The organism is Cellulomonas persica (assembly GCF_007989825.1).
GTDB lineage: Bacteria > Actinomycetota > Actinomycetes > Actinomycetales > Cellulomonadaceae > Cellulomonas > Cellulomonas persica.
In genome coordinates, this window is record NZ_BJUA01000008.1 from 1 (window position 1) to 57,015 (window position 57,015).

The 57,015-nt window shown below is 71.0% G+C and carries 54 protein-coding genes (1 of these 54 only partly in view); 47 read left to right on the top strand and 7 right to left on the bottom strand.

All coding sequences use genetic code 11. From position 1 onward, the window contains the following. Window positions 1-1,377 (bottom strand): chymotrypsin family serine protease (locus tag CPE01_RS09175; protein ID WP_186811483.1); only part of this gene is annotated, 1,377 nt, incomplete at its 3' end. 335 nt (window positions 1,378-1,712) lie between these two features. Between CPE01_RS09175 and CPE01_RS09180 the strand changes: the two genes are divergently transcribed. The 12 genes from CPE01_RS09180 (at window position 1,713) to CPE01_RS09235 (ending at window position 20,811) form a co-directional block, all read left to right on the top strand. Further along, window positions 1,713-2,342: an RNA polymerase sigma factor gene (locus CPE01_RS09180; protein ID WP_246783844.1), complete on the top strand. Its 630-nt coding sequence runs from the start codon at window positions 1,713-1,715 to the stop codon at window positions 2,340-2,342. Further along, window positions 2,339-2,839, top strand: coding sequence for a carboxypeptidase regulatory-like domain-containing protein (locus CPE01_RS09185; protein ID WP_146806363.1), 501 nt, complete (start codon window positions 2,339-2,341; stop codon window positions 2,837-2,839). The genes CPE01_RS09180 and CPE01_RS09185 overlap by 4 nt, the downstream gene beginning before the upstream one ends. Window positions 2,840-2,846: 7 nt before the next feature. Further along, window positions 2,847-5,501 carry a CHAT domain-containing protein gene (locus tag CPE01_RS09190; RefSeq protein WP_146806364.1) on the top strand — a complete coding sequence of 885 codons (2,655 nt, stop codon included), beginning with the start codon at window positions 2,847-2,849 and terminating at the stop codon, window positions 5,499-5,501. A 299-nt stretch (window positions 5,502-5,800) separates the two neighbouring features. After that, window positions 5,801-6,331 carry a 50S ribosomal protein L10 gene (gene rplJ / locus CPE01_RS09195; RefSeq protein ID WP_146806365.1) on the top strand — a complete coding sequence of 177 codons (531 nt, stop codon included), beginning with the start codon at window positions 5,801-5,803 and terminating at the stop codon, window positions 6,329-6,331. Window positions 6,332-6,426: 95 nt separating this feature from the next. Continuing rightward, window positions 6,427-6,819, top strand: a complete 393-nt coding sequence (gene rplL / locus CPE01_RS09200; RefSeq protein ID WP_146806366.1) for a 50S ribosomal protein L7/L12 — start codon at window positions 6,427-6,429, stop codon at window positions 6,817-6,819. A gap of 471 nt (window positions 6,820-7,290) precedes the next feature. Next, window positions 7,291-10,800, top strand: coding sequence for a DNA-directed RNA polymerase subunit beta (gene rpoB / locus CPE01_RS09205; RefSeq protein ID WP_146806367.1), 3,510 nt, complete (start codon window positions 7,291-7,293; stop codon window positions 10,798-10,800). 127 nt (window positions 10,801-10,927) lie between these two features. Further along, the gene (locus CPE01_RS09210) at window positions 10,928-14,797 is read left to right on the top strand and encodes a DNA-directed RNA polymerase subunit beta' (protein ID WP_146806368.1); all 3,870 of its coding nucleotides are present in this window, start codon (window positions 10,928-10,930) and stop codon (window positions 14,795-14,797) included. 593 nt (window positions 14,798-15,390) lie between these two features. After that, on the top strand, window positions 15,391-15,759 hold the full coding sequence (gene rpsL, locus CPE01_RS09215; RefSeq protein WP_013882841.1) for a 30S ribosomal protein S12: 369 nt from the start codon (window positions 15,391-15,393) through the stop codon (window positions 15,757-15,759). Between the two features lie 4 nt (window positions 15,760-15,763). Continuing rightward, on the top strand, window positions 15,764-16,234 hold the full coding sequence (rpsG, locus tag CPE01_RS09220) for a 30S ribosomal protein S7 (RefSeq protein WP_048342519.1): 471 nt from the start codon (window positions 15,764-15,766) through the stop codon (window positions 16,232-16,234). Window positions 16,235-16,312: 78 nt separating this feature from the next. After that, the gene (gene fusA / locus CPE01_RS09225) at window positions 16,313-18,415 is read left to right on the top strand and encodes an elongation factor G (RefSeq protein WP_146806369.1); all 2,103 of its coding nucleotides are present in this window, start codon (window positions 16,313-16,315) and stop codon (window positions 18,413-18,415) included. Window positions 18,416-18,536: 121 nt separating this feature from the next. Further along, window positions 18,537-19,730 (top strand): elongation factor Tu, encoded by a 1,194-nt coding sequence (tuf, locus tag CPE01_RS09230; RefSeq protein ID WP_146806370.1) that lies wholly within the window; start codon window positions 18,537-18,539, stop codon window positions 19,728-19,730. 202 nt (window positions 19,731-19,932) lie between these two features. Beyond that, a complete protein-coding gene (locus CPE01_RS09235) occupies window positions 19,933-20,811 on the top strand; it encodes a LiaF domain-containing protein (RefSeq protein WP_146806371.1) in 879 nt (292 codons plus the stop codon). Window positions 20,812-20,948: 137 nt separating this feature from the next. Here the strand turns inward: CPE01_RS09235 and CPE01_RS09240 are convergent, their stop codons facing one another. Then, window positions 20,949-21,992, bottom strand: a complete 1,044-nt coding sequence (locus tag CPE01_RS09240) for a LacI family DNA-binding transcriptional regulator (RefSeq protein WP_146806372.1) — start codon at window positions 21,990-21,992, stop codon at window positions 20,949-20,951. Window positions 21,993-22,169: 177 nt separating this feature from the next. Here CPE01_RS09240 and CPE01_RS09245 point away from each other — a divergent pair, with 177 nt between their 5' ends. From CPE01_RS09245 to CPE01_RS09260, 4 genes are all read left to right on the top strand, one after another. After that, a complete protein-coding gene (locus CPE01_RS09245) occupies window positions 22,170-23,084 on the top strand; it encodes a carbohydrate ABC transporter permease (protein ID WP_186811484.1) in 915 nt (304 codons plus the stop codon). A gap of 1 nt (window position 23,085) precedes the next feature. After that, the gene (locus tag CPE01_RS09250; protein ID WP_146806374.1) at window positions 23,086-24,021 is read left to right on the top strand and encodes a carbohydrate ABC transporter permease; all 936 of its coding nucleotides are present in this window, start codon (window positions 23,086-23,088) and stop codon (window positions 24,019-24,021) included. A 97-nt stretch (window positions 24,022-24,118) separates the two neighbouring features. Then, window positions 24,119-25,453, top strand: coding sequence for an ABC transporter substrate-binding protein (locus CPE01_RS09255; protein ID WP_146806375.1), 1,335 nt, complete (start codon window positions 24,119-24,121; stop codon window positions 25,451-25,453). Window positions 25,454-25,639: 186 nt separating this feature from the next. Then, window positions 25,640-27,400, top strand: a complete 1,761-nt coding sequence (locus CPE01_RS09260; protein WP_146806376.1) for a glycoside hydrolase family 35 protein — start codon at window positions 25,640-25,642, stop codon at window positions 27,398-27,400. A 172-nt stretch (window positions 27,401-27,572) separates the two neighbouring features. Here the strand turns inward: CPE01_RS09260 and CPE01_RS09265 are convergent, their stop codons facing one another. Further along, entirely contained in the window at window positions 27,573-32,189 is a 4,617-nt protein-coding gene (locus tag CPE01_RS09265) for an Ig-like domain repeat protein (protein WP_146806377.1), read from the bottom strand. Between the two features lie 529 nt (window positions 32,190-32,718). Between CPE01_RS09265 and rpsJ the strand changes: the two genes are divergently transcribed. The 30 genes from rpsJ to rplQ all read left to right on the top strand — a co-directional run bounded on the left by rpsJ (window position 32,719) and on the right by rplQ (window position 49,431). Then, complete coding sequence (gene rpsJ / locus CPE01_RS09270; protein WP_013117879.1) at window positions 32,719-33,027, top strand: 30S ribosomal protein S10; 309 nt, start codon at window positions 32,719-32,721, stop codon at window positions 33,025-33,027. A gap of 22 nt (window positions 33,028-33,049) precedes the next feature. After that, window positions 33,050-33,709, top strand: coding sequence for a 50S ribosomal protein L3 (gene rplC, locus CPE01_RS09275; RefSeq protein ID WP_146806378.1), 660 nt, complete (start codon window positions 33,050-33,052; stop codon window positions 33,707-33,709). A 5-nt stretch (window positions 33,710-33,714) separates the two neighbouring features. Continuing rightward, on the top strand, window positions 33,715-34,401 hold the full coding sequence (rplD, locus tag CPE01_RS09280) for a 50S ribosomal protein L4 (protein WP_146806379.1): 687 nt from the start codon (window positions 33,715-33,717) through the stop codon (window positions 34,399-34,401). Next, window positions 34,398-34,700: a 50S ribosomal protein L23 gene (gene rplW / locus CPE01_RS09285; protein WP_048342528.1), complete on the top strand. Its 303-nt coding sequence runs from the start codon at window positions 34,398-34,400 to the stop codon at window positions 34,698-34,700. The genes rplD and rplW overlap by 4 nt, the downstream gene beginning before the upstream one ends. Window positions 34,701-34,718: 18 nt before the next feature. Then, window positions 34,719-35,555 (top strand): 50S ribosomal protein L2, encoded by an 837-nt coding sequence (gene rplB / locus CPE01_RS09290; RefSeq protein ID WP_146806380.1) that lies wholly within the window; start codon window positions 34,719-34,721, stop codon window positions 35,553-35,555. Between the two features lie 15 nt (window positions 35,556-35,570). Continuing rightward, the gene (gene rpsS, locus CPE01_RS09295) at window positions 35,571-35,852 is read left to right on the top strand and encodes a 30S ribosomal protein S19 (protein WP_146806381.1); all 282 of its coding nucleotides are present in this window, start codon (window positions 35,571-35,573) and stop codon (window positions 35,850-35,852) included. 50 nt (window positions 35,853-35,902) lie between these two features. Next, window positions 35,903-36,268 (top strand): 50S ribosomal protein L22, encoded by a 366-nt coding sequence (rplV, locus tag CPE01_RS09300; RefSeq protein ID WP_094180753.1) that lies wholly within the window; start codon window positions 35,903-35,905, stop codon window positions 36,266-36,268. Between the two features lie 2 nt (window positions 36,269-36,270). After that, a complete protein-coding gene (rpsC, locus tag CPE01_RS09305; RefSeq protein ID WP_146806382.1) occupies window positions 36,271-37,101 on the top strand; it encodes a 30S ribosomal protein S3 in 831 nt (276 codons plus the stop codon). Window positions 37,102-37,104: 3 nt separating this feature from the next. Further along, on the top strand, window positions 37,105-37,521 hold the full coding sequence (rplP, locus tag CPE01_RS09310) for a 50S ribosomal protein L16 (RefSeq protein WP_146806383.1): 417 nt from the start codon (window positions 37,105-37,107) through the stop codon (window positions 37,519-37,521). Continuing rightward, window positions 37,521-37,760 carry a 50S ribosomal protein L29 gene (rpmC, locus tag CPE01_RS09315; RefSeq protein WP_146806384.1) on the top strand — a complete coding sequence of 80 codons (240 nt, stop codon included), beginning with the start codon at window positions 37,521-37,523 and terminating at the stop codon, window positions 37,758-37,760. The genes rplP and rpmC overlap by 1 nt, the downstream gene beginning before the upstream one ends. A 7-nt stretch (window positions 37,761-37,767) precedes the next feature. Further along, a complete protein-coding gene (rpsQ, locus tag CPE01_RS09320) occupies window positions 37,768-38,052 on the top strand; it encodes a 30S ribosomal protein S17 (protein WP_048342534.1) in 285 nt (94 codons plus the stop codon). 180 nt (window positions 38,053-38,232) lie between these two features. Further along, entirely contained in the window at window positions 38,233-38,601 is a 369-nt protein-coding gene (gene rplN / locus CPE01_RS09325; protein ID WP_013882866.1) for a 50S ribosomal protein L14, read from the top strand. A gap of 2 nt (window positions 38,602-38,603) precedes the next feature. After that, complete coding sequence (rplX, locus tag CPE01_RS09330) at window positions 38,604-38,945, top strand: 50S ribosomal protein L24 (RefSeq protein ID WP_146806385.1); 342 nt, start codon at window positions 38,604-38,606, stop codon at window positions 38,943-38,945. Between the two features lies 1 nt (window position 38,946). Then, entirely contained in the window at window positions 38,947-39,519 is a 573-nt protein-coding gene (rplE, locus tag CPE01_RS09335; RefSeq protein ID WP_146806386.1) for a 50S ribosomal protein L5, read from the top strand. Window positions 39,520-39,523: 4 nt separating this feature from the next. Then, window positions 39,524-39,709 (top strand): type Z 30S ribosomal protein S14, encoded by a 186-nt coding sequence (locus CPE01_RS09340; protein ID WP_146806387.1) that lies wholly within the window; start codon window positions 39,524-39,526, stop codon window positions 39,707-39,709. Between the two features lie 83 nt (window positions 39,710-39,792). Beyond that, window positions 39,793-40,191: a 30S ribosomal protein S8 gene (gene rpsH / locus CPE01_RS09345; protein ID WP_146806388.1), complete on the top strand. Its 399-nt coding sequence runs from the start codon at window positions 39,793-39,795 to the stop codon at window positions 40,189-40,191. A gap of 26 nt (window positions 40,192-40,217) precedes the next feature. After that, window positions 40,218-40,754, top strand: a complete 537-nt coding sequence (gene rplF / locus CPE01_RS09350; protein ID WP_146806389.1) for a 50S ribosomal protein L6 — start codon at window positions 40,218-40,220, stop codon at window positions 40,752-40,754. A 3-nt stretch (window positions 40,755-40,757) separates the two neighbouring features. Next, window positions 40,758-41,129: a 50S ribosomal protein L18 gene (rplR, locus tag CPE01_RS09355; RefSeq protein WP_146806390.1), complete on the top strand. Its 372-nt coding sequence runs from the start codon at window positions 40,758-40,760 to the stop codon at window positions 41,127-41,129. 31 nt (window positions 41,130-41,160) lie between these two features. Then, a complete protein-coding gene (gene rpsE / locus CPE01_RS09360) occupies window positions 41,161-41,808 on the top strand; it encodes a 30S ribosomal protein S5 (protein WP_146806391.1) in 648 nt (215 codons plus the stop codon). Beyond that, the gene (rpmD, locus tag CPE01_RS09365; RefSeq protein ID WP_094180742.1) at window positions 41,808-41,990 is read left to right on the top strand and encodes a 50S ribosomal protein L30; all 183 of its coding nucleotides are present in this window, start codon (window positions 41,808-41,810) and stop codon (window positions 41,988-41,990) included. Before rpsE ends, rpmD begins: the two co-directional genes overlap by 1 nt. A 2-nt stretch (window positions 41,991-41,992) precedes the next feature. After that, complete coding sequence (gene rplO / locus CPE01_RS09370) at window positions 41,993-42,706, top strand: 50S ribosomal protein L15 (protein WP_146806392.1); 714 nt, start codon at window positions 41,993-41,995, stop codon at window positions 42,704-42,706. A 379-nt stretch (window positions 42,707-43,085) separates the two neighbouring features. Continuing rightward, on the top strand, window positions 43,086-44,384 hold the full coding sequence (gene secY, locus CPE01_RS09375) for a preprotein translocase subunit SecY (RefSeq protein WP_146806393.1): 1,299 nt from the start codon (window positions 43,086-43,088) through the stop codon (window positions 44,382-44,384). Next, window positions 44,381-44,959, top strand: coding sequence for an adenylate kinase (locus CPE01_RS09380; RefSeq protein ID WP_146806394.1), 579 nt, complete (start codon window positions 44,381-44,383; stop codon window positions 44,957-44,959). The genes secY and CPE01_RS09380 overlap by 4 nt, the downstream gene beginning before the upstream one ends. Before the next feature lie 26 nt (window positions 44,960-44,985). Next, complete coding sequence (gene map, locus CPE01_RS09385) at window positions 44,986-45,828, top strand: type I methionyl aminopeptidase (RefSeq protein WP_146806495.1); 843 nt, start codon at window positions 44,986-44,988, stop codon at window positions 45,826-45,828. Between the two features lie 388 nt (window positions 45,829-46,216). Then, a complete protein-coding gene (infA, locus tag CPE01_RS09390; RefSeq protein ID WP_013770189.1) occupies window positions 46,217-46,438 on the top strand; it encodes a translation initiation factor IF-1 in 222 nt (73 codons plus the stop codon). Between the two features lie 57 nt (window positions 46,439-46,495). Continuing rightward, complete coding sequence (gene rpmJ, locus CPE01_RS09395; protein WP_013117849.1) at window positions 46,496-46,609, top strand: 50S ribosomal protein L36; 114 nt, start codon at window positions 46,496-46,498, stop codon at window positions 46,607-46,609. Window positions 46,610-46,838: 229 nt separating this feature from the next. Beyond that, complete coding sequence (gene rpsM, locus CPE01_RS09400; RefSeq protein ID WP_146806395.1) at window positions 46,839-47,219, top strand: 30S ribosomal protein S13; 381 nt, start codon at window positions 46,839-46,841, stop codon at window positions 47,217-47,219. Window positions 47,220-47,264: 45 nt separating this feature from the next. Continuing rightward, complete coding sequence (gene rpsK / locus CPE01_RS09405; protein ID WP_019136350.1) at window positions 47,265-47,666, top strand: 30S ribosomal protein S11; 402 nt, start codon at window positions 47,265-47,267, stop codon at window positions 47,664-47,666. 152 nt (window positions 47,667-47,818) lie between these two features. Next, window positions 47,819-48,829 carry a DNA-directed RNA polymerase subunit alpha gene (locus tag CPE01_RS09410; RefSeq protein ID WP_146806396.1) on the top strand — a complete coding sequence of 337 codons (1,011 nt, stop codon included), beginning with the start codon at window positions 47,819-47,821 and terminating at the stop codon, window positions 48,827-48,829. A 56-nt stretch (window positions 48,830-48,885) separates the two neighbouring features. Then, window positions 48,886-49,431, top strand: coding sequence for a 50S ribosomal protein L17 (gene rplQ / locus CPE01_RS09415; protein WP_146806397.1), 546 nt, complete (start codon window positions 48,886-48,888; stop codon window positions 49,429-49,431). 159 nt (window positions 49,432-49,590) lie between these two features. Here the strand turns inward: rplQ and CPE01_RS09420 are convergent, their stop codons facing one another. Both CPE01_RS09420 and CPE01_RS09425 read right to left on the bottom strand, forming a co-directional pair. Continuing rightward, window positions 49,591-49,977 (bottom strand): VOC family protein, encoded by a 387-nt coding sequence (locus CPE01_RS09420; protein ID WP_146806398.1) that lies wholly within the window; start codon window positions 49,975-49,977, stop codon window positions 49,591-49,593. Between the two features lie 166 nt (window positions 49,978-50,143). After that, window positions 50,144-54,712, bottom strand: a complete 4,569-nt coding sequence (locus CPE01_RS09425) for a beta strand repeat-containing protein (protein WP_146806399.1) — start codon at window positions 54,710-54,712, stop codon at window positions 50,144-50,146. A 178-nt stretch (window positions 54,713-54,890) separates the two neighbouring features. On the opposite strand from CPE01_RS09425, the gene CPE01_RS09430 reads away from it, so the two are divergent. Next, on the top strand, window positions 54,891-55,679 hold the full coding sequence (locus tag CPE01_RS09430) for an alpha/beta fold hydrolase (protein WP_146806400.1): 789 nt from the start codon (window positions 54,891-54,893) through the stop codon (window positions 55,677-55,679). On the opposite strand, the gene CPE01_RS09435 is transcribed toward CPE01_RS09430, so the two are convergent. Then, window positions 55,655-56,185, bottom strand: a complete 531-nt coding sequence (locus CPE01_RS09435; protein WP_146806401.1) for a DUF488 domain-containing protein — start codon at window positions 56,183-56,185, stop codon at window positions 55,655-55,657. The two genes, CPE01_RS09430 and CPE01_RS09435, sit on opposite strands and share 25 nt — an antisense overlap. A 43-nt stretch (window positions 56,186-56,228) precedes the next feature. Further along, window positions 56,229-57,015: the 3' portion of a hypothetical protein gene (locus CPE01_RS09440; RefSeq protein WP_146806402.1), read on the bottom strand. The gene runs 128 nt beyond the window's last position; 787 of the gene's 915 nt are visible here — the last part of the coding sequence; the start codon falls outside the window, past its right edge; its stop codon occupies window positions 56,229-56,231.

Sequence of the window (57,015 nt, forward strand, 5' to 3'; positions counted from 1 at the left end):
TTCGGTGAAGGGTTCCGTGAACGGGTTGGCTCCGAGCGCCTCGGTGAACGGCTCAGTGAACGGCTCAGTGAAGGGTTCGGTGAACGGCTCCGTGAAGGGTTCGGTGAAGGGCTCCGTGAACGGGTTGGCCCCGAGTGCCTCGGTGAACGGTTCGGTGAACGGCTGAGCCGACGCACCGGTCGGTCGGGGCACCCCCTGCGCGCCCCGACCGACCGACTGCGCGGACGCGCCGAGCCCCTGGCCGCTCGCGTGGCCGTTCGTGCTCCCGTTCGCGCCTGCGCCCGCGCGCGCGCCCCCCGCGCGCAGGCCGTCACGCCACGTCCGCGTGGCCGCGACGACCGAGACCCCGAGCGTGTCGAGCACGACGTCGATCGGGTTGGCGACGGAGAAGCTCCCGTCGTCCTCGCCCGCCCAGAGCAGCCCGACGACGGCGCCGCTCTCGTCGACCAGGACGGAACCGGAGTCGCCGCCTGCGGAGAACCGCTCGACGCCCTCGGCGGGCTCGACGCGGACCTGGTCGCGCAGCGTGCGCGGCCCGACGCCGGGGCCGAAGTCCACGACGGTCGTGTAGTCGGTCGACGCCACGACGCCGACGGTCAGCCCGGTCGTGCGGCCGGACTTGCGGACGGTCGACCCGACGACGGCACGCGCGGTGCCCGTCACGGGCCCGATCCCGAGGATGCCGGGCAGCCACGGCGCGCCGGGCGCGAGCGCGACGACCGCGGCGTCGACCCGGTCGGTGAGCGTGCCGCGCACGAGAGCACCGAGCCGGTCGGCGGCGCGTCCACCGTCCGCGAGCGAGGGCTGCACCCACCGGCTGCCGACGTCCTCACGGCCGTCACCAGCGGCGACGTGCCAGTTGGTGAGGGCGAACGCGCGTCCGGTGTGGCGCTCGCGCACCAGGACGCCGAGCGTGCCGTTGACGGAGCGCAGCTGCGCCTCGCCGTCGACGGGGATGGTCACGGCGTCGACGGGGCCGATGCTCAGGCCGCCGACGAACGGGCGGACGCGGCCTGCGTGCGCGGCAGGTGCGGACGCGGTCGCGGCGAGCGGTGACACGCGCCCGGTGACGACGTCGGTGGGGACGCCGCCGAAGCTCTCGGGGATGCGGTCGTCGTCGGACAGCTCGGACAGCGGGAGCTTGCGCTCGACGTGCACGACGATCGCCTGCCGCCCGGTGGGCCGACCGTCGGACCACTTCTCGGCGATGTCGACCCCGACGACGCCCGCGCGGGCGAGGAGCATGTCCTCGACACCGCGCTTCGTCGGACGGATCTGCGCACGCTCGTCGACGCGTGCGGCTTCGGGCGTCGGTGCAGCGGCAGGGTCGGACTGCGGCTCGGGGCCGGAGTCGGAGCGGGGGTCCTGCTCGGTCATGGGTCAGACACTCCTCGGTGGGTGCGGACGGACGATCCCTCGGCTGGGCCGAGCCGCAGGTCAGGAGCGGGCGGCGGCGACCCAGATACATGCGACGACGATGCGGTCGGGCGTCCGCATGCTTCCGGCCCGCGACGCCGCGTACGGCCCGGACGCCCGTCACTCGTTCGGGTGACCCGCGGCCCGCGACGGGGCGTATGTATCTGGCGGACGGGCGCGTGCTCCTCGTCGTCGACCCGCCAGGTGCGCCCAGGTGATGTCTTGTCGGGTTTGTCCACGCCGTCCTACTGTCATGGGGCGGTCGCCCGACGACCGGTCGAGTGAGGGGTCAGATGATGAGCGACGACCTGGTGGAGCCGGTGGACACCGCGCTCCGCGGCCAGGGGGAGGGGCTCGCCGACCAGGCAGCCCGCGCCGTGGTGGCGTACCGGGACGGAGACCGAGCGCCGATGGCGGCACTCGTGCAGGTGATGACGCCGTTGCTGTGGCACACGGTGCGCGCGCAGGGCGCCGGCACCGAGCAGGCGCAGGACATCGTGCAGAACGTGTGGCTCGCGCTGGTGCGCGAGATCGACACGATCCGGGACCCGCGCGCGACGCTGCAGTGGACCCTGGTCACCGCGAAGCGTGCGGCCTGGCGGGCCGTCCGGCGCTCGCGCGAGGAGGCCGCACGAACCGACTCCGACGAGGCCGCGACGTCCTGGCTGACCGCCCCTGCCGACGAGCTGCCCGACGCGCGTGCGCTGCGCGACGAGCGCGACCGGGTCCTGTGGGACCACGTGCGCTCGCTGCCGGAACGCTGCCGGCGTCTGCTCGGGCTCGTCGCGATGGTCGACCGCCCCGACTACGCCGTCGTCTCCCAGGCGCTGGGCATGCCGGTCGGCAGCATCGGACCCACCCGTGGTCGGTGCCTCGCCAAGCTGCGCGTCTCGCTCGCCTCCGACCCTTCCTGGAGCATGTCATGACAGAGGACGCGACCCTCGCCCTGGTCGCCGCCGCGGGCGTCGACGACCTCGACGTCGAGATCCTCGGCCGGCTCGCCGCGCTGGTCGACGCCGCGGACCCCGTGCCCGAGGGGCTCGTGGAGAGCATCGGCCTGGCGCTCACGATGGAGGTGCTGCACGCCGAGCTGGCCGAGCTGCACCTCGTGGGCGAGCCCGCGCTGGCGGTGCGTGCCGACGAGACGAGCATCGAGGCGGGGACGATCACGTTCACGACCGACGTGCTCACGGTGATGATCTCGGTGCACCACGAGAACGACCGCGTCCGGGTGGACGGCTGGGCCGCGCCCGCGGGTGAGCTCGTCGTCGAGCTGCACCACGGGGGACACGTCGAGACCACGACGTCCGACGAGGACGGACGGTTCGCGTTCGTGGAGCTCGAACGCGGCCCGGCGCGGCTCGTGCTGCGACGCGCGTCGGACCCGACCATGCCGGTGGTCACACCGCAGATCGAGCTCTAGCGACACCATGACCGAGGGCACCGGCCCGGTCGACGCCGGGTCGTTGCTGGACGACGACCCTGACCGGCAGAACGACCGCGACGCGCTCGAGCACGTCGCGGTCGAGGTCGCGCTCGCCGAGGCGGACAACGCCGAGGGTCACCCGGGGATGGCCCGCCGTCGCCTGGTCAAGGCCCTCGCGCAGCTGGACCGCCTCGGCGAGCCGCCCAGCGGCGAGCTGACCGACCCGCTGCGCGTCCGGGTGCGGGCACGCGCGCTCATGGAGCTCGCGAAGTGCGAGTTCGAGACCCGCGGAGGGCCGCAGGCTGCACTGGCCCAGCTCGACGGCCTCGTCGCGGCGGGTGCCGCGCACGTCTGGTCGGGCATCGTGCCGGCGACCGCTGGGGTGCGCGGGCTGCTCGCGCTGCGCGCGGGGCGGCAGGACGAGGCGCTCGTGGCGCTCGACGCGGCGATCGAGCAGATCGACGTCGCGGACGCGGTCGACGGGTGCCGCGCGCTGCTGAACCGCGGCACGCTGCACAGCGAGCGGCGCGACGTGGCCGCCGCGCGTGCGGACTACGAGGAGTGCGCGCGCCGGGCGCGGGCCGCCGGGTTCGACCTGCTGGTGTTCAAGGCGGAGCACAACCTCGGTTACGTGCACTTCCGCGAGGGCCGTCTGCCGGAGGCGTTGGCGTCGATGGAGGCCGCGGCGCGCAGCCTGCCCGGTCCGGTGCGCCCCACGGCGCTCCGGGACCGCAGCGAGGTGCTGCTCGAAGCGGGTCTGGTCGGCGTGGCGGACGCGACGCTCGCGGAGGCGGCCCAGATGTTCGCGGACGAGAAGCTGCCGCGCGAGGTGGCCGAGTGCGAGCTCGGCCGTGCGGAGTGCGCGTTGCTGCGGGGTGACCCCGTGGCGGCACGCACGTGGGCGACGAGCGCGCGGCAGAGGTTCCAGCGCCGCGGTGACGAGGCGTGGGTGGTCCGCTCGGCGCTGCTCGCCCTGCAGGCGGACGCCGCCGTGTTCGCGCGCATGCCCGAGGGCCGTGCGTCACGCTCGGGGTGGGCGGGCGTGGCTCGTCGTGCTGCCGAGGTCGAGGAGCTGTGCCGCACGACGGGACGTCCGACGTGGCAGCGCGCGGCGACGTACCTGCGGATCGAGGCGGACCTGGCCCGCGGCGCGGGCCCGGACCCGGCGCGGGTGCTCGACGGGCTCGGCGCGGTCCGTACCGACGAGCCGCTGACGCTGCGCCTGCACGGTCGCCGGCTGCGCGCGCTGCTCGCCGCGGCCGCGGGCCAGCCCGAGCGCGCGGCCCACCACGTGCGCGCGGGCCAGCGGGATCTCGCGCTGCACCGCAGCAGGTTCGGGTCGCTGGACCTGCGCACCGCGGGTGCGGTGCACGGGACGGCGCTGGCAGTGCTCGACATGCGCCTCGCACTCGCCACCGGGCGGCCCGAGCCGGTGCTCGAGTGCGTCGAGCGGGTGCGGGCGGTCATGGGCGGGGCGCCGCGCGTCAACCCGCCGTCGGACCCGCACACGGCCGAGCTCCTCACGCAGCTGCGCCGTCTCGTCGAGGGCAGCCGTCCGGTCACGGGCCGGCCCGCGTCGGACCCCGAACGCATCCGGCTGTTCGCGGAGGCGCAGCGCCTCAAGGTCGAGATCCTGGCGCGCTCGTGGCACGAGCCCGGCAGCGCGGGCGACGAGCGCGAGGGCCGGGCGCACGAGGTGCGGGCCGTGCTCGACAGCCGCCCGCGCACGACGCTCCTCGACGTGATCGACCACCAGGGGCAGCTGCTCGCGGTGCGCATGGACACCTCCGGGGCGCGGCTGACCGACCTGGGCGAGGCCGACGCCGCCGCCGAGCTGGTGCGGCGCGTGCACGCCGACCTCGAGGTGGTCGCGAACCCGCTCGTGCCGGTCGAGCTGCGCGCGGTCGCGGACAGGTCGCTGCGGGCGGGCCTCGACCGGCTCGACGCGACGCTCGCCCCCGTGCTCCACGACGCCGACGAGCTCGTCGTCGTGGCGGGAGGCTGGTTGGGCGTGCTGCCCTGGGCGATGCTGCGCTCGCGGCGCGGGATGCCGACCGTCGTCGCGCCGTCGGTGCACCACTGGATGCGGTACGCCGGTGCGGGCCTGCCCCACGCGCCTGTGACCGCTGCGGCGGGTCCGGGCCTCGTGCACGCGGCCGACGAGGCCCGGCGCGTCGGCGACCTGTGGCCGGGTGCGCGTGTGCTGGTCGACGACGACGCGTCGGTCGCGGCTGTCGCCGGCGCGCTCGCCGCACCGGGCATCGTGCACCTCGCCGCCCACGGGCGGCACGAGCCGGACAACCCGCTCTTCTCGTCGCTGCGCCTCGCCGACGGCCCGCTGTTCGCCCACGAGCTCGACGCCGGGGCCGAGGTGCCCGACCTCGTCCTGCTGTCGTCGTGCGAGGTGGGCCGCGCGACGATCCGGCACGGCGGTGAGGCGCTCGGGCTGGCGAGCGTGCTGCTGCGCACGGGTGTGGGGTGCGTGGTCGCGGCGATCGCGCCGCTGCCCGACGAGACCGCGATGCGGGTCATGACGAGCGTGCACGAGCAGCTCTCGACGGGCGTGCCGGTCGCGGTCGCGCTCGCGGCGGCGTGCGACGAGCACGAGCGCACGCAGGGCGACCTGGTGCCGCTCGTCTGCCTGGGCGCCCCGGTCTGACGCCGGGACCCCGCGGCCCCGCGGGGGGCCGGGGGCCAGGGCCGGGCGTCGGAGGACCGGCGTGACCGGGCGATTTGGCCGCTCGGCGGGCGTGCCGTAGTCTCGTCGTGCCCAAGACCGCCGGTCGTCGGTCCGCTCGTCGGACCAACCGAAGTCCCGCAGCTCGCGGAGGCCAGCGCAGGTGAGAGTTCCACATGATGGTGCGGTTCGTCCGCGCCGGTCTGTCGAGCCCCGCGCCTGCGCGGGGCTCTTCGTCGTTCTGGGGGACGGGGACCGGCACCACCATCGGAAGGATTGCCATGGCGAGGCCGGACAAGGCAGCCGCCGTCGCGGAGATCGCGGACAAGTTCCGTGCGTCCAACGCGGCCGTGCTGACCGAGTACCGCGGGCTCACCGTGGCGCAGCTCAAGACGCTGCGTCGCGCGCTCGGCGGCAACGCAACCTACGCCGTGGTGAAGAACACGCTGACCGCGATCGCGGCCAAGGAAGCCGGCCTGGCGGGCCTCGACGACGCGCTCGCGGGCCCGTCGGCGATCGCCTTCGTCACCGGCGACCCGGTCGAGGCCGCCAAGGGTCTGCGTGACTTCGCCAAGGCGAACCCCGCGCTGGTCATCAAGGGGGGCGTCCTCGACGGCCGCGCCCTGACCGCCGCGGAGGTCACCAAGCTCGCGGACCTCGAGTCCCGTGAGGTCCTGCTGGCCAAGGCGGCCGGCGCGATGAAGGCCAAGCTCTACCAGGCTGCCTACGCCTTCACCGCCAACACCGCCCAGGCCGCTCGTGTCATCGATGCCCTGCGTCAGAAGCAGGAGTCGGAAGGTGCGGCTGCCTGACCTGGCCCCCGGCCTGGTCGCGCACCGCGCATCACCCCACATCCCGCTTCCGACGCACGTCGCGTCGCGGAGCACCGAAGAAAGGAACGCCTCTCATGGCGAAGCTCACCACTGAGGAGCTCATCGAGCAGTTCAAGGGCCTGACCCTCATCGAGCTGTCCGAGTTCGTGAAGGCCTTCGAGGAGGTCTTCGAGGTCACCGCTGCTGCCCCCGTCGCCGTCGCCGCCGCGCCGGCCGCCGGTGGTGCGGGCGCCGAGGCCGCCGTCGAGGACGAGAAGGACTCCTTCGACGTCATCCTGGCCGCCGCCGGCGACAAGAAGATCCAGGTCATCAAGGAGGTGCGCGCGCTCACGTCGCTCGGCCTCAAGGAGGCCAAGGACCTCGTCGACGAGGCGCCGAAGCCGGTGCTCGAGGGCGTCAACAAGGAGACGGCCGACAAGGCGAAGGCGCAGCTCGAGGGCGCCGGCGCGACGGTCGAGCTCAAGTGATCTGACTCCGCCCGGGTCCTCGACCCGGAGCGGAGGCGCTCACGCACGAAGGCCCGCCACCCCCGCGTGGGGCGGCGGGCCTTCGTCGTCCGACGACCCGCGTCCCACCTGCGCAGACGGCGCACGACTTCCCGTCGGGCTGTGGTCTGTGCCACCATGGCCGCGGCGACGACGAGGTCGCCCGCCTGGCCGAAGGGCCGGGCGCGGACGCGGATCCGAGGGTCCGGCCGGAGCGAGCACCGCCGGGTGCACCCGTGAGGGGGCACCCGAGGTGCGAGGCGCCCCGCCGACCGGGTGGACTTCCGTCGGGGGGCCGAGTATGCTAGCGCTTTGCGCTGGCCTGTGCCCGCGATCTCAGATATCCCGAGCCGGATCTTGACGTACGTGCGCGTCGAGATCCGCCGTCGAGGCTGGGGGTCGCGCCTTGCCAGGCGGCGCAGCGTGCCTCTCGACCGCAGGGAAGGACCCCTCTTGGCTGCCTCGCGCACCCCTTCTGCACCGTCCGCCGACGCCATCGCGAACCGCACCGCATCCCGCCGCATCTCCTTCGCCAAGATCCACGAGCCGCTCGAGGTCCCCGACCTTCTCGGCCTGCAGACCGAGAGCATGGACTGGCTGCTGGGCAACGAGCGGTGGCAGGCGCGCGTCGCCGCGGCTCTCGAGGACGGTCGTCACGACGTCCCGCAGACCGCCGGCCTCGAGGAGATCTTCGAGGAGATCTCGCCGATCGAGGACTTCGGCGGCACCATGTCGCTCTCCTTCCGCGAGCACCGCTTCGAGCCGGCGAAGTACACGGCCGAGGAGTGCAAGGAGAAGGACTTCACCTACGCCGCCCCGCTGTTCGTGACGGCCGAGTTCGTCAACTACACGACCGGTGAGATCAAGAGCCAGACGGTCTTCATGGGCGACTTCCCGCTCATGACCGAGCGCGGCACCTTCATCATCAACGGCACCGAGCGCGTCGTCGTCTCGCAGCTCGTGCGTTCGCCCGGCGTGTACTTCGAGCGCACCGCCGACAAGACGTCCGACAAGGACGTGCTGACGGCCAAGGTCATCCCGAGCCGTGGTGCGTGGCTCGAGTTCGAGATCGACAAGCGCGACAACGTCGGCGTCCGCGTCGACCGCAAGCGCAAGCAGAACGCCACCGTCCTGCTCAAGGCGCTCGGCATGACCGAGAGCGAGATCCGCGAGGAGTTCGCGGACTACCCGGCGGTCATCGACACGCTCGAGAAGGACCACGTCCAGACACAGGACGAGGCCCTGCTCGACCTGTACCGCAAGATCCGCCCGGGCGAGCCGCCCACGGTCGAGGCGGGCCGCGCGCTCATCGAGAACTTCTACTTCAACCCCAAGCGCTACGACCTGGCGAAGGTCGGCCGCTACAAGGTCAACAAGAAGCTCGGCCAGGACGCGCCGCTGTCGGACTCGGTGCTCTCCCGCGAGGACGTCGTCGCGACGATCAAGTACCTCGCCGCGCTGCACATCGACCAGACCACGCTGCCGGGCACGCGCAACGGTGAGGCGATCGAGGTCCGCGTCGAGACGGACGACATCGACCACTTCGGCAACCGTCGCATCCGCGCGGTCGGCGAGCTCATCCAGAACCAGGTCCGCACGGGCCTGTCCCGGATGGAGCGCGTCGTGCGCGAGCGCATGACGACGCAGGACGTCGAGGCGATCACGCCGCAGACCCTGATCAACATCCGCCCGGTCGTGGCGTCGATCAAGGAGTTCTTCGGCACGTCGCAGCTGTCGCAGTTCATGGACCAGAACAACCCGCTCGCGGGCCTGACGCACAAGCGGCGTCTGTCGGCCCTCGGCCCGGGTGGTCTGTCCCGTGACCGCGCCGGCATGGAGGTCCGTGACGTCCACCCGTCGCACTACGGCCGCATGTGCCCGATCGAGACCCCTGAGGGTCCGAACATCGGTCTGATCGGCTCGCTCGCGTCGTTCGGGCGGATCAACCCGTTCGGCTTCGTCGAGACCCCGTACCGCAAGGTCGTCGACGGCCGCGTCACCGACGAGGTGCACTACCTCACGGCCGACGACGAGGACCGTCACGTCATCGCGCAGGCGAACGCGCCGCTCACCGAGGACGGCCGGTTCCAGGAGGACCGCGTCCTCGTGCGCACCAAGGGCGGCGAGATCGACTACGTGCCCGGTGAGCAGATCGACTACATGGACGTCTCGCCGCGCCAGATGGTGTCGGTCGCGACGGCCCTGATCCCGTTCCTCGAGCACGACGACGCCAACCGCGCGCTCATGGGCGCCAACATGCAGCGCCAGGCCGTGCCGCTGGTGCGGTCCGAGGCGCCGCTGGTCGGCACCGGCATGGAGCGTCGTGCGGCCGTCGACGCGGGCGACGTCATCGTCGCCGCGAAGGCGGGTGTGGTCACCGAGGTCTCGGCCGACCTGATCACCGTCGCGAACGACGACGCGACCACCACGACGTACCGCGTCGCGAAGTTCCGTCGCTCGAACCAGGGCACGTCCTACAACCAGCGCGTGCTGGTCGACGCCGGTCAGCGCGTCGAGGTGGGCTCGGTCCTCGCGGACGGCCCGGCCACGGACGAGGGCGAGCTCGCGCTCGGCCGCAACCTGCTGGTCGCGTTCATGTCGTGGGAGGGCCACAACTACGAGGACGCGATCATCCTGTCGCAGCGCCTCGTGCAGGACGACGTGCTGTCCTCGATCCACATCGAGGAGCACGAGGTCGACGCGCGCGACACCAAGCTCGGCCCCGAGGAGATCACGCGGGACATCCCGAACGTCTCCGAGGAGGTCCTCGCGGACCTCGACGAGCGCGGCATCATCCGCATCGGTGCCGAGGTCGCGGCGGGCGACGTGCTCGTCGGGAAGGTCACGCCCAAGGGTGAGACCGAGCTGACCCCGGAGGAGCGCCTGCTGCGCGCGATCTTCGGCGAGAAGGCGCGCGAGGTGCGCGACACCTCGCTCAAGGTCCCGCACGGCGAGTCCGGCACGGTCATCGAGGTGCGCACGTTCTCGCGCGAGGACGGCGACGAGCTGCCCGCGGGCGTCAACGAGCTGGTGCGCGTCTACATCGCGCAGCGCCGCAAGATCACCGCGGGTGACAAGCTGGCCGGCCGCCACGGGAACAAGGGCGTCATCTCGACGATCCTGCCCGAGGAGGACATGCCGTTCCTCGAGGACGGCACGCCGGTCGACATCATCCTCAACCCGATGGGTGTCCCGGGCCGCATGAACGTCGGCCAGGTGCTCGAGGTCCACCTCGGGTGGATCGCCGCCCAGGGGTGGGACGTCTCGCTGGCGACCGAGGGCGACCTGTCCTGGAAGGACAACGTCCCCGCGAACGCCGTGAGCAGCCAGCCCCGCAACCCGGTGGCGACGCCGGTGTTCGACGGTCTGCAGGAGGACGCCCTGTCGGGTCTGCTCTCCAGCACGCTGCCGAACCGCGACGGCGAGCGCATGGTCGGCCCCGACGGCAAGGCGCGCCTGTTCGACGGCCGTTCCGGCGAGCCGTTCCCGGAGCCGGTGTCCACGGGCTACATGTACATCCTGAAGCTGCACCACCTGGTCGACGACAAGATCCACGCGCGCTCGACGGGTCCGTACTCGATGATCACGCAGCAGCCGCTGGGTGGTAAGGCGCAGTTCGGCGGCCAGCGGTTCGGCGAGATGGAGGTCTGGGCCCTGGAGGCGTACGGCGCCGCCTACACGCTGCAGGAGCTCCTGACCATCAAGTCCGACGACGTCCCCGGCCGCGTCAAGGTGTACGAGGCCATCGTCAAGGGCGAGAACATCCCCGACTCGGGCATCCCGGAGTCGTTCAAGGTCCTGCTCAAGGAGATGCAGTCGCTCTGCCTGAACGTCGAGGTGCTGTCGTCCGACGGCGTGTCCATCGACATGAAGGAGAACGACGACGAGGTCTACCGCGCTGCGGAGGAGCTCGGCATCGACCTGTCGCGTCGACCCAACGCCAGCAGCGTCGAAGAGATCTGACGTCGAGCCCCGGCCCGGCCGCCCCCACGGGCACGCCGGGCCGGGGGCCCGCACCCCTTAGCAACATTTCCGTCCGCCGGACACCCGCGAGCACGCGGGCCGGCAAGCGAAGGAAGTAGGACCACCCTTGCTCGACGTCAACGTCTTCGACGAGCTGCGTATCGGCCTGGCCACGGCCGACGACATCCGTGCCTGGTCGCACGGCGAGGTCAAGAAGCCCGAGACCATCAACTACCGGACCCTGAAGCCGGAGAAGGATGGCCTGTTCTGCGAGAAGATCTTCGGTCCCACCCGGGACTGGGAGTGCAACTGCGGCAAGTACAAGCGCGTGCGCTTCAAGGGCATCATCTGCGAGCGCTGCGGCGTCGAGGTGACCCGTTCCAAGGTGCGCCGTGAGCGCATGGGCCACATCGAGCTGGCCGCCCCCGTCACGCACATCTGGTTCTTCAAGGGTGTGCCGTCGCGTCTGGGCTACCTGCTCGACCTGGCGCCGAAGGACCTCGAGAAGGTCATCTACTTCGCGGCCTACATGATCACGTGGGTCGACGTCGACGGCCGGCAGGAAGACCTCCCCAACCTCCAGAACGAGATCGACCTGGAGAAGAAGGAGATCACCGACCGCCGCGACAACGACATCAACAACCGCGCCGCGAAGCTCGAGGCCGACCTGGCCGAGCTCGAGGCGGAGGGCGCCAAGGCCGACGCGCGCCGCAAGGTCCGCGACTCGGCCGAGCGCGAGATGGCCCAGATCCGCAAGCGTGCGGACGCCGAGCTCGACCGTCTCGAGCAGGTGTGGGACCGGTTCAAGAACCTCAAGGTCGCCGACCTCGAGGGCGACGAGCTGCTCTACCGCCAGCTGCAGGACCGCTACGGCAACTACTTCGAGGGCTCGATGGGCGCCGCGGCGATCCAGAAGCGTCTCGAGGCGTTCGACCTGGAGGCGGAGTCCGAGAACCTGCGCGAGATCATCCGGACGGGCAAGGGCCAGCGCAAGACGCGTGCCCTCAAGCGTCTGAAGGTCGTCAACGCGTTCCTCACGACGACCAACTCGCCCACGGGCATGGTCCTCGACGCCGTCCCGGTCATCCCGCCGGACCTGCGACCGATGGTCCAGCTCGACGGTGGCCGCTTCGCGACCTCCGACCTGAACGACCTGTACCGCCGCGTCATCAACCGGAACAACCGCCTCAAGCGGCTCCTGGACCTGGGCGCGCCGGAGATCATCGTCAACAACGAGAAGCGGATGCTCCAGGAGGCCGTGGACTCGCTGTTCGACAACGGCCGTCGTGGTCGCCCGGTCACGGGCCCCGGCAACCGTCCGCTCAAGTCGATCTCCGACATGCTCAAGGGCAAGCAGGGTCGGTTCCGCCAGAACCTGCTCGGCAAGCGTGTCGACTACTCGGGCCGTTCGGTCATCGTCGTCGGCCCGCAGCTCAAGCTGCACCAGTGCGGCCTGCCCAAGCAGATGGCGCTCGAGCTGTTCAAGCCGTTCGTCATGAAGCGTCTGGTGGACCTCAACCACGCGCAGAACATCAAGTCCGCCAAGCGCATGGTCGAGCGTGCCCGCCCGGTCGTGTGGGACGTGCTCGAGGAGGTCATCACCGAGCACCCGGTGCTGCTCAACCGTGCACCCACGCTGCACCGTCTGGGCATCCAGGCGTTCGAGCCGCAGCTCGTCGAGGGCAAGGCGATCCACCTGCACCCGCTCGTCTGCGCCGCGTTCAACGCGGACTTCGACGGTGACCAGATGGCCGTCCACCTGCCCCTGAGCGCGGAGGCGCAGGCCGAGGCCCGCATCCTCATGCTCTCGAGCAACAACATCCTCAAGCCGTCGGACGGTCGTCCGGTGACCATGCCCTCGCAGGACATGATCATCGGTCTGTTCCACCTGACGTCGGACAAGCCGGGCGCCGAGGGCGAGGGCCGCGCGTTCAGCTCGGTCTCCGAGGCGATCATGGCGTTCGACCAGGGGACGCTCGACCTCAACGCGGTCGTCAAGATCCGCTTCGACGACCTCGTGCTCGGCGAGGACCAGGCGCCCGAGGGCTGGACCGAGGGCCAGTCGCTGCTGTTCGAGACGACGCTGGGCCGTGCGCTCTTCAACGAGCTGCTGCCGGTCGACTACCCGTACGAGAACGGTGTCGTCGACAAGAAGCGCCTGTCGGTCATCGTCAACGACCTCGCCGAGCGCTACCCGAAGGTCGCCGTCGCGGCGTCCCTCGACGCGCTCAAGGAGGCCGGCTTCCGCTGGGCCACGCGTTCCGGCGTGACCATCGCGATCTCCGACGTCGCGACGCCGTCGGCGAAGGCCGCGATCCTCGAGGAGCACGAGGCGCGCGCCGCCAAGGTGCAGGGCCAGTACGAGAAGGGCCTCATCACCGACGACGAGCGTCGCCAGGAGCTCATCGAGATCTGGACGCAGGCCACCGACAAGGTCGCCAAGTCGATGCAGGAGAACTTCCCTGCTCGCAACACGGTGTTCCGGATGGTCGGCTCGGGTGCGCGCGGTAACTGGATGCAGGTCCGTCAGATCGCCGGTATGCGCGGTCTCGTGGCGAACCCGAAGGGCGAGATCATCCCTCGTCCGATCAAGTCCAACTACCGCGAGGGCCTGTCCGTCCTCGAGTACTTCATCGCCACGCACGGTGCCCGCAAGGGTCTGGCGGACACCGCTCTGCGGACCGCCGACTCGGGTTACCTCACGCGTCGTCTGGTGGACGTCTCGCAGGACGTCATCGTCCGCGAGGACGACTGCGGCACCGAGCGCGGCCTGACGATGCCGATCGGCATCGCGGGCAGCGACGGCAAGCTGCGTCGTCACGACAAGGTCGAGACCAGCGTCTACTCGCGCACGCTCGCGACCGACGTCGAGGTCGACGGCGAGGTCGTCGGCCGCGCCGGTGACGACGTCGGCGACGTCCTGCTGGACCGTCTGCTCGAGGCGGGCGTCGACACGCTCAAGGTGCGCTCGGTGCTCACCTGCGAGTCGCGCGTCGGCACGTGCGCCAAGTGCTACGGCCGTTCGCTGGCCACGGGCAAGCTCGTCGACATCGGCGAGGCCGTGGGCATCATCGCGGCCCAGTCGATCGGTGAGCCCGGCACGCAGCTGACGATGCGTACCTTCCACACCGGTGGTGTCGCCTCCGCGGAGGACATCACGCAGGGTCTGCCGCGTGTCCAGGAGCTCTTCGAGGCCCGTACCCCCAAGGGTGAGGCGCCGATCGCGGAGTTCTCGGGCCGCGTGGTGATCGAGGAGGGTGACCGTTCGCGGCGCATCGTCCTGACCCCGGACGACGGCTCGGAGGAGATCGCCTACCCGATCACCAAGCGCTCGCGTCTGCTGGTCAACGACGGCGACCACGTCGTCGTCGGGACCCAGCTGGTGCAGGGTGCGGTGGACCCGAAGAAGGTCCTGCGCATCCTCGGCCCGCGCAAGACGCAGGAGCACCTGGTCGACGAGGTGCAGGAGGTCTACCGCTCGCAGGGTGTGGACATCCACGACAAGCACATCGAGGTCATCGTGCGGCAGATGCTGCGTCGCGTGACGGTGCTCGACTCGGGCTCGACCGACCTGCTGCCCGGCGAGCTCGCCGAGCGTGGCCGGTTCGAGGACGCCAACCGCCAGGCGGTCGCCGAGGGCGGTCAGCCGGCCTCGGGTCGTCCCGAGCTCATGGGCATCACAAAGGCGTCGCTCGCGACCGACTCGTGGCTGTCGGCGGCCTCCTTCCAGGAGACCACCCGCGTGCTCACCGAGGCCGCCATGTCGGGTCGCAGCGACCCGCTGCTCGGCCTCAAGGAGAACGTCATCCTCGGAAAGCTCATCCCGGCCGGTACGGGTCTGCCCCGCTACCGCGACGTCGCGGTCGAGCCCACCGAGGAGGCCAAGGCCGAGCTGTACCCGACCTTCGGCTACGACGAGATCGACTTCCCCGCACTGGGCTTCGGCTCGGGCGAGGCGATCCCGCTCGAGGACATCGACTTCGGCGACCTGCGCTGACGTCGTCCTCCTGATCCACCCCGAGGGGGTCCACCGCACGCCGGTGGGCCCCCTCGGGCATCGGCCCCGCCGGGTCGTGGTCGTCGCCCGGCACATGTTCGGGTCGGTGGGACCGCTGGGCCGCAGGACGACCGGGCAGCCGGAGCGGCGTGGGGCGTCCTGCTCGCGAGGACGGCGCTCGCGACCGGCTGACCAGCGTCGCCGCTCCCGCACGTGCGCACCCGGTTGAGGCGGGGCAGCGTCACACTGCCCGTCCTTTGACGGTGTCAGGGCGGGAAGGTAACGTTGGACACCGTGCCCGCGCCGTCGGGCCCTCGCGCGTGCACTCGCACGGTTGATGTCCGACTCGTGCGGACCCATCCGGACCGTGAGTGCACAGGACGACACCCCCGCCTCACGCGCGGCTCCCGCCGCCCGGCTCCTGCTGGGCCTCGGGGCCGCAGGAGAACGGGGCGACACGCCCGAGCGCGGGGGTCGGTTCGGGACTCTCGACCAGGTGATAGCCGCGCGACGGGCGGCGACTCGCGAACTTGCCGGCCGTCCTGGGTGACGGGCACCGGTCGACCAGAGCTCATCTACCAGACGGAGACGTAGTGCCTACGATCCAGCAGCTGGTCCGCAAGGGCCGGCAGGCGAAGACGAACAAGTCGAAGACGCCTGCCCTCAAGGGCAGCCCGCAGCGCCGTGGTGTGTGCACGCGCGTGTACACCACCACCCCCAAGAAGCCGAACTCCGCTCTCCGCAAGGTCGCCCGTGTGCGCCTGTCGTCGGGCGTCGAGGTCACGGCGTACATCCCCGGCGTCGGCCACAACCTGCAGGAGCACTCGATCGTGCTCGTCCGCGGCGGCCGTGTGAAGGACCTGCCGGGTGTCCGTTACAAGATCGTGCGCGGCGCGCTCGACACGCAGGGCGTGAAGAACCGCAAGCAGGCGCGCAGCCGCTACGGCGCGAAGAAGGGCTGAACCGATGCCTCGTAAGGGTCCCGCCCCGAAGCGGCCGCTGATCGTCGACCCCGTCTACGGCTCGCCGGTCGTCACGCAGCTCATCAATAAGATCCTCCTCGACGGCAAGAAGACCGTCGCGGAGTCGATCGTCTACGGCGCGCTCGAGGGCGTGCGCGAGAAGACCCAGCAGGACCCGGTCGTCGTGCTCAAGCGTGCGCTCGACAACGTGCGTCCGTCGCTCGAGGTCAAGTCGCGTCGTGTCGGTGGCGCCACCTACCAGGTGCCGATCGAGGTGCGTCCCGTGCGCTCCACGACGCTCGCGCTGCGCTGGCTCACCGACTACTCGCGCGCTCGTCGCGAGAAGACGATGACGGAGCGCCTCATGAACGAGATCCTCGACGCGTCCAACGGCCTCGGTGCCGCTGTGAAGCGCCGCGAGGACATGCACAAGATGGCCGAGTCCAACCGGGCCTTCGCGCACTACCGCTGGTGAATCCAGCCGGTGCGGCTGGCGCGCCCACGCGCGAGCCGGCCGCACCCCACCGAGCCAACCGACAAGGGGCAGACCAACGTGGCACTTGACGTGCTGACGGACCTCACGAAGGTCCGCAACATCGGCATCATGGCGCACATCGATGCCGGCAAGACGACGACCACCGAGCGGATCCTGTTCTACACCGGGGTCAACTACAAGATCGGTGAGACGCACGACGGTGCGTCGACGATGGACTGGATGGAGCAGGAGCAGGAGCGCGGCATCACCATCACGTCCGCCGCGACGACCTGCTACTGGAAGAACAACCAGATCAACATCATCGACACGCCTGGCCACGTGGACTTCACGGTCGAGGTCGAGCGCTCGCTGCGCGTCCTCGACGGTGCCGTCGCCGTGTTCGACGGCAAGGAGGGTGTCGAGCCCCAGTCGGAGACCGTGTGGCGCCAGGCCGACAAGTACGACGTCCCGCGCATCTGCTTCGTCAACAAGATGGACAAGCTGGGTGCGGACTTCTACTTCACGGTGAAGACCATCGTCGACCGCCTCAAGGCCAAGCCGCTGGTCATCCAGCTGCCGATCGGCGCCGAGAACGACTTCATCGGCGTCGTCGACCTGGTCGAGCAGCGTGCCCTCGTGTGGCGCGGTGAGACCGCGCTGGGCGAGAAGTACGAGGTCGAGGAGATCCCGGCCGACCTGGTGGAGAAGGCGGAGCAGTACCGCGCCGAGCTCCTCGAGGCCGTCGCGGAGTCCGACGACGAGCTGCTCGAGAAGTTCCTCGGTGGCGAGGAGCTGACGGTCGAGGAGATCAAGGCCGGCATCCGCAAGCTGACGGTCGCCTCCGAGGCGTACCCGGTGCTGTGCGGCTCCGCGTTCAAGAACAAGGGCGTCCAGCCCATGCTCGACGCGGTGATCGACTACCTGCCGACCCCGCTCGACGTCCCGGCCGTCCAGGGCCACGACGTCAAGGACGCCGAGGTCGTCGTGGAGCGTCACCCGGACGCCAAGGAGCCGTTCTCGGCCCTCGCGTTCAAGGTCGCGGCGCACCCGTTCTTCGGCAAGCTGACCTACGTCCGCGTGTACTCCGGCACCGTCGAGCAGGGCGCCCAGGTGCTCAACTCGACCAAGGGGAAGAAGGAGCGCATCGGGAAGCTCTTCCAGATGCACTCCAACAAGGAGAACCCGGTCCAGGAGGCCACCGCCGGCCACATCTACGCGTTCATCGGCCTCAAGGACGTCACCACCGGTGACACCCTGTGCGACGCCAACGCGCCCGTGGTCCTGGAGTCCATGACCTTCCCGGAGCCCGTCATCGACGTGGCGATCGAGCCGAAGACCAAGGGCGACCAGGAGAAGCTCTCCATCGCGATCCAGAAGCTCGCCGAGGAGGACCCGACGTTCCGGGTCAAGCTCGACGAGGAGACCGGCCAGACCGTCATCGGCGGTATGGGTGAGCTCCACCTCGACATCCTCGTCGACCGCATGCGTCGTGAGTTCAAGGTCGAGGCGAACGTCGGCAAGCCGCAGGTCGCGTACCGCGAGACCATCCGTCGCAAGGTCGAGAAGATCGACTACACGCACAAGAAGCAGACGGGTGGCTCCGGCCAGTACGCGAAGGTGCAGATGACCTTCGAGCCGCTGGACCCGGCCGAGGGCGAGCTGTACGAGTTCGAGAACCAGGTCACCGGTGGTCGCGTCCCGCGCGAGTACATCCCGTCGGTCGACGCCGGTATCCAGAGCGCGATGCAGCTCGGCGTCCTCGCGGGCTTCCCGCTCGTGGGCGTCAAGGCGATCCTGCTCGACGGTGCGGCGCACGACGTCGACTCCTCGGAGATGGCGTTCAAGATCGCCGGTTCGATGATCCTCAAGGAAGCTGTCCGCAAGGCCGACCCGGCTCTCCTCGAGCCGATCATGGCCGTCGAGGTCCGCACCCCTGAGGACTACATGGGTGATGTCATCGGCGACCTCAACTCGCGCCGCGGCATGATCCAGTCCATGGAGGACGCCACGGGCGTGAAGGTCATTCGCGCCCAGGTGCCCCTCTCGGAGATGTTCGGGTACGTCGGTGACCTGCGGTCGAAGACCCAGGGTCGCGCGGTGTACTCGATGCAGTTCGACAGCTACGCCGAGGTGCCTCGGGCCGTGGCCGACGAGATCATCAAGAAGACCCGGGGCGAGTAGTCCCACAGGTCGAAACCTGTAGTTCCATCACACAATCCGACCCGTGGGGCCGCACGCTCTGCAGGTACCTTCCGGTAGCTGCAGTCGGGCAGTCTCTACCAAGTCCTGAGGAGGACACCTAGTGGGCAAGGCGAAGTTCGAGCGGACGAAGCCGCACGTCAACATCGGGACCATCGGTCACGTCGACCACGGCAAGACGACGCTGACCGCCGCGATCTCGAAGGTGCTGCACGACAAGTACCCGGACCTGAACCCCTTCACGCCGTTCGACGAGATCGACAAGGCGCCGGAGGAGAAGCAGCGCGGTATCACGATCAACATCGCGCACGTCGAGTACCAGACCGAGAAGCGTCACTACGCGCACGTCGACGCTCCGGGTCACGCCGACTACATCAAGAACATGATCACGGGTGCGGCGCAGATGGACGGCGCCATCCTCGTGGTCGCGGCCACCGACGGCCCGATGGCCCAGACGCGTGAGCACGTCCTGCTCGCCCGTCAGGTCGGCGTTCCCTACCTGCTCGTGGCGCTCAACAAGTCCGACATGGTCGACGACGAGGAGATCCTCGAGCTCGTCGAGATGGAGGTCCGCGAGCTGCTGTCGTCGCAGGGCTTCGACGGCGACAACGCGCCGGTCGTGCGCGTCTCGGGCCTCAAGGCGCTCGAGGGCGACCCGACCTGGGTCAAGTCGGTCGAGGACCTGCTGGACGCGGTCGACGAGAACGTGCCGGACCCGGTGCGTGACATCGACAAGCCGTTCCTCATGCCGATCGAGGACGTCTTCACGATCACCGGTCGTGGCACCGTCGTGACGGGCCGCGTCGAGCGCGGTCAGCTCAAGGTGAACGAGGAGGTGGAGATCGTCGGCATCAAGGAGAAGGCGATCAAGACCACCGTCACCGGTGTCGAGATGTTCCGCAAGCTGCTCGACTACGCCGAGGCCGGCGAGAACGTCGGTCTGCTTCTCCGCGGCACGCGCCGCGAGGAGGTCGAGCGTGGCCAGGTCGTCGTGAAGCCGGGTTCGATCACGCCGCACACCGAGTTCGAGGGTCAGGTCTACATCCTGGCCAAGGACGAGGGCGGCCGTCACAACCCCTTCTACACGAACTACCGTCCGCAGTTCTACTTCCGGACGACCGACGTCACCGGCGTCATCACGCTGCCCGAGGGCACCGAGATGGTCATGCCTGGCGACAACACGGAGATCTCCGTGACGCTGATCCAGCCCATCGCGATGGAGGAGGGCCTCGGCTTCGCCATCCGCGAGGGTGGCCGCACCGTCGGCTCGGGCCGCGTCACCAAGATCATCAAGTGATCCCCGCCCTTCGGGGCTGATCGCTCGCAGCAGGGCCCGGGAGCTTCGGCTCCCGGGCCCTGCTGTCGTCTGCGGGCGTGCTGTCGCGTGGCGTCGCCTGGCGGCGGAGGGGCTGGCCAGCCCCTGTGTGAATCGATTCGGAACGCAGGTGCGACGCCTCACCCTCTCCCCGTCCCGCGTGCGCGCGATTAGCGTCCTGCGCATGTCTGCTGAGCTCCCCGCGTCGCACTCCGCGTCCCCTAGCCTCCGCACCGCGACCACCGACCCGGCGCCCGGGTCGCCGGCCTTCGACAGCGTCCTCGACCCCACCGGCGGCGGTGCTGGGGGCACGCGCGCGACCGGCACGGGCACCGGCGCTCCCGCCCAGCCCGGCCGCGGCAAGGTGCTGGGATGGGTCATCGGCATCGCGCTGGCCGTCGTCGTCGGCGTCGGCGCCTACGCGGTGTTCGGCGGCGCCTCGGACGACGACGACGCCGCGAAGGCTGGTGGCCCGCAGACGGCGTCGATCGCGCGCGGCTCGGCCGACGCCGCGGCCCTGCGGGTCGAGGGCTCGGTCGGCTCGGTGCTGATGAGCGCGGACGCGGCCGACGACCTGCTCGTCGGAGCGGAGGCCACGGGCGCGGACGCCGCGGCCACGGTGCTGGAGGGTGACGAGGCGGTCGCCGCGCTCACCGGTGACGCCTCGACGGTGCGGCTGGCCCCCGGCGTCGCGTGGACTCTGGACCTGGCGGCCGAGACGGACGCCGTGACCGCCAACCTCACCGGGGCCTCGGTCTCGGGGGTCACCGTGACCACGGGTGCGCGGTCGATCGACCTGACGCTCCCGGCGCCGGAGGGTGACGTCACGATCGACCTGCAGGCCGGTCTGGGCAACTTCAACCTGCACGTGCCTGCCGGGGTCGCGGTCGTCGTCGACGTGGTCGCGGGTGCCGGGCAGGTCATGGTGGACGACCGCACGGAGAACGCGGTCGAGGCGGGCACGCAGATCCCGACCGAGGGCTTCGCCGAGGGCGACCCGCACTACAGGGTCACGGTCAGCAGCGGCGTCGGCACGATCATGGTGCACCACGACGCGGCCTGATCCGGGCGGCGCACGGCCCTGAGCTCGCGCGCACGTCGTGCCGCCCGCGGCCGTGCTGAGCAGCGCCTCTGAGCCCGCCGTGTCTCCCACCGCGCTCCGCTCGTCCGCGAGCGGTGGCGTAGCGGGACGCGGCGGGCTCAGGCGCGTGGAGCGGCGGTGCTCGAGCGCACCACGAGGGTGGTCGGGACGAGCACGTGCTCGTCGTCGAGCGCGTGGCCGGCGTCGATCTGGCGCAGCAGGAGCTCGACGAGCCGCTGGCCGATCTCGGCGAAGTCCTGGCGGACCGTGGTCAGCGGCGGCCACAGGTAGTCGGCGAGCGGGATGTCGTCGAACCCGACGACGGAGACGTCCTCGGGGACCCGGCGGCCCCGCTCGCTGAGCGCGCGCATGAGGCCGGCGGCCATCTCGTCGTTGGCGCACAGGACCGCGGAGACGTCGGGGTCCGCCGCGATCGCCAGCCCCTGCTCGTACCCGGAGCGTGCGCTCCAGTCGCCGCGCGCGACGGGCGGCACGACGCGTCCGGCGGCGCGCAGCGTCGCGGCCCACGTGTCGGCGCGCATCTGGGCAGGGTTGGAGTCGGCCGGCCCGGCCAGGTGGTGCACCGTGCGGTGCCCGAGCTCGAGCAGGTGCGCGACGGCGGCGATGGTGCCCGCGACCTGGTCGGCGCCGACGGCGGGGTGGTGGCCGACGAAGCGTGAGTCCGAGACCACCACGGGGACGCGGGGCGGCAGGGCCAGCGCGGTCGGGGTGGCGTCCTCGGCGCGGATGATGACGAGCCCGTCGATGGACTGGTGGGTCAGACGCTGGACGGCGGCGCTGACGTCGGCGGAGGACGGCGTCTCGACGTCGACGAGCGTGACGGTGTAGCCCGCGCGGCGTGCGGCTTCGACGACGCCGTCCATGGTGCGGGCCTCGCCGGTGCGGGACAGCCGGTGGGCGACGAGCCCGATGGTCTTGAAGCTGCCGTAGCGCAGCGCGCGCGCCGCGTTGTTGGGGGAGTAGCCGAGCTGCTCCATGGCGTCGAGGACGCGCTGGCGCGTCTCGGGCCGTACGTTGAGCGCACCGGTGGAGACGCGGGAGACGGTCTGGGGTGAGAGGCCTGCGAGTCGCGCGACGTCGCCGATCGAGGGTCCGGGTCGGCGGCGGCCCCGTGCCGGGGCGGGCGCGTCGTCGTCAGGCATTGCACCATTGTACCGATGGCGACGTCACCACAAGCGAGAGCGCGGGAGGGTGAAGACGCGGATGGCAACGTCACCATCTTGTGATGGCCGGCGCGTTGACAGCGTGCTGCGGCGCGTGGTTCGCTCGTCGCCGACACGTGGTGACGTAAACATGCGGAACACGAAGGAGTGGACCCCGTGGCCTCAGTGAGCGCGGTGCCGGCAGCGGTGGCCGACCGCACGCGACGCAGCCGACCCTCATGGTCCGGCTGGGGCTTCGTCGGGCCCTTCCTGCTCGTCTTCGCGCTCGTCTTCCTGGCGCCGATCGCGTACTCGGTCTACCTCAGCCTGTTCCGCAAGCAGCTCGTCGGCGGCAACGCGTTCGTCGGGACCGAGAACTACCGGACCGTGTTCACCGACCAGCAGTTCTGGACGGGTTTCGGCCACGTCGTGGCGTTCCTCCTGGTGCAGGTGCCGATCATGCTCGGCATCGCGCTGCTCGTCGCGCTCGCGCTCGACAGCGGCCGGCTCTACGGGCGCAGCTTCTTCCGGATCTCGATCTTCCTGCCGTACGCGGTGCCCGCGGTGGTCGCGACGCTCATGTGGGGCTTCATGTACGGCACGCGGTTCGGCCTCGTGGGGAACCTCAACCGGGCGTTCGACATCTCGCTGCCGAACCCGCTGTCGCCGGACCTCGTGCTCGCGTCGATCGGCAACATCGTGACGTGGGAGTTCGTCGGCTACAACATGCTGATCTTCTACTCGGCGCTCCGCGTGGTGCCCGCGAGCCTGTACGAGGCGGCGGAGATCGACGGCGCGGGGCAGTGGCGCGTCATCCGCGCCATCAAGCTCCCGGCGATCCGCGGCGCGCTCGTCATCGCGACGATCTTCTCGATCATCGGCAGCTTCCAGCTCTTCAACGAGCCGAGCATCCTGGCGAACCTCGCGCCCAACGCCATCGCGACGTACTTCACGCCGAACCTGTACGCGTACTCGCTGTCCTTCTCGGGCCAGCAGTACAACTACTCGGCCACGGTCGCGATCGTCATGGGCGTCGTCACGATGGTCATCGCCTACGCCGTGCAGCTGCGCGGCATGCGGAAGGAGGCCTGACGTGGCCGCCGCGACCGCCGCACCGACGAGCAGCGCGCCGACGCGCAGCGGTCGCAAGCCCGTGCGCCTGCGCCCGGCCGCGACGCGGACGTCACGCCCGCGTCGCAGCCCGCTGCTGACCGCGCTGACGGCGATCGTGCTGCTGTACAGCCTCGTCCCGCTCGTCTGGCTGCTCATCAACGCGACCAAGTCCCAGCAGGACCTGTTCAGCTCGTTCGGCCTGTGGTTCGGCGACGGCTTCGCGCTGTGGGACAACGTGCGAGCGACGGTCACGTACGACGACGGGATCTTCCTGCGCTGGTTCGCCAACACCGTGCTGTACGTCGTGCTCGGTGCGGGCGGGGCGACGGCCCTGGCCGTGCTCGGCGGCTACGGGCTGGCCAAGTTCCGGTTCCCCGGCAGGCGGTGGGTGTTCGCGGTCGTGATCGGCGCGGTCGCGGTCCCGGGCACCGCGCTCGCCGTCCCCACGTTCCTCATGTTCAGCAAGATGGGCCTGACGAACACGCCGTGGGCCGTGATCATCCCGTCGCTGATCTCGCCGTTCGGGCTGTACCTCATGTGGACGTTCGCCGCCGAGGCGATCCCCACCGAGCTCCTCGAGGCGGCGCGCGTCGACGGCGCGGGGGAGCTGCGCACGTTCCTGCGGATCAGCCTGCCGCTGCTCGCCCCCGGCATCGTCACGGTGCTGCTGTTCACCATGGTCGCGACGTGGAACAACTACTTCCTGCCGCTGATCATGCTCAAGGACCCCACGTGGTACCCGCTGACGCTGGGCCTCAACGCGTGGAACGCCCAGGCCGCCACCGCAGGCGGCCAGGCCGTGTTCAACCTGGTGATCACCGGCTCGGTGCTCACCATCCTGCCGCTGATCGTCGCGTTCCTGCTGCTGCAGCGGTACTGGCAGTCCGGCCTCGCGGCCGGTTCCGTCAAGGAATGACCCCACCCCACCGACGTGCGCAGGTGTCCGCAGCCTGATGGTCACGTCACCAACCGATCCACGACACACCTCAGGACGACGAAGTGAGAGGACAGTCATGACGAAGACCTTCCGCACGGTGGCCCGCGCCGTCGCGGTCGCCGGGGTGCTCAGCCTCGCGCTGACCGCCTGCAGCGGCGACAGCGACGACAGCAGCAACCCCTCCACCCCGGGCGCGACGGGCGGCGCCTCCGAGGGCCTGTCCGGCTCCCTGACCGTCTGGGCGTGGGAGCCCACGCTCGAGAAGGTCGTCGCCGACTTCGAGAGCGCCAACCCGGACGTCGACGTCGACCTCGTCAACGCCGGGACCGGCAACGACCAGTACACCGCGCTGCAGAACGCGATCGCGGCGGGCTCCGGCGTGCCGGACGTCGCGCAGATCGAGTACTACGCGCTCCCGCAGTTCGCGCTCGGTGAGTCGCTCACCGACCTGCGTGACCTCGGCGCGAGCGACCTCGACGGCACGTTCACGCCCGGCCCGTGGGGCGCGGTCAAGCAGGGCGACGGCATCTACGGCCTGCCGATGGACTCGGGCCCGATGGCGCTGTTCTACAACAAGGAGGCGTTCGACAAGGCGGGCGTCGCCGTGCCGACCACGTGGGACGAGTACCTCGAGGCGGCGCGCGCGATCCACCAGGCCGACCCGAACGCCTACATCGCCAACGACACCGGCGACGCGGGCTTCACCACCTCGATGATCTGGCAGGCCGGCGGCCACCCGTACACGGTCGACGGCACCGACGTGACGATCGACTTCACCGACGAGGGCACCACGAAGTTCACCGAGCTGTGGCAGAAGCTCGTCGACGAGGACCTGCTCGCCCCGATCTCGTCGTGGAGCGACGAGTGGTACCAGGGGCTCGGCAACGGGACGATCGCGTCCCTCACGATCGGCGCCTGGATGCCGGCCAACCTCGAGTCCGGTGTGCCGGACGGCGCCGGCAAGTGGCAGGTCGCGCAGATGCCGCAGTGGGAGGCCGGTGGCGCCGCCACGGCCGAGAACGGTGGCTCGTCGCTCGCGGTCATGAAGGCCGCCAAGGACGCCGAGCTGGCCTACGCGTTCCTCGAGTACGCGAACGCCGGCCCGGGCGTGCAGACCCGGATCGACGGCGGGGCCTTCCCGGCCACGACCGCCGAGCTGGGCTCGGACGCGTTCAAGAACAAGGAGTTCGCGTACTTCGGCGGCCAGAAGGTCAACGAGGTGCTCGCCCAGTCCGCCGCCGACGTCGTCGACGGCTGGCAGTACCTGCCGTTCCAGGTCTACGCCAACTCGATCTTCAACGACACGGTCGGCCAGGCGTACGTCTCGAGCACCACGCTCGTCGACGGCCTCGCCGCGTGGCAGGAGGCGTCGATCGACTACGGCAGCAAGCAGGGCTTCACGGTCGAGTGAGTCCGCCGCCGGTGGTGGCGGCCCGCACGCCGCCACCACCGGCACCCACCGCGCACGACCCACCACGCACGACCCACCACGCACGGCCCACCACGCACGGCCCACCCTGCAGCCGCCGCCCGGCACCACAGTGCGGCCGGCACCCCGGTCCCGCGAGGGACCCCGTCCCGAGGAGCACGTTCGCCCATGCCCGCGTTCGAGATCGGCGCGCAGGACTTCCTGCTCGACGGCGAGCCGCTGCAGATCCGGTCCGGCGCGCTGCACTACTTCCGGGTGCACCCGGACCAGTGGGCAGACCGCATCCGCAAGGCGCGCCTCCTCGGCCTGAACACCATCGAGACGTACGTCGCGTGGAACGCCCACGCGCCGCAGCCGGGCACGTTCGACCTGTCCGGCGGGCTCGACCTCGGCCGCTTCCTCGACCTCGTCGCCGCCGAGGGCCTGCACGCGATCGTGCGCCCCGGCCCGTACATCTGCGCCGAGTGGGACGGCGGGGGACTGCCCGCCTGGCTCATGGGCACTGCCGGCATCGGCGTCCGCACCGCCGAGCCGCGCTACCTCGAGGCCGTCGCCGGCTACTACGACGAGGTGCTCGCCGTGGTCGCGCCGCGTCAGGTCACGCGCGGCGGGCCCGTGCTGCTCGTCCAGGTCGAGAACGAGTACGGCGCGTACGGCGACGACCCGGACTACCTGCGCGCGCTCGTCGCGATGATCCGCGAGCGCGGCATCGACGTCCCGCTGACGACGTGCGACCAGGCCGACGACGAGATGCTCGCGCGCGGCAGCCTCGACGGTCTGCACCGCACCGCCACGTTCGGCTCGCGCAGCCTCGAGCGCCTCGAGACGCTGCGCCGCCACCAGCCCACCGGTCCGCTCATGTGCATGGAGTACTGGGACGGGTGGTTCGACTCGTGGGGCGAGCCGCACCACGTGACCGACCCCGACGAGGCCGCGGCGGATCTCGACCAGCTGCTCGGCACCGGGGCGTCGGTCAACCTCTACATGTTCCACGGCGGGACGAACCTCGGGTTCACCAACGGCGCGAACGACAAGGGCACCTACCTGCCCATCACGACGTCGTACGACTACGACGCGCCCCTGGCCGAGGACGGCACCCCGACGGCCAAGTACGACGCGTTCCGGAAGGTCTTCGCGCGCTACGCGGACCTGCCCGACGAGCGTCCCGCGGACCGTCGTGCCGCCCCTGCGCTCGACGTCGCGCTCGAGCGCCGTGTGCCGCTCGCCGACGTCCTGCCCGGCCTCGTCGACCTCGTGCCCGTCGACCACCTGCCGACCGCCGACGACATGGGCCACTGGTCCGGCTTCGTGCTCTACCGCACGACCGTGTCCGCGCAGGACCTCCTCGTGACGGTCGACGAGGTGCGCGACCGTGCGCTCGTCCTGCACGACGGCGTCCCCGTCGGCACGCTGAGCCGCACCGAGGGGATCCTCACGGCGAGCCTGCCCGCGGCCGCCGGCGTGCTCGACCTGCTCGTCGAGGACCAGGGCCGCGTGAACTACGGCCCGCGGATCGGTGAGCCGAAGGGTCTCGTCGGGACGGCCCGCACGGCCGTGCGTCCCCTGACGGCGTGGGAGGTCGGCGGGCTGCGCCTGGACACCGTCGACGAGCCGCTGCGGCGGGCCCTGCTCGACGCCGAGCCGCAGGACGTCGCGCCCGTCGCCGGACCTGCGTTCTGCCACGCGACCTTCGACTCGAGCCCCGGGACGGACCACTTCCTGCGCCTCGAAGGGTGGGGCAAGGGTCTCGTGTGGCTCAACGGCACGCTGCTGGGGCGGTACTGGTCGCTCGGGCCGACGCGCACCCTGTACGTCCCCGGCCCGCTCGTGCGTGAGCACAACGAGCTGGTGGTCCTCGAGCTGCACGGCGCGTGCACGGGCCTGGTGTCGTTCGTCGCCGGCCCCGACCTCGGTCACACCGAGCGCTGACCCCTCCCGGTCGCCACGGGCGGCCTCGTGCGCCGACGCCGCAGGGTGTCGGCGCGCCCGCGTGCGCCGCAGCGTGCGTGACCACCCGCGTGACCTCCGGCGGCGCCGCCCGGACGGACGAAGGGCCCCCGGCGTATCGCCAGGGGCCCTTCGCTGGTAGGTCGTCCGACGGTCAGCGGACGACCTTCACGGTGACGGCCCGGCTCGTCGACGCGGCGGCCGTCGAGGTGCCCGCGTACGTCGCCCGGACCGTGTAGGTCCCGGCGGCGAGCTTCGGCAGCGTGACCTTCGCCGACGAGCGGGACAGTGTCGCGCTGCGGACCGCGACCTGCGTGCCGTCCCGGTACACGCGCACCGTGACCTTGCCGGTGACGGTCGCGGACGGCGTGCCGGTCACCGTGACGGTCGTGACCGCGTTCGCCTTCGTCGTCACGGTCCGCGGGGCCGTGAGCGACGTCGACGTGGCGCGCTTGACCGTCACCGTGGTGCTCGCGGACGAGGCGCGGACGGTCGAGCTGCCCGCGTAGCGCGCCGTCACCGTGTACGTGCCGGGCTTCGAGAGCGTCGGCAGCGTGACGCTCACCTTGCCCCCGGACAGCCGGCCCGTGAGCGTCTTCACGGTCGTCGTGCCGCGCTTGACGGTGACCGTGACGGTCCCCGACGGCGACGCGCCCGACGCCCGGACGGTCACCGTCGCGACCGGCCGCGCCGTGGTCGTCGGTGTCGTGGGGGTGACGCGGACCGTCGTGGTCGACGCGACCGGCTTGGCGGTCACCTTCACCGTCACGGTCGCCGACGTCGACGGTGCGACGAGGGTCGCCGACGACGACGCGGGCGTGAACGTCGCGCTGTACGCGTGCGTGCCGACCGACGGCCTGGCGACCTTCACGCGGGCCGTGCCGTCCGACGCCACGGTCGCCGAGCCGACGACGGCCGCGCCGTCCCGGACCTGCACCGTCCCGCCGGTGACGGCGGAGGCGGCCTGCGACGTGACGCGCGCGGTGAGCGTGAGGGACGAGCCCTCGACCACGCTGGACGACGACGCGGACAGCGCGACGCTGCTCGCGGCACGCCCGTCGAGCACGACGACACCGGGGGAGACGCTCGTGGTGTCGTCGAACCCGTCCGCGCTCGCGGTGACCGTCACGGTGACGGTCGACCCGATGTCGTCGAGCCCGGGCGTCCAGGTCGGCCCCGTGGCGCCCGGGACGTCGACGCCGTCGAGCGACCACTGGTACGCGAGGATCGCGTCGGCCGGGTCGACGGTCGCCGCCGCGGTGAGCTCGGCCCCCGCGACGGGGCTGCCCTGCACGTGAACGCCGGTCAGGCCGACCGCCGGGTCGAGGGTGACGGTGTAGACCGTGCTCGAGCCGTCGACCGCGGTGACCGTAAGGGTCACGACGTCGCCCGTGCGCTGCGTGACGACCGTGGCCGACGCGTCGGTCGGGACCCCGACGACGCGCGGCGCCGTGCCCCGCCCGACGGCCGTGTACGTCGTCGTGCCCGGCTCGAAGCCCGCGACGTCGATGCCGTCCACGGACAGCCGCGCGAGCGTCGAGACGCTCGAGGCCGCCGGGACCGCGGCGTCGATCTCGGTCTCCGCGACGATCAGGTGCGTCGCGGGCCGTGCGGTCAGCACGAAGCGCACGGCGCTCGCCGAGACGCCGGACAGGTCGATCGTCGCCGAGGGCGCCGTCTCCTGCTCGGGCAGCTCGACGGGCGCCGGGAGGCTGGTCCACTGGTTCGTCGCCAGGTCGCGGTACTGCGTGGTGACGGTGGTCGGCCAGGTGGCCGACGAGCCGTCCTTCCAGAAGTAGATCCGGGCCTCGTCGAGCAGGGCGGGCTGCGCGAGCGTGTAGGTCAGCGTGTCCGTCTCGTTCTTGGTGCCGCTCTTCCAGTTGGACCAGCCCTTGTCCCCGCGGTCGCCGTTGATCGTGCGCGTCACGGCGTACGAGGTGGACTCCGTGAACGACGCCGACGGCGTCGAGGTGAGCGCGACGTTCGTCGTCCCGGCTGCTGCACCGACGATCACGTGCAGCGTCGCGGCGACGGCCTGGCCACCCGTCCCGGCCTGGGCGTCCACGGCGCCCGGCACGGTGACCACGCCGCTCGTCGCGAACGACGCGTCCGTGAGCGCCGTGAAGTCCCACGTGACCGGCACGGTGAACCGCGCCGACGACGTGCCGACCTGGGCCCGGACCGTCGCGGGTGCGGAGCCGCGCACGAGGTCGAGGCTCGACCCCGCGACGACGGTGACGGACGCCGGGTCGGTCGCCACGAGGTCGCCGACCTCGACGACCGCCGTCGCGACGACCGCGTTGCCGTAGATGTCGGTGCCCGTGCCGGTGAGGGTGACCGTGCCGGCGCGGTCCCACGCGTCGGCGGGTACGCCCCACGTCACGGGCGTCGCGACGCCCGCTCCCCACGAGTACGTCGGGACGACGGTCGCGGGCAGTGGTGCGGGGGTGCCGACCGTGGTGCGCAGCGAGATCGAGGGTGCCGACGGGGTCGCGCTCGTCGCCCGGACCCGCCACCGCTGGTTGCCGCCGTCGTTGGAGCCGTACACGCCGACGCTCGCGCCGTCGGCGGTCGACTGGCCGTTGACGTCGAGCGCTGAGGCCGTCGCGCTGTTGACGAACGACCACGTCGTGCCGTCGAGCGTCACCAGGTGCCACGTCGTCGTCGCCGACTCGGCCGCCTGCGCCGCCGTGACCGCCTCGAACCGCGTGCCCTCGCTCGTCGCGCCGAGGAAGGTGCCGCCCGCGACGTTCTCGAGCGTGAACGTGCGGCGCGCGGACGGGGCGCGGTACCGCGTCGTCTCGTGCGCCACCCACGTCTGGGCGGGCAGCGCGGCGGACGTCGTCGCGAGGTCCTTGATCTGCAGCGTCGCGGCCGACGACATGGCGAGCGCCTTGCCGCTCTGCACGCCCACGAGCTGGTAGCTCGCCCCGTCGACGAGCGGGTTCGCGTCGGGCGCGACGCCCGAGACCCCGTCGATGACGAACGTGACGACCGAGCGCGCGGGGATCGTGAGCGTCGCGCGCCCGTCAGCCCCGACGGGGACCGGGGTCCCCCGGACGAGCGCGGTCGACGTGTCGTCGACGTCCGCGGCCTGCGTCGTGACGTACGGCGTGACGCTCGCCCCCGTGGCGATCGAGCCGAACCTCGTCAGGTCGAGCGTGACCGCACGCGCGCTCAGCGTCGCGTTGGTGTGCACGACGGTCGCGCCCGTGCCGTCCGCGTCGAGCGCGGCCGTCGAGGCGGCGTCGTCCGTGGGGATCAGGCGGTCGCCCGCGGTGATGAACTGCATGAAGTTGCGCATCGCGTCGTACTTCGAGTTCGTCACGATGTGGCAGTCGTCGACCGACGAGACGGGGTCGCCCGCCGCGACCGCGTCCGCGACGCGACGCAGCGACTTGAAGCCGATCGCGTCGGTCTCGTCGACCACCTCACCGTCGGCGTCGACGTACTCGCAGTCGAAGTCGATGAAGATCGAGCCCCAGTTGAGCTTCTCGCCGAGCTCCATGTTGTAGAAGTCCTCGACCTCCTGCCACAGCACGTAGGCGTCCGGCTGGAGCGTGCGCAGATCGGACGTGATCTTCTGGGCGAGCCCGAGCGCGCCGCTGATGTTCACGGGGTCGAAGCCCGCCCCCACCCAGTTGCCGCCGGTCTCGGACATCCACAGCCCCTTGCCGGACGCGAGCGCGTGGTCACGCGACTGCGCGGCGCCGCCGTCCGAGTACGTGTGGACGTTGATCTGGCCGACGTCGGCCCGCGTCGCGGCGTCGTACTGGGCCCACGCGTTGTTGAACGCCTGCGGGTTCGTCTCGTCGTTCGCCGAGACCACGGCGTCCGACGACGAGGCCGCGAGGTCGTCGGCGAGCAGGGCGATGATGCTCTGCTGCTGACCCACGCCGGACCCGGGGCAGATCTGCGCACCCTCCTGGGGCTTCTTGACCGCGGTGGTGAACGGCGTGATCCCGTCGGCGAGCCGACCGGTCGGCGTCGACCAGTAGCCGGTGCAGGGCTCGTTGAACGGGTCGACCGACTGGAACCGCACGTCGTAGGTGTCCTCGAGGTGCTCGACGACCTTCGTCAGGTACGCCGTGAACGCGGCCGGCGCACCGTACTGGGTGAGCACCTGCTCGGTGGTCGAGCTCGCGCCGCCCGAGGAGTAGCCCGAGCGCGTGAGGAACCACGGCGGGGAGTTGGAGAACGCCTCGAGCACGAGGTCCTCGCGTTCGGCGGCGAGCTTCTCGAGCCACCACCGCTGCGTGGCGTCCTTCGTCCAGTCGTAGCTCGCCTCGTCCTGCGGGTCCCACGCCTGCGCGAGCGCGAGGTGGTCGGCGAACCTCGTCGTCGCGGTGCCGTACAGGCTGTCGGGGTCGGTCGAGCTGTCGTGCGCCCAGTAGCCGTCGACGGCCGCGCCCTGCCGGAAGTAGTCGCCGACGTCGGACGCGCGCCCGCCGCCGATGTTGTAGCGCGCGACGTTCATGTTGAGCCCGTCCTCGCCGAACACGAGGTCGAACAGCTCCTCGCGCAGCTCGTCGGGGTAGTCACCGGTCGCGTTCGCGAACCAGACCAGCGAGTTGCCCCACCCCTCGAAGGGGTCACCGGCGTACGCCGGGTTGGGCGTGATGGTGTGCTGCGCGGCGCTCGGGGTGGCGGCTGGCGCGGGTGCGGCGGCACCCACGGTCGCCGCTCCGGCCCCGGCGGCGACGAGCGTCGCGCACACCGCCGAGGCGAGCGCGCGACGCGGTCGGGTTCGAGGGAGGTTCTGGCGGGTCATCGACTGCCTCTCGTTCACTCGTCCTTGAGCGGGCGCCCGGGTCGCCGCCACGACGACCGCGTGGTGACGTAAACATCCGGGTTCGGGAGCCACGGTCCCAGTGCCGCAGAAGTGCGTCAAGGGACCGACGGTCACGGGATGGCGACGTCACCACGCGCGGGGTGCCAGGCGCGAGGGGTCGCGGGCAGCCGACGGGTGGGTCTCCGAGTGCGCCGGGGCGCACCGCGGCGCCGGGGGAGACCGCGCGATGAGGTGCAGGTCACCGGCTGCCCGGGTTGGAGATGCGCGTGCTCGTCTGGCACACTGTTCAGGTTGCCCGCTACGGGTGTGCCTTCGTGCGCGCCAGGCTGGGCCGACAGACGTGGCGAACCGCGTCAGCCCCGGGGCCTACCCGGTGGTGGCGGTTCGACGACAACCACCGACCTCATACCGGGAACGGTATGCAGCGCCCGGGTGCGTCGCGAAAAGCGACACGCCCGAGCGCGGGGGTCGGACGGGACCAGTTCGAGAGAGAGAAGTAGACGACGCCATGGCGGGACAGAAGATCCGCATCCGGCTCAAGTCCTACGACCACGAAGTCATCGACAGCTCGGCGCGCAAGATCGTCGACACGGTGACTCGCGCTGGTGCGTCGGTCGTGGGCCCGGTGCCGTTGCCGACGGAGAAGAACGTCTTCTGCGTCATCCGGTCGCCCCACAAGTACAAGGACAGCCGCGAGCACTTCGAGATGCGCACGCACAAGCGGCTCATCGACATCATCGACCCCACGCCGAAGGCCGTCGACTCGCTCATGCGTCTCGACCTGCCCGCGGACGTGAACATCGAGATCAAGCTCTGACGCTGGGAAGGAACTGATCCTCATGGTTACCCAGCAGAACGCGCGCCCCGTCACGGCCCTGCTCGGCCGCAAGCTCGGCATGACCCAGCTGTGGGACGAGGCCGGTCGCCTCGTGCCCGTCACGGTCGTCGAGGTCGGCACGAACGTCGTGACGCAGGTCCGCTCCGCTGAGGCTGACGGCTACGCCGCGGTCCAGCTGGCCTTCGGCCAGATCGACCCGCGCAAGGTCACCCAGCCGCTCAAGGGCCACTTCGAGAAGGCCGGGGTCACCCCGCGCCGGAACGTGGCCGAGATCCGCACGCCGAACGCCTCCGAGTACACGCTCGGCCAGGAGCTCGACGCGACCGTCTTCGAGGCCGGTCAGCTGGTCGACGTGATCGGCACGACCAAGGGCAAGGGCACCGCCGGTGTCATGAAGCGTCACGGCTTCGCCGGCGTGAGCGCCTCGCACGGTGCCCACCGCAACCACCGCAAGCCCGGCTCGATCGGTGGCGCCTCGACGCCGTCGCGTGTCTTCAAGGGCCTGCGCATGGCCGGTCGGATGGGCGTCGCCCGTCAGACCACCCAGAACCTGACCGTGCACGCGGTCGACGCCGAGCGGGGTCTCCTGCTCGTCAAGGGCGCCGTCCCCGGCCCCAAGAACGGTGTCGTCGTCGTGCGATCCGCTGTGAAGGGTGCGTGACCTCGATGAGCGACACGCTGACCGTCGACGTCCTGGACCCCCAGGGCAAGAAGGCCGGTACGGCCGACCTGCCCGCTGAGGTCTTCGACGCCCAGACGAACGTCCCGCTGATCCACCAGGTCGTCGTCGCGCAGCTCGCTGCGGCCCGCCAGGGCACGCACGACACGAAGACGCGTGGCGAGGTCCGTGGTGGCGGCAAGAAGCCGTACAAGCAGAAGGGCACCGGCCGCGCCCGTCAGGGCTCGACCCGTGCGCCGCAGTTCGCCGGCGGTGGCACCGTCCACGGCCCGCAGCCGCGTGACTACTCGCAGCGCACCCCGAAGAAGATGAAGGCCGCGGCGCTCCGCGGTGCTCTCTCGGACCGCGCCCGCGCCGGTCGCGTGCACGTCGTCTCCGGCTTCGCGCCGGGTGAGGCCCCGTCGACGAAGGCCGCTCTCGCGGTGCTCGACAACCTCACCGTGCGTCGCCACGTCCTCGTCGTCGTCGAGCGCGCCGACGAGATCACGTGGAAGTCGCTGCGCAACGTCGAGCGCGTGCACCTGCTCGTGGCCGACCAGCTCAACACCTACGACGTCCTCGTCTCGGACGACGTGGTCTTCACGCAGGGCGCGCTCGACGCGTTCCTCGCTGGCCCCGCCAAGGGCGCGAAGGCGACGGCGACCTCGACCGAGGCCGAGGAGGAGTCCAAGTGACCAACGTCGGCAAGGACCCCCGCGACATCCTGATCGCGCCGGTCGTCTCCGAGAAGAGCTACGGCCTGCTCGACGAGGGCAAGTACACGTTCCTCGTCGACCCGCGGGCGAACAAGACCGAGATCAAGATCGCCGTCGAGCAGGTGTTCGGCGTGAAGGTCGACTCGGTCAACACCGCCAACCGTCAGGGCAAGGCCCGTCGGACCCGTTTCGGCATCGGCCGCCGCAAGGACACGAAGCGTGCGATCGTCACCCTCCGCGAGGGCACGATCGACATCTTCGGCGGTCCGGTCGGCTGAGCGAAGGACTGAGGACTCATGGGAATCCGTAAGTACAAGCCGACTACCCCGGGTCGTCGTGGCTCGAGCGTGGCCGACTTCGTCGAGATCACGCGCTCCACGCCGGAGAAGTCGCTGGTCCGCCCGCTGACCAAGTCGGGTGGCCGCAACAACACCGGTCGCGTGACGACCCGCCACCACGGTGGCGGCCACAAGCGCGCCTACCGCGTGATCGACTTCCGTCGTCACGACAAGGACGGCGTGCCGGCCAAGGTCGCGCACATCGAGTACGACCCCAACCGCACCGCGCGCATCGCGCTGCTGCACTACGCGGACGGCGAGAAGCGCTACATCATCGCGCCGAACAAGCTGTCGCAGGGTGACGTCGTCGAGGCCGGTGCCGGCGCCGACATCAAGCCCGGCAACAACCTGCCGCTGCGTAACATCCCGACCGGTACGGTCATCCACGCCATCGAGCTCAAGCCCGGCGGCGGCGCGAAGATCGCCCGCTCGGCCGGGACGTCGGTGCAGCTCGTCGCGAAGGACGGCCCGTACGCGCAGCTGCGCATGCCGTCCGGCGAGATCCGCAACGTCGACCTGCGCTGCCGCGCGACGATCGGCGAGGTCGGCAACGCCGAGCAGTCGAACATCAACTGGGGCAAGGCCGGCCGCATGCGCTGGAAGGGCAAGCGCCCGACCGTCCGCGGTGTCGCGATGAACCCGATCGACCACCCGCACGGTGGTGGTGAGGGCAAGACGTCCGGTGGTCGTCACCCGGTGAGCCCGTGGGGTCAGCCCGAGGGTCGCACCCGCCGTCCGAACAAGCCGAGCGACAAGCTCATCGTGCGCCGTCGGCGCACCGGCAAGAAGCGCTGATAGGAGCCCGAGAGAATGCCTCGCAGCCTCAAGAAGGGCCCGTTCGTCGACGGCCACCTGCAGAAGAAGGTCGACGCGCAGAACGAGGCCGGAACGAAGAACGTCATCAAGACGTGGTCGCGTCGTTCGGTCATCACGCCGGACTTCCTGGGCCACACGTTCGCCGTCCACGACGGTCGTAAGCACACCCCGGTGTTCGTGACGGAGTCGATGGTCGGGCACAAGCTCGGCGAGTTCGCCCCGACACGGACGTTCCGCGGCCACGAGAAGGACGACCGGAAGGGCCGTCGCCGCTGACCCCCGGGTCAGCAGGTGACGCCCTGACGGCAGAGACAGGAGCAGACACGATGGAAGCCAAGGCGAAGGCGCGGTTCGTCCGCGTCACGCCCCAGAAGGCCCGACGCGTCGTCGACCTCATCCGTGGCAAGCAGGCCGGGGAGGCCGTTGCGGTGCTGAAGTTCGCGCCGCAGGCGGCCGCGGAGCCCGTCCTCAAGACGGTGCAGTCGGCGATCGCGAACGCGGTCGAGGGCGCCAAGCGCAACAGCCAGCGCCTCGACGAGGCCAACCTCTACATCTCGGAGGTCTTCGTCGACGAGGGCCCGACCCTGAAGCGGTTCCGGCCGCGTGCCCAGGGTCGCGCCAGCCAGATCCTCAAGCGCACGAGCCACATCACCGTGGTCGTCGCGGAGCGTGAGACGAAGGGACGGTCCTGACAGTGGGGCAGAAGGTCAACCCGCTCGGGTACCGCCTGGGCATCACCACCGACCACCGCTCGCGGTGGTTCGCGGACTCGACGAAGCCGGGTCAGCGCTACCGCGACTACGTCCGTGAGGACGTGCAGATCCGCAAGCTCATGAGCACGGGTCTCGAGCGCGCGGGCATCGCCAAGGTCGAGATCGAGCGCACGCGTGACCGCGTCCGCGTCGACATCCACACCGCCCGCCCGGGCATCGTCATCGGGCGTCGTGGCGCGGAGGCCGACCGCATCCGTGGCGAGCTCGAGAAGCTCACGGGCAAGCAGGTCCAGCTCAACATCCTCGAGGTCAAGAACGCCGAGCTCGAGGCTCAGCTGGTCGCCCAGGGCATCGCCGAGCAGCTCGCGAGCCGCGTGTCCTTCCGCCGTGCGATGCGCAAGGGCATCCAGTCCGCGCAGCGCGCCGGCGCCAAGGGCATCCGCGTGCAGGTCTCCGGCCGTCTCGGCGGCGCGGAGATGAGCCGCACCGAGTTCTACCGCGAGGGTCGTGTGCCGCTGCACACGCTCCGCGCGAACATCGACTACGGGTTCTTCGAGGCTCGCACCACCTTCGGGCGCATCGGCGTCAAGGTGTGGGTCTACAAGGGCGACATGACCGAGAAGGAGTACGCCCGCGAGCAGGCGAGCCAGGCTCCGCGCCCGTCGCGTGGCCCTCGTGGCGACCGCGGCGACCGTGGTGACCGTGGCCCGCGTGGCGGCGGTCGTCGCGAGCGCGAGGCGCAGGCTCCTGCCGCCGAGGCTCCGGTCGAGTCGAACCCCGAGGCGACCCCTGAGACCGGAACGGAGGCCTGAGCCGTGCTGATCCCGCGCAGGCTGAAGCACCGCAAGCAGCACCACCCCGGGCGCTCCGGCGCCGCGACCGGTGGCACCACGATCGCGTTCGGCGACTACGGCATCCAGGCTCTCGAGCCCGCCTACGTCACGAACCGCCAGATCGAGGCTGCTCGTATCGCGATGACCCGCCACATCAAGCGTGGCGGAAAGGTCTGGATCAACATCTACCCGGACCGTCCGCTCACCAAGAAGCCTGCCGAGACCCGCATGGGTTCCGGTAAGGGTTCGCCCGAGTGGTGGATCGCCAACGTCAAGCCCGGCCGAGTGATGTTCGAGCTCGCCGGCGTCCCGGAGCCCCTGGCGCGCGAGGCCATGCGCCGCGCGCAGCACAAGCTCCCGATGAAGACCCGTTTCGTGGTTCGCGAGGGTGGTAACTGATGGCTATCGGAACCAAGGACCTGGCTCCCAGCGAGCTGGACGCCTTCGACGACGAGAAGCTGGTCGCCGAGCTGAAGAAGGCCAAGGAGGAGCTGTTCAACCTCCGCTTCCAGTCCGCGACCGGTCAGCTCGAGAGCCACGGGCGGCTCAAGGCCGTGCGTCGCGACATCGCGCGGATCTACACGATCCTGCGCGAGCGCGAGCTCGGTATCCGGACCGCGCCGAGCGCGAGCGAGTGAGGCTGAGATGAACGAGAAGCACACCACCGCCACGGCGGAGCACCGCGCCTATCGCAAGACGCGCCGGGGCTACGTCGTGAGCGACAAGATGGACAAGACCGTCGTGGTCGAGGTCGAGGACCGGGTCAAGCACCCGCTCTACGGCAAGGTCCTGCGCCGCACCTCCAAGGTCAAGGCGCACGACGAGCAGAACACGGCCGGCATCGGCGACCTGGTCCTCATCATGGAGACCCGCCCGCTCAGCGCGTCCAAGCGCTGGCGCCTGGTGGAGATCCTGGAGAAGGCCAAGTAAGATCTCGCGGCTTGCGCTGCGTGAACCGGCTGCTCTCGAGCAGCCTTCCAGTTGCCCACGGGCGGCGGGGAAGTCCTCCGGGACGACCCCGCCGCGACGTGTGCATCACGGCAACTATCCGTTCGGCCAGGCTCGGCCCGTCCCGGGACCGAGAACCCGCCTGACGTCAGGAGTAGGTAGATGATCCAGCAGGAGACGCGGCTTCGCGTCGCCGACAACACGGGTGCGAAGGAGATTCTCTGCATCCGTGTGCTCGGCGGTTCCGGCCGCCGCTACGCCGGGATCGGCGACGTCATCGTCGCCACCGTCAAGGACGCCATCCCCGGCGGCAACGTCAAGAAGGGCGATGTCGTCAAGGCAGTCGTCGTGCGCACCCGCAAGGAGCGCCGCCGCCCGGACGGCTCGTACATCAAGTTCGACGAGAACGCGGCCGTGATCCTCAAGAACGACGGTGAGCCTCGCGGCACGCGCATCTTCGGCCCGGTCGGCCGCGAGCTGCGTGACAAGAAGTTCATGAAGATCATCTCGCTGGCTCCGGAGGTGCTCTGACCATGGCGAAGATCAAGAAGGGCGACCTCGTGGTCGTCATCTCGGGCCGTGACAAGGGCAAGCAGGGCCGGGTGCTCGAGGTCCTGACCGAGACGCAGCGCGTCGTCGTCGAGGGCGTCCAGCGCGTGCAGAAGCACGTCAAGGCCGGCCAGACCTCGCGTGGCACCCGCACGGGTGGCATCGAGACCGTCGAGGCGCCCATCCACATCAGCAACGTGATGCTCGTGGACCCGGAGACCAAGAAGGGCACCCGGGTCGGCTACCGCACCGAGCAGATCGAGCGCGACGGCCGCACGCGGACGGTTCGCGTCCGCGTCGCCAAGCGCTCCGGGAAGGACGTCTGAGATGACTGAGACGACGATCCAGGCTCCGGCGACCCCCCGCCTGAAGGCCAAGTACAACGACGAGATCAAGACGGCGCTCTTCGAGCAGTTCGGCCACGAGAACATCAACCAGGTCGCGCGCCTCGTGAAGGTCGTCGTGAACATGGGTGTGGGCGAGGCCGCCAAGGACTCGAAGCTCATCGACGGCGCGATCCGCGACCTGACCCAGATCACGGGCCAGAAGCCGCAGGTCACGAAGGCTCGCAAGTCCATCGCGCAGTTCAAGCTTCGTGAGGGCATGCCGATCGGTGCGCACGTCACGCTGCGCGGCGACCGTGCCTGGGAGTTCCTCGACCGCCTGCTGTCGACCGCGCTGCCTCGCATCCGCGACTTCCGCGGCCTGTCGCCCAAGCAGTTCGACGGCCACGGCAACTACACGTTCGGCCTCGTGGAGCAGTCCGTGTTCCACGAGATCGACCAGGACAAGATCGACCGCGTCCGCGGCATGGACATCACGGTCGTCACGACGGCGGACACCGACGACGAGGGCCGTGCCTTCCTCAAGCTCCTCGGCTTCCCGTTCAAGGAGGACTGACCCCATGGCGAAGACCGCTCTGATCAACAAGGCGAACGCCAAGCCGAAGTTCGGCGTGCGTGCCTACACGCGCTGCCAGCGCTGCGGCCGTCCGCACTCGGTGTACCGCAAGTTCGGCCTGTGCCGGATCTGCGTGCGGGAGATGGCTCACCGCGGTGAGCTGCCCGGCGTCACCAAGAGCAGCTGGTAATCCCCTCACTTCTCGATCGTCGGTAGGTCCCGGGCCGCAGGACGCGGTCCGGGATACCCCGGCGAGAAAGGGCTGAAGCCCCCATGACCATGACCGACCCGATCGCAGACTTCCTGACCCGTCTGCGCAACGCGAACTCGGCGCACCACGACACGGTGTCGATCCCGTTCTCGAAGCTCAAGTCGCACATCGCGGAGATCCTCCAGGCCGAGGGTTACATCCAGGGCTGGAAGGTCGAGGACGCCCCCGTGGGCAAGAACCTCGTCGTCGAGCTCAAGTACGGCCCGAACCGCGAGCGCGCGCTCGCCGGCGTCAAGCGCGTGTCCAAGCCGGGCCTGCGCGTGTACGCCAAGTCCACCAACCTGCCCAAGGTGCTCGGCGGCCTCGGCGTGGCGATCCTGTCCACGTCCTCCGGCCTGCTCACCGACAAGCAGGCAGCCAAGAAGGGCGTGGGTGGGGAAGTCCTCGCCTACGTCTGGTGATCTGAGACCAGGAAAGGAGCCAAGCCATGTCTCGTATCGGCAGGATTCCCGTCCCGGTCCCGGCTGGGGTGGACGTCAACATCGACGGCGCCGTCGTCACGGTGAAGGGCCCGAAGGGCACCCTCACGCACACGGTCGCGTCGCCCATCGAGGTCAAGCAGGAGGAGGGCACGCTCGTCGTGACCCGTCCTGACGACGAGCGCCTCTCGCGCTCGCTGCACGGCCTGACCCGCACGCTGCTGGCCAACCTGGTCACGGGCGTGACGGAGGGCTACACCAAGAAGCTCGAGATCGTGGGCACGGGTTACCGCGTCACGGCCAAGGGTTCGGACCTCGAGTTCGCCCTCGGCTTCAGCCACCCCGTCGTCGTCTCGCCGCCGGAGGGCATCTCCTTCGTCGTCGAGGCCCCGACCCGCTTCTCGGTGCAGGGCATCGACAAGCAGCAGGTCGGCGAGGTCGCCGCGAACATCCGCAAGATCCGCAAGCCCGAGCCGTACAAGGGCAAGGGTGTGCGCTACGCGGGCGAGAACGTGCGCCGCAAGGTCGGAAAGGCTGGGAAGTAAGCCATGGCGATCAGCATCAAGGGCAAGGGCAAGGCGATCTCGCGCAAGCGTCGTCACCTGCGCCTGCGCAAGAAGGTCGTCGGCACGGCGGCTCGTCCGCGCCTCGTCGTGACGCGTTCCGCGCGCCACATCACGGCCCAGGTCGTGGACGACGCGATCGGTCAGACCGTGGTGTCCGCCTCGACGCTCGAGGCCGACCTGCGCAACACCGACGGCGACAAGTCGGCCAAGGCGAAGAAGGTCGGCGAGCTCGTCGCCGAGCGTGCCAAGGCCAAGGGCATCGACGCGGTCGTGTTCGACCGTGGCGGCAACAAGTACCACGGCCGCGTGGCCGCGGTCGCCGACGGCGCCCGCGAGGGCGGTCTGGCCCTGTGACCACGACGATCCGGAAGAAGAGGACTCACTGATGGCTGCTCCTGCACGCAGCAACACCGGTGCTCAGGGCACCGGCGGCGAGCGCCGCGACGGCGGTCGTCGTGATGGCGGCGGTCGCCGTGGCGACGCCGCAGAGAAGAGCGCGTTCCTCGAGCGCGTCGTGACCATCAACCGCGTGGCCAAGGTCGTCAAGGGTGGCCGCCGGTTCAGCTTCACCGCGCTCGTCGTGGTGGGCGACGGTGACGGCACCGTGGGCGTCGGCTACGGCAAGGCCAAGGAGGTGCCCGCGGCGATCGCCAAGGGTGTCGAGGAGGCGAAGAAGAACTTCTTCCGCGTCCCGCGCATCCAGGGCACCATCCCGCACCCCATCACGGCCGAGGCCGCTGCCGGCATCGTCCACCTGCGCCCCGCCGCGCCCGGTACCGGTGTGATCGCCGGTGGTCCGGTGCGTGCGGTGCTCGAGTGCGCCGGCATCCACGACGTCCTGAGCAAGTCGCTCGGCTCGTCGAACGCGATCAACATCGTCCACGCGACGGTCGAGGCCCTGCGCGGGCTCGAGCAGCCGGAGGCCGTGGCCGCGCGCCGTGGTCTGCCGCTCGAGCACGTCGTGCCGGCCCCGCTCCTGCGGGCGCAGGCCGCCGGCCAGGCCGCCAAGGCCGCCGAGAAGGTGGGTGCGTGATGGCCCGTCTCAAGGTGACGCAGAAGCGCTCCGGCATCGGTGGCAAGCAGAACCAGCGCGACACGCTCCGCACGCTTGGTCTCAAGCGCATCGGCGACGTCGTCGTCAAGGAGGACCGCCCCGAGATCCGCGGCATGGTGAAGACCGTGCAGCACCTCGTCGTGGTCGAGGAGGTCGAGTGACCATGGCTGACGAGAAGAAGGACAAGGCCACGCAGGCCGAGGCCGCTCCCAAGGCCGCCGCCAAGAAGGCTCCGGCCAAGAAGGCGACGACCGAGGCTGCTGCCGAGAAGGCTCCGGCCAAGAAGGCGCCCGCCAAGGCTGCTGCCAAGGAGAAGGCGACCGAGAAGGCGACCGAGGCCGCTCCGGCCAAGGCTGCCGCCAAGAAGGCCCCGGCCAAGACGCAGTCCGCTGCCGCCAAGAAGGCGGCGGAGGCTGCGGCGACGCCGGGTGCCGGCGGCACGCTCAAGGTCCACCACCTGCGTCCCGCCCCGGGTGCCAAGACCGCCAAGACCCGCGTGGGTCGTGGTGAGGCGTCCAAGGGCAAGACCGCGGGCCGTGGTACCAAGGGCACGAAGGCTCGCTACCAGGTGCCGGACCGCTTCGAGGGTGGGCAGATGCCGCTGCACATGCGGCTGCCCAAGCTCCGCGGCTTCAAGAACCCGTTCCGCGTCGAGTACCAGGTCGTCAACCTGGACAAGCTCTCGGCGCTGTACCCCGACGGCGGCGACGTGACCGTTGCCGACCTGGTGGCCAAGGGCGCGGTCCGCAAGGGCCAGCCCGTCAAGGTCCTGGGCGAGGGCGACCTCACCGTCAAGGTCTCCGTGGCCGTGGACGCGTACTCCGCGTCGGCCAAGGAGAAGATCGTCGCCGCCGGCGGCACGATCACCGAGGGCTGACGCCCCCGGCGTCCGTCAGGACGCGCACGACCCCGAAGCGGGCGGTTCCGGACCGGAGCCGCCCGCTTCGTCGTCCCACAAGCGAGCAGGGGACGCGCACCCCGGACGCGGCGCAGCGCGGTCCCGACGGCGACGAGACCGTGCGTGCGCCGGGGGCGCGCAGCGGCGCCGCGTGTCCTCCAGGTGGGCAGCGGACCCAGCGCGGGCGCACAAGGGGCATACTGCTCGTGCTCGCCGCTCGTCGGCGTCGGCGAGCAGGCGGGGAGCAGAGCTGCTCACCCGCGAGGACAGAGCACGGTCGGGTTGCAGGTAGTCTTGCTGCGGCCTTGGCCAGGTCATGGCTGACGACGTGCCGCACGGGCGGCTACCAGGAGGACAGGTGCTAGGCGCATTCGTGCGGGCGTTCCGGACGCCCGACCTGCGGCGGAAGCTGCTCTTCACCATCGGCATCATGGTGGTGTTCCGCATCGGATCCTTCCTGCCCACACCAGGGGTGTCCTACCCCAACGTGCAGCAGTGCATCGACGAGATGGGCTCGGGCAACGACCTGCTGGGCCTCGTGAACCTCTTCAGCGGTGGGGCGCTCCTGCAGCTGTCGGTCTTCGCGCTCGGGATCATGCCGTACATCACGGCGAGCATCATCGTGCAGCTCCTGCGCGTGGTGATCCCCAAGTTCGAGGAGCTGCACAAGGAGGGTCAGGCCGGTACCGCGAAGCTCACGCAGTACACGCGCTACCTGACGATCGCCCTGGCGGTCCTGCAGTCGACGACCGTCATCACGATCGCGCGCAGCGGCCAGCTCTTCGCGGGCTGCACCGTCGACGTGATCCCGGACAGCTCGTGGGTCACGCTCGTGATCATGGTCATCACGATGACCGCCGGTACGGGCCTGATCATGTGGCTCGGCGAGCTCATCACCGAGCGCGGTGTCGGCAACGGCATGTCGCTGCTCATCTTCACGTCGATCGCGGCCAGCTTCCCGACCGCCATGTGGTCGATCGCCGGTGGCAACAACGGCGTCACGAAGTTCGTGGTCGTGCTCGCGATCATCGTCCTGGTCATCGCGCTCGTGGTCTTCGTCGAGCAGAGCCAGCGGCGCATCCCGGTGCAGTACGCCAAGCGCATGGTCGGGCGCCGCATGTACGGCGGGTCGAGCACCTACATCCCGATCAAGATCAACATGGCCGGCGTCATCCCGATCATCTTCGCGTCGTCGCTGCTGGCGATCCCGGGGATCATCGCGCAGTTCGGCGACCAGACCGCGGGCTGGGTCCGCTGGATCTCGCTCAACCTCGCGGCCCAGGACGCCCCGCTGCACCTCGCGCTGTACGTCCTGCTGATCATCTTCTTCTGCTACTTCTACACGGCGATCACGTTCAACCCGGACGAGGTCGCGGACAACATGAAGAAGTACGGCGGGTTCATCCCGGGCATCCGCGCGGGCCGTCCGACCGCCGACTACCTGAGCTACGTCATCTCCCGGATCACCGCGCCCGGTTCGCTGTACCTCGCGATCGTGGCGCTGATCCCGACGATCGCGTTCGTGATCCTCGACGTCGGCTCGAACATCCCGTTCGGCGGCTCGTCGATCCTCATCGTCGTGGGCGTCGGCCTGGAGACCGTCAAGCAGATCGAGTCGCAGCTCCAGCAGCGGCACTACGAAGGGTTCCTCCGATGAGCGCGCGTCTGGTCCTCCTGGGTCCTCCCGGAGCCGGCAAGGGCACGCAGGCCGCCCGCCTCGCCGAGCGCCTGGGCGTCCCGGCGATCTCGACCGGTGACATCTTCCGCACCAACATCAAGGGCGGCACGGAGCTCGGGCGCAAGGCGCAGGAGTACTCCTCGCGCGGCGCGCTCGTGCCCGACGAGATCACCAACGCGATGGTCCGCGACCGGCTCGCGCAGGACGACACCGCGCAGGGCTTCCTGCTCGACGGCTACCCGCGCAACGTCGCCCAGGTCGCCGAGCTCGACGCGATCCTGGCGGACGCTGGTCTGACGCTCGACCTGGCCGTCGAGATCACGGCGGACCCCGAGGTAGTCATCGAGCGCCTGCTCAAGCGCGCGCAGATCGAGGGCCGCGAGGACGACACCGCGGACGTGATCCGGCACCGCCTCGACGTGTACGCCGAGCAGACCGCCCCCATCTCGGGCGTCTATGCCGAGCGCGGCCTGCTCGCGCAGGTCGACGGCATCGGCGACGTCGACGAGGTCACGGACCGCCTGCTGTCGGCGATCGGCTCCGCCGCCCGCTGAGCGGACGGCAGGGACGGGTGGGCGCCGTGTTCGGCCGGGAGAAGATCGAGTACAAGACCCCTGAGCAGGTGCGCGTGATGCGTCGCGCGGGGCTCGTGGTGGCCGACGCGCTCGAGGCGGCGCGAGCCGCCGCCGTCCCGGGGGCGACGACCGCCGACGTGGACGCGGCCGCTGCGCGCGTCATCGAGGCGGCCGGCGCGACGCCATCCTTCCTGGGGTACCACGGGTACCCGGCGACCGTGTGCGTCTCCGTGAACGACGAGGTCGTGCACGGCATCCCGGGCGAGCGCGAGCTCGTCGAGGGTGACGTGGTGTCGATCGACTGTGGCGCGGTCGTCGACGGCTGGCACGGCGACAGCGCGCTGTCGTTCGTGCTCGGGTCCGGCGACCCGGCCGACGTCGAGCTCGTCGAGACCGGCGAGGAGGCCCTGTGGGCCGGCATCGCCGCGCTCGCCGGCGCGGACCGGCTGGGCGTCGTGGGTGACGCGGTCGAGGACGTGATCGACGCCGCGCACGCGGCGGGCCGCAACGGGGGAGTGCGCTTCGGCGTGGTCGAGGACTACGTGGGGCACGGCATCGGCTCGGCCATGCACCAGCCGCCGGACGTGCTGAACTACCGCACGCGGGACCGCGGCGCGAAGGTGCGCCCCGGTCTGTGCGTCGCCGTCGAGCCGATGATCGTGCGTGGCGACGAGGCGAACCGTGTCCTGGCCGACGACTGGACGGTCGTCACCGAGGACGGCTCACGCGCGTCCCACTGGGAGCACACCGTGGCGATCCTCGAGGAGGGGATCTGGGTGCTGACCGCGCGCGACGGCGGGGCAGCGGGCCTCGCCCGCCACGGCGTGGTGCCGACCCCTCTGGCCTGACGACGCCACCCGGGGCACCGAGCGCGTCCGCGCGCTGCGCGCGGCGGCCTCGCACCTGGGCGGCGGGGACCTTCGCGCCCGCGCCCGTGCAGATCAGCGTCCCCTGGCGCTGACCGCCGCCCGCCCGCCGCGCGCACGGCACGGGGCGGGCGGCTCACGAGGCGGAGGTCACGTCGTCGCGTCCGTGGAGCGGTTTCGTCGAACGGGTGGCATGGCGTAAAGTAGCCCGTTGGGTGTGTGCGCTCTGTTCGTCGTACGTGTTCGGGAGACCGGCCGGGCGAGACGGGGCAGCGCCCGCTCCCTTCCATGATCTCGACGACGGACCGGCGTCCCGCCGGTGCGCGTGGATGTCGTGGTGCTCGACAAGGACCGACAGTTAGCGGAGGACATGGCGAAGAAGGACGGCGTCATCGAGATCGAGGGCAGCGTCGTCGAGGCGCTCCCGAATGCGATGTTCCGTGTGGAGCTCACCAACGGCCACAAGGTGCTCGCCCACATCTCGGGCAAGATGCGACAGCACTACATCCGGATCCTCCCCGAGGACCGGGTCGTGGTGGAGCTGAGCCCGTACGACCTGTCCCGCGGTCGCATCGTCTACCGCTACAAGTAATCACCACGAGAACGCCGTCGGCCCCGTGAGGGCGCGCGGCGGCGGAGGAATCACGCGATGAAGGTCAAGCCCAGCGTCAAGAAGATCTGCGACAAGTGCAAGGTGATCCGCCGGCACGGTCGCGTCCAGGTGATCTGCGAGAACCTGCGTCACAAGCAGCGCCAGGGCTGACGCCCCGGCGGCGTCTCGCCGCACCACGCCCCGTGCGCTCGGGGCACGCACCACGGACCGTCAGGTCCGGCAAGCGCATCGTCGCTCCGGCGGCCGCACCCCAGGTCTGATCCACGAGGTCGGACCCACGGGACGGCGCCGGCGAACCCTCGGCTCGGAGGCCGAGGCCCGCAGCACGCGGGAAGACGGTGCGGAAGACCTCCGAGCAGTTACAGGAGCCACCAGGCACATGGCACGTCTTGTTGGAGTGGACCTCCCCCGCGAGAAGCGGCTGGAGATCGCGCTCACCTACATCTACGGGGTCGGCCGCACGCGCGCCAAGCAGACCCTCGCCGCCACCGGCATCTCGGGCGACCTGCGGGTCAAGGACCTCGGGGACACCGAGCTCGTCGCTCTCCGCGACCACCTCGAGGCGAACTACAAGCTCGAGGGTGACCTCCGCCGTGAGGTCGCAGCGGACATCCGCCGCAAGGTCGAGATCGGCTGCTACGAGGGCCTGCGTCACCGCCGTGGCCTTCCCGTGCGCGGTCAGCGCACGAAGACCAACGCGCGTACCCGCAAGGGCCCGAAGCGCACCGTCGCCGGCAAGAAGAAGGCCGGGCGCAAGTAACGCCCCCGCTGCCGGCAGCCCGATCCGTAGAGAGAAGAAGAGCAGATGCCTCCCAAGTCCCGCACCGCTGTGCGCAAGCCGCGCCGCAAGGAGAAGAAGAACGTCTCCCACGGCCAGGCGCACATCAAGAGCACGTTCAACAACACGATCATCTCGATCACCGACCCCTCGGGTGCTGTGATCTCGTCGGCGTCGTCCGGCCAGGTCGGCTTCAAGGGCTCGCGCAAGTCGACGCCGTTCGCCGCGCAGCTCGCTGCCGAGGCCGCCGCCCGTCGTGCGCAGGAGCACGGCATGCGCAAGGTCGACGTCTTCGTCAAGGGCCCGGGTTCGGGCCGTGAGACGGCGATCCGTTCGCTGCAGGCCGCTGGCCTCGAGGTCGGTTCGATCCAGGACGTGACGCCGCAGGCGCACAACGGCTGCCGCCCGCCGAAGCGCCGCCGCGTCTGACCGACATCCGTACCGGGCCGAGCCCCTGCCCGGCCCGGTACGGATGCACGCGGCTCACAGACTCATCCCCTGGCATGCGGACCGAGGCATGACCGGGAACGCAACACCTGCGTGGCGTCATATGGCGGACGTCCGCTGAGAGGAATCACACCGTGCTGATCGCACAGCGCCCCACCCTGACCGAAGAGGTCATCTCGGAGATCCGCTCGCGGTTCTCCATCGAGCCGCTCGAGCCCGGCTTCGGCTACACGCTCGGCAACTCGCTCCGCCGGACGCTGCTGTCCTCCATCCCCGGTGCCGCCGTCACGTCGATCCGCATCGACGGCGTCCTGCACGAGTTCTCGACCGTGCCGGGGGTCAAGGAGGACGTCACCGAGATCATCCTCAACATCAAGAACCTCGTCGTCTCCTCGGAGAACGACGAGCCCGTCGTGATGTACCTGCGCAAGCAGGGCCCCGGCGACGTCACCGCCGCGGACATCGTGCCGCCCGCCGGTGTCGAGGTGCACAACCCCGACCTGCACCTGGCGACGCTGAACGACAAGGGCAAGCTCGAGATCGAGCTGACCGTCGAGCGTGGCCGTGGTTACGTGTCCGCCGCGCAGAACAAGTCCTACGACGCCGAGATCGGTCGCATCCCGGTCGACTCGATCTACTCGCCGGTCCTCAAGGTGACCTACAAGGTCGAGGCGACGCGTGTCGAGCAGCGCACAGACTTCGACAAGCTGATCGTCGACGTCGAGACGAAGGCCGCGATCAGCCCGCGCGACGCGCTCGCGTCGGCCGGCAAGACGCTCGTCGAGCTGTTCGGTCTGGCTCGCGAGCTCAACGTCGAGGCGGAGGGCATCGAGATCGGCCCGTCGCCGACGGACGCGGCGCTGGCCGCGGACCTGGCGCTGCCGATCGAGGACCTGCAGCTGACGATCCGGTCGTACAACTGCCTCAAGCGTGAGGGCATCCACACGGTCGGCGAGCTCGTCGCCCGGTCGGAGGCCGACCTCCTGGACATCCGGAACTTCGGCGCCAAGTCGATCACCGAGGTCAAGGAGAAGCTTGCCGAGCTCGGCCTGACCCTCAAGGACAGCCCGCTCGACTTCGACCCGTCCGCGTCGGCGTACTACGGCGACGACGAGGGCGACTTCGTCGAGGACGAGCAGTACTGACATCAGCGGTCCAGTACTGACTCGGTACTGACGAAGAACTTCAAGGAGAACTGACCATGCCCACGCCCACCAAGGGTCCCCGGCTCGGTGGCGGTCCCGCGCACGAGCGGCTGATCCTCGCGAACCTCGCGACCCAGCTGTTCGAGCACGGCCGCATCACGACGACCGAGGCGAAGGCCAAGCGCCTGCGTCCGCTCGCCGAGCGCCTCATCACGTTCGCGAAGCGCGGCGACCTGCACGCGCGTCGTCGCGTGCTGACCGTCGTCAAGGACAAGAGCGTCGTGCACGTGCTCTTCACCGAGATCGCCCCGGCACTGGCCGAGCGCAACGGTGGCTACACGCGCATCACGAAGATCGGTCCGCGCAAGGGTGACAACGCGCCCCTCGCCGTGATCGAGATCGTGCGCGAGCCGCTCTCGCCGAAGCAGGCCGTCGTCAAGGAGGCCACGAAGGCCACTGCGAAGGCCGCGCCGAAGGCGAAGAAGGCCGACAAGGCTGAGGACGCCCAGGTCGAGGACGCCAAGGTCGAGGAGACCGTCGTCGAGGACGCTCCCGTCGCCGACGAGGCGCCCGCCGAGGACAAGGCCGACGACAAGGCCTGAGTCCCTACGCAACGTCGAGGGCCCGGACACCGTGTGGTGTCCGGGCCCTCGTGCGTTGCCGCGCGGTGTCTGCTCGGTCGTGCCATCGCTGCCCGGGCCTCGTCGCCCCGCCTGGCGACGCAGCTCTGGGGAGCGACGTCCGTCGATGACGTCAGCGCTTCACAGGAACAGGCAGAAGGGGTGGCCGGACGGGTCGAGCAGCACGCGGACGTCGTCCTGCGGTTGCACCTCCGCGAGCGTCGCCCCGGCCTCGACCGCCCAGGCGGCCGCCGCGTCCAGGTCCTCGACCCGGATGTCCAGGTGCTCGGTGGCGTTCTGCCCGCCGGGGACCGCGGGCCAGACCGGACGTCGGAACTGCACCTCGCCCTCGAAGTTGAGGGTCGGCCCGTCCGGCACGCGCACCTGCGCCCAGCCGGGACCCGCGGCCGTCGCCGGGTCGTCGGCCGTGACCGAGCCGCCGAGGAGCCGCGCGTAGAACGCCGCGAGCCGGCCGGGTTCGTCCGTGCCGATCGTGACGGACGTGAGCCGCAGGGTGGGCCTGTCCATGCGTCCTCCGGTGGGTCGACGACCGGGCCACGCTACGCCGCGCGCGAACCGGGCGCGACGAGGAGGGCGGGCACCCGCGCGGGGTAGCCGCCCTCCTCGTCCGTCGTTCTCGTGCGCTCCTGGCCGCGCGTCGGGTCGGCCGTGCGTCAGCTCCGCCGGGTGTGCGTCAGACCCGCCGGCGTCGGACCGCCAGGACCACGACACCCGAGAGGAGCACGAGCAGCCCGGCCGCCAGCAGTCCGACGACGTCGCTCCCGGTCACGGCGAGGTCGTCGCCGTCGTCGGGCTCCGTTCCGCTGGTCGGGGCCGGGGTGGGCGCGGGCTCGTCACCCGGGTCCGCCGGGTCCGTCGGGTCGGTGACGGGTGCGGTGGGCGTCGGCGTGGGGGAGGGCGCCGCGGCGGGCAGGACCTGCACCGTGGCGGTCCCGATGGCGCCTGAGGCGGCTTCGACGACGACGGTGTGCGTGCCCACGGGCGTGTCGGCGGGCACGGTCACGCGCAGGCTGAGCTCACCCGTGGCGTCCGCCTGCGTGCGGGCGAGGAGCCGTGGCGTCGAGTGCAGCCAGACCTCGACCTGCTCGTCGGGCTGCAGCCCGGACGCCCGGACGTCGAGGGACCCACCGACGGCCGCGCTCGTGACCGACAGGGCGACGGCGACGGCTCGGGGCTCGACGTCGATCGTCACCTCGTGGACCGCGTCGGCGTCCACGCCGTTGTGCGCGGTGAGGGTCACGGTCGACGTCCCCGGGTCGCGCGGCGTGCCGACGAGGCGGCCCCCGCCCGTCGCGGGGATCCAGCTGAGGCCCGCGGGCAGACCCGCGGCGGTGACGCTCGGGACGGGGTAGCCGGTCGCGGCGAAGGTCTCGTCGACCGCGTCGTCCTGCGTGAGCCGCAGGTCGGTCGGGCCGGTGAGGCCTGCGGGTGCCTCGACGACGACCGTCCACGCGACCGTGAGGTCCGCGGCCGAGCCGTTCGCGAGTGTGAGCTCGACGTCGTGCGTGCCGGTCGCGGTCGTCGTGCCCGTCAGGCGCAGCTCGCCGGCGACGAGGGCGACGTCGAGCCCGTCCGGCAGGCCGCTGGCCGTGAGGGTCGGCGTGGGGTGCCCGGTCACGGTCGTGAGGGCGACGTCGACGGGAGCACCCGAGCGCACGGTCGTCGTGCCGTCGGTGTCCGCGGCGCTCGGGGCGGCGGTCACGACGAGGTCGATCGTGAGCGTGTCCGTCCCGGCGGTGTTCGTGGCGGTGACCTCGACCGCCTCGTCGGCGCCCTGGTGGGCCGCGTCGGGCGTCGCGGTGAACGTCGCGGTGGTCGAGTCGAACGCGAGCCACGACGGCAGCGCGGACGTCGTCAGGGACGGGGCGGGGTAGCCCGTGGGCGTGAGCGTCAGCGTGCTCGTCGTGCCCGCCGGGAACGTGGCGGTGCGGTCGGCGCCCAGGGCCGGGGTCGAGTGCACGTGCAGCGCGACGCTCGTGCTCGCTGGCGTGCCCACGCCGTTGTCGGCCGTGAGCGTGACGGTGTGCGCACCGTCCTGCGTGGGCGTCCCGACGATGCGCGAGCCGCTGCCGTCGGTCACGAGCGCGAGCCCGTCGGGCAGCCCGTCGGCGGTGACCGTCGGAGCGGGGTACCCGCCCGTGACGACGACGATCGGCGCGATCGCCTCGTCGACGTCCGTCGTGACGGTGCTCGGCGCGTCGACGGTCGCCGGGTCCTGCACGACGACGGTCCACTCGGCCTCGTCGGTGCCGACGACCGACTCGAGCTCGACCGTGACCTCGAACGTGCCGGTCTGCGCCGGCGTGCCGACGAGCCGCACCGACGAGCCGTCCTGCGCGAGCGTGAGGCCCGCGGGGAGCCCGGTCGCGGTCGCGGTGGGTGTCGGGTGGCCGGCGACCGTGAAGGCGGCGACGTCGGCGGCCACGAGGTGGCGCAGGGTCGTCGTCGTGGGGGCCGCGGCGAAGCTCGGGGCCGCGGTGACGTCGAGCGTCATGGTCACCGGGTCCACCCCGATCGAGCCGGACCCGAACGTGACCTCGAGCTGGACCGTGTAGCGGCCGGGCGTCGTCGGCGTGCCGGAGACCGTGCCCGCGGCACCGTCGAGCACGAGGCCTGCCGGCAGGCCGCTGGCCTCGAGCGTGGGCCGCGGGTAGCCGCCCACGGTGATGGGCAGCGTCGCCGCGACACCCATCGGGATCGCCAGGGACGTCGGCGCCGAGAGCGACGCAGGTGCCGTGATCTCGAGCGGGAACTGCGCCGTGTCGGTGCCGTGCGCGTTCGTCGCGGTGATCGTGGCGGAGTACGTGCCGGTGGCGGTCGGCGTGCCCGTCAGGGTGACCTCGCCGTCGGCGACCGTCGCGACGACGCCCGGTGGCAGGTCCGTGACCTCGATGTCCGGCGCGGGGTGGCCGCTGAACGTCGCGATCGTCCACTCGGTCATGTCGGCGTCGACGAGGCCCGTGTAGCCGCCGAGCTGGAGCGCGATGGACGGCGGCGCGGTGACCGTGACCCGCACGAGCGTGCTCGCGGCGCCCGCGGGGTTCGACGCGTCGACGTGGTACGGGCCGAACACGCCCGCGACGCCTGCCGGCGGAGAGGCGACGAACGTGCCGGTCCCGGCGTCGAAGTCGAGCCACGACGGCAGCGTCTCGCGGATCGACAGCGTCGGCGCGTAGTACCCGCTCCACTCGACCACCAGCGACTCGGAGGCACCCGCCGCGACCGTCAGCATCGACGACGACTGGGCGAACGCCGGCGGCCGCATCGTCGTGAGCTCCATGTCCCGCGACACGGGCGAGCCGACGCCGTTGTCCGCGGTGACGCGGACGGTGATCGTCCCGGACGTGGTCGGCGTCCCCACCACCGTGACGACGCCGGGCGTGCTCGTGTCGAACGAGACCCCCGTCGGCAGCGACGCCCCGTCGAGGACCGACGTGGTGAGCGTGGGCGTGGGATACCCGGTGACGGTGAACGTCGCGTCGGAGAAGGGGTACCCGACCACCGTCGCCGCCGACGCGGGCGCGGCGATCACCGGCGCCGCCTGGACCGTCCAGGCCCAGCTGGCGGTGGCCGTCCCGTACGGGTTCGTGGCGCTGATCGTCGCGGTGCCGGATGCCTCGGAGGTGCTCGTCGGGCGGGTCGGCGTCCCGGTGATCGCCACGGAGGTGGCGCTCGAGCGCACGACCGACAGCCCTGCGGGCAAGCCTGTCGCCGACGCCGAGCTCACGTCGGCCACCGTCAGCGGCAGCGTCGTGGGCACCCCGGCGGTGACGACGGTCGTGGTGGGCGCGGTCACCGTGGGTCGCGCACCGTGGGTGATCGTGAAGTCGTCGACCGCGGTGCCCCACGCGTTGGCGACGGACACCCTGACCGAGACCGAGCCGTCCGTGGTCGGAGCGGTGCCACTGAGAACCCCGTCGGCGTAGCTCGCCCAGGCCGGCAGGTCCTCGAACGAGACCGTCGGCGCGGGGTAGCCGGTCGTCGTGATCGGGATCTCGAAGTCCTCGCCGCGGGCCACCGTGAGGTCGGGGACGGCAGCCACCGTGGGCTCCGAACCGACGACGACCTGGGTGCTGAGCGGCGCGGTCCGGTAGGCGTTGCCCACGGTCGTCGTCACCGTGTAGGTGCCGGTGGCCGTGGGGGTGCCGGTGAGCCGGACGTCCGAGCCCGACATCGACAGGGAGGTGCCCGGGGGCAGCCCCGTGGTCGGCCCGAGGATCGAGGACGCGGGCGTGGAGGTCGCGGTGCCGATGCTCGCACTGGTGACCGTGTCGAGCGTCGCGGTCGCGCCGGTGGAGGTGACCGACACGGGTGACGGGACCACCACGGGGATGGTCGCGTCCGCGGTGAGCGCGTTCGCGACGTCGGCGTGCAGCGTGATCGTGCTGTCGGCGTAGGCCGTGCCAGGGTTGCCCGAGAGCGAGACGGTCGTCGTCGAGCCGGACTTGCTCGTCGTGACCGTCATCCAGGTCGGCTTCCCCGAGGTGACACTGACGTCCGGTGCGGGGTTGCCGGTCACGGTGACGGTGCGGGTCGTGGACGTCGACGGCGGGAAGACGAGCGCGTCCGTGCCGGCGAACGCGGGCGCCTGGTAGACCGGCTCGCCGACGTTCGTGCCGATGCCCTCGAACGTCACGGAGACGTTCCGGTTCGACTCCGTCGCCGAGACGAACAGGGTGATCTTCTTGACCCGGCTGCGGTCGAAGCCCGACGGGAAGCTGAAGACCGCCACGTCGCCGACGTAGGCGGGCGCGTAGCGGATCGTGAGCCAGTCACCGGCGGCCCCGCCGTTGCGCGTGAGGCCGTTGGCGCTCGCGACCTTGCCGTTCACGTCCTCGGCGGCGACGCCGAAGCTCACGGCCGACGGCTGGTTCGGCGTCACGTCGCGGTAGCGGAGCTCGAGGCGGTCCGCGCCGCCCTGCTCGAGGTTCACCAGCGAGTCCGCGGTCCAGGTGACCTGGGCGTTCGCGTAGTTGCACCCGATCGAGTCGGGCACCCGCGCGTCGATCTTCATCGTCCCGGTGCCCATCGTCAGGGTGTTGTTGCCCGACGGCGTGCACGAGTAGTTCCCCGGGACCAGGGCCCGCGTCCCGATCGCGTTGCCGGCGAAGTCGTCGACGCTGAACGCGACCTCGGCGGCGGCGGCGGCGGGTGCGGCGAGCCCCGCGACGAGCGTCGTCAGGGCGAGCGTGGCGGTGGCGAGCGCTGCGGTGGCGCGCCGAAGTGGGGCAGGGATGCGCATGGGGTCCTCGCGACGGGTGCGCTCGTGGTGGGGGAGTCCACCGAGCGTCGACGCGACGACGCTACGGACCAACGTCCCGGTTCGACATGCCCCAGATCAGTCATGTCGGAATCACGGGGGTTGGTCCTGGGCCGAACGGGTGGGACGCGCGGCGCGGTGTCCGCGATACGGTCGGCGGATGGGGGACGTGGGGGTGGTGCTCGTCCACGGCGTGCGCACGTCGCGCACCATGTGGCGGCCGCAGACGGAGGCGCTCGCCCGCGCCGGGATCCCGACGACGGCGGTCGACCTGCCGGGTCACGGTACGCGCGCCGACGAGCGGTTCAGCGTCGACGCGGCGGTCGCGACGATCGCCGACGCGGTCGGCGCGCTCGGCGGGAAGGCGCTCGTCGTCGGGCTGTCGCTCGGCGGGTACGTCGGGGTCACGTACGCCGCCCGGCACCCCGAGCAGGTCGTCGGCCTGGTCGCCGCGGGGTGCTGCACGCGGCCGCGGCGCGTGCTCGTCGGCGGGTGGGCGGCGCTCGCGGCGGCGCTCGCGCGGCTCCCCGACCGCGGTGCGGGCCTCAACGACGCGTTCGTGCGCCTCATGCTGCCCGCGACGGCAGGGGCGGACCTGGCCGCAGGCGGTTTCGCGCTCGATGTCATGGCCGACGTGCTGCGCGAGGTCGGCGCGCTGGACCCCGTGGCGGACCTCGCCCGGGTCCGCGTCCCGGTCTGGCTCGTCAACGGCCGCTACGACCACTTCCGCGGCGACGAGCGTGCGTACCTCGCCGCGTGCGGCGACGGGCGGCTCGTCGTCGTCCCGGGCGCGACGCACCTGGTGAGCGTCGTCGCGCCCGTGCGGTTCACGCGCGTCGTGCTGGAGGCGTACGACGAGGTGTGCCGGTTGCCGCTGGACGCCCAGACGGGTGCCCAGCGCGTGGCTGCGCAGCCCGCGGTCCCTCAGCGGACGGGCTCGGCGGGGTAGCGCAGCGTCCCGTCGACCACGCGCGCGTCGGGGTGCAGCGGGTGAGGCACGGCCTTGCCCGGACCCATGAGGTGCAGCACGTGCCAGCCGCGCACCGTGAGGTCGTCCGCGATGAGCCGGCGGTGGCAGCGCCACCAGACCGCCTCGGCGCACATCACCGCGCACCGCTCGCCCCGCGCGCGGGCCGTCAGCTCGCCGCGCGCGGAGCGGTACTCCTCGCTCGTGAGGTGGTCCGCGTAACCCCGGAACGCGGCGACGCGCCAGGCGTCGTTGGGCGAGTCCGGCGCGGGCGTGCGGCGGCCCCCGAGGCCGGGCAGCGGAAGGTAGGCGTCGCCGAGCCGCTCACGCAGCGCGTCGGGCGAGTACTGCGGGTTGCGCCGCGAACCGGCGAACCGGCGCACGTCGACCAGGCAGGTCACGCCGGCCTCCTCGAGCATCGCGCGCAGCTCGTCGAACGGTCGCGTCGAGTGACCGACCGTCCACACCGTCCCGGGACTCTCGCTCATCGCGCCATCCTGCCCACGCGGTGCACGAGGGGCGCGTCGAGCGTCAGTCGATCAGCCGGGCGTCGTGCATCGCACGCGCGAACGCGCCATCGACGACGACGTCGACCTTGTCGTCCGTGTACTGCGTGACCTGCTGCAACGTGCCGTCCGTCGAGCGGTAGTAGACGTGCGGGCTCATCGTCCCCGGCTGCGTCTCGCCCGCCTTCCCGAGCTGCGCCATGAGGTGCAGCGCGTGGACCACCGTCGCGTCCCGCAGCACGTGCACCGCGAGGAACGCGCGCGAGGGCAGCACGACGAGCGTGCCGAACGGCCGGTCGGTCAGGCCGACCGAGTCGAGCAGCTCGTCGTGCACGAGCACGCGCGAGGCGCCGAAGAAGTCGGGCGCCTCGAACAGGTGGACGTCGTGGTCGAGCGTCTCGTGCATCGGGGCGGGCAGCGTGCGCAGGCCCGCGAGCGCGGCCTCGCCGGTCACGTCCCAACCGCCGACTCGCGTGTCGTCGTACAGGATCGAGACGGCCTCCGGGTAGTCGATCGCGGCGCGCACGCACAGCCCGCCGCCGAGCTGCGGGCCCGCCGCGGGCACGACCCGCGGCAGGTCCGCCTCGACCATGACCCGCGCGACGAGCAGGTCGGCGACCTCGTCGTACGTCGCCCCGGCGCGCTCACGCGCGAGTGCCAGCGACGCCACGTGGCCGTCGACGACCGACTGCCACTGCCCGCGGTCCTGCTGCGCGAGGATCGCGGCGAGGTTCGTCAGGCCGTACTCCTTGCCGTCGGCGTCGACCAGGTGGTCGGGGCGTACGGCCACGCCGGGCACGCCGATGCCGGCG

Excerpts from the sequence above, each read along its gene's own strand:
- CPE01_RS09180 (WP_246783844.1), top strand. The coding sequence starts at position 1,713 with ATGAGCGACGACCTGGTGGAGCCGGTGGACACCGCGCTCCGCGGCCAG.
- CPE01_RS09185 (WP_146806363.1), top strand. The coding sequence starts at position 2,339 with ATGACAGAGGACGCGACCCTCGCCCTGGTCGCCGCCGCGGGCGTCGAC.
- CPE01_RS09190 (WP_146806364.1), top strand. The coding sequence starts at position 2,847 with ATGACCGAGGGCACCGGCCCGGTCGACGCCGGGTCGTTGCTGGACGAC.
- rplJ (WP_146806365.1), top strand. The coding sequence starts at position 5,801 with ATGGCGAGGCCGGACAAGGCAGCCGCCGTCGCGGAGATCGCGGACAAG.
- rplL (WP_146806366.1), top strand. The coding sequence starts at position 6,427 with ATGGCGAAGCTCACCACTGAGGAGCTCATCGAGCAGTTCAAGGGCCTG.
- rpsG (WP_048342519.1), top strand. The coding sequence starts at position 15,764 with ATGCCTCGTAAGGGTCCCGCCCCGAAGCGGCCGCTGATCGTCGACCCC.
- CPE01_RS09235 (WP_146806371.1), top strand. The coding sequence starts at position 19,933 with ATGTCTGCTGAGCTCCCCGCGTCGCACTCCGCGTCCCCTAGCCTCCGC.
- CPE01_RS09240 (WP_146806372.1), bottom strand. The coding sequence starts at position 21,992 with ATGCCTGACGACGACGCGCCCGCCCCGGCACGGGGCCGCCGCCGACCC.
- CPE01_RS09255 (WP_146806375.1), top strand. The coding sequence starts at position 24,119 with ATGACGAAGACCTTCCGCACGGTGGCCCGCGCCGTCGCGGTCGCCGGG.
- CPE01_RS09260 (WP_146806376.1), top strand. The coding sequence starts at position 25,640 with ATGCCCGCGTTCGAGATCGGCGCGCAGGACTTCCTGCTCGACGGCGAG.
- CPE01_RS09265 (WP_146806377.1), bottom strand. The coding sequence starts at position 32,189 with ATGACCCGCCAGAACCTCCCTCGAACCCGACCGCGTCGCGCGCTCGCC.
- rpsJ (WP_013117879.1), top strand. The coding sequence starts at position 32,719 with ATGGCGGGACAGAAGATCCGCATCCGGCTCAAGTCCTACGACCACGAA.
- rplC (WP_146806378.1), top strand. The coding sequence starts at position 33,050 with ATGGTTACCCAGCAGAACGCGCGCCCCGTCACGGCCCTGCTCGGCCGC.
- rplD (WP_146806379.1), top strand. The coding sequence starts at position 33,715 with ATGAGCGACACGCTGACCGTCGACGTCCTGGACCCCCAGGGCAAGAAG.
- rplB (WP_146806380.1), top strand. The coding sequence starts at position 34,719 with ATGGGAATCCGTAAGTACAAGCCGACTACCCCGGGTCGTCGTGGCTCG.
- rpsS (WP_146806381.1), top strand. The coding sequence starts at position 35,571 with ATGCCTCGCAGCCTCAAGAAGGGCCCGTTCGTCGACGGCCACCTGCAG.
- rplV (WP_094180753.1), top strand. The coding sequence starts at position 35,903 with ATGGAAGCCAAGGCGAAGGCGCGGTTCGTCCGCGTCACGCCCCAGAAG.
- rpmC (WP_146806384.1), top strand. The coding sequence starts at position 37,521 with ATGGCTATCGGAACCAAGGACCTGGCTCCCAGCGAGCTGGACGCCTTC.
- rpsQ (WP_048342534.1), top strand. The coding sequence starts at position 37,768 with ATGAACGAGAAGCACACCACCGCCACGGCGGAGCACCGCGCCTATCGC.
- rplN (WP_013882866.1), top strand. The coding sequence starts at position 38,233 with ATGATCCAGCAGGAGACGCGGCTTCGCGTCGCCGACAACACGGGTGCG.
- rplX (WP_146806385.1), top strand. The coding sequence starts at position 38,604 with ATGGCGAAGATCAAGAAGGGCGACCTCGTGGTCGTCATCTCGGGCCGT.
- rplE (WP_146806386.1), top strand. The coding sequence starts at position 38,947 with ATGACTGAGACGACGATCCAGGCTCCGGCGACCCCCCGCCTGAAGGCC.
- CPE01_RS09340 (WP_146806387.1), top strand. The coding sequence starts at position 39,524 with ATGGCGAAGACCGCTCTGATCAACAAGGCGAACGCCAAGCCGAAGTTC.
- rpsH (WP_146806388.1), top strand. The coding sequence starts at position 39,793 with ATGACCATGACCGACCCGATCGCAGACTTCCTGACCCGTCTGCGCAAC.
- rplF (WP_146806389.1), top strand. The coding sequence starts at position 40,218 with ATGTCTCGTATCGGCAGGATTCCCGTCCCGGTCCCGGCTGGGGTGGAC.
- rplR (WP_146806390.1), top strand. The coding sequence starts at position 40,758 with ATGGCGATCAGCATCAAGGGCAAGGGCAAGGCGATCTCGCGCAAGCGT.
- rpsE (WP_146806391.1), top strand. The coding sequence starts at position 41,161 with ATGGCTGCTCCTGCACGCAGCAACACCGGTGCTCAGGGCACCGGCGGC.
- rpmD (WP_094180742.1), top strand. The coding sequence starts at position 41,808 with ATGGCCCGTCTCAAGGTGACGCAGAAGCGCTCCGGCATCGGTGGCAAG.
- rplO (WP_146806392.1), top strand. The coding sequence starts at position 41,993 with ATGGCTGACGAGAAGAAGGACAAGGCCACGCAGGCCGAGGCCGCTCCC.
- CPE01_RS09380 (WP_146806394.1), top strand. The coding sequence starts at position 44,381 with ATGAGCGCGCGTCTGGTCCTCCTGGGTCCTCCCGGAGCCGGCAAGGGC.
- infA (WP_013770189.1), top strand. The coding sequence starts at position 46,217 with ATGGCGAAGAAGGACGGCGTCATCGAGATCGAGGGCAGCGTCGTCGAG.
- rpmJ (WP_013117849.1), top strand. The coding sequence starts at position 46,496 with ATGAAGGTCAAGCCCAGCGTCAAGAAGATCTGCGACAAGTGCAAGGTG.
- rpsM (WP_146806395.1), top strand. The coding sequence starts at position 46,839 with ATGGCACGTCTTGTTGGAGTGGACCTCCCCCGCGAGAAGCGGCTGGAG.
- rpsK (WP_019136350.1), top strand. The coding sequence starts at position 47,265 with ATGCCTCCCAAGTCCCGCACCGCTGTGCGCAAGCCGCGCCGCAAGGAG.
- rplQ (WP_146806397.1), top strand. The coding sequence starts at position 48,886 with ATGCCCACGCCCACCAAGGGTCCCCGGCTCGGTGGCGGTCCCGCGCAC.
- CPE01_RS09420 (WP_146806398.1), bottom strand. The coding sequence starts at position 49,977 with ATGGACAGGCCCACCCTGCGGCTCACGTCCGTCACGATCGGCACGGAC.
- CPE01_RS09425 (WP_146806399.1), bottom strand. The coding sequence starts at position 54,712 with ATGCGCATCCCTGCCCCACTTCGGCGCGCCACCGCAGCGCTCGCCACC.
- CPE01_RS09430 (WP_146806400.1), top strand. The coding sequence starts at position 54,891 with ATGGGGGACGTGGGGGTGGTGCTCGTCCACGGCGTGCGCACGTCGCGC.
- CPE01_RS09435 (WP_146806401.1), bottom strand. The coding sequence starts at position 56,185 with ATGAGCGAGAGTCCCGGGACGGTGTGGACGGTCGGTCACTCGACGCGA.